Origin of the sequence: Pseudomonas sp. DSV-1 (genome assembly GCF_035830915.1) — a bacterium.
In the GTDB taxonomy this organism is placed as follows: Bacteria; Pseudomonadota; Gammaproteobacteria; order Pseudomonadales; family Pseudomonadaceae; genus Aquipseudomonas.
Window position 1 is genome coordinate 4,221,658 of record NZ_JAYMYG010000001.1, and the last position, 45,843, is coordinate 4,267,500.

The 45,843-nt window shown below is 57.0% G+C and carries 39 protein-coding genes, 2 tRNA genes and 2 rRNA genes (2 of these 43 cut by a window edge); 13 read left to right on the forward strand and 30 right to left on the reverse strand.

The features are described 5' to 3' along the window. From VSQ83_RS19830 to sctW, 13 genes are all read right to left on the reverse strand, one after another. Positions 1 to 1,722: the start of an AvrE-family type 3 secretion system effector gene (locus VSQ83_RS19830; RefSeq protein ID WP_326427366.1), read on the reverse strand. The gene continues 2,682 nt to the left of window position 1, outside the view; the window shows 1,722 of its 4,404 coding nt (coding positions 1–1,722); the start codon lies at positions 1,720 to 1,722; the stop codon falls past the left edge of the window. Between the two features lie 67 nt (positions 1,723 to 1,789). Continuing rightward, positions 1,790 to 2,890 carry a type III secretion system export apparatus subunit SctU gene (gene sctU, locus VSQ83_RS19835; RefSeq protein WP_326427367.1) on the reverse strand — a complete coding sequence of 367 codons (1,101 nt, stop codon included), beginning with the start codon at positions 2,888 to 2,890 and terminating at the stop codon, positions 1,790 to 1,792. Further along, complete coding sequence (gene sctT, locus VSQ83_RS19840) at positions 2,887 to 3,684, reverse strand: type III secretion system export apparatus subunit SctT (protein WP_219261702.1); 798 nt, start codon at positions 3,682 to 3,684, stop codon at positions 2,887 to 2,889. The genes sctU and sctT overlap by 4 nt, the downstream gene beginning before the upstream one ends. Before the next feature lie 13 nt (positions 3,685 to 3,697). After that, complete coding sequence (gene sctS, locus VSQ83_RS19845) at positions 3,698 to 3,958, reverse strand: type III secretion system export apparatus subunit SctS (protein WP_219261703.1); 261 nt, start codon at positions 3,956 to 3,958, stop codon at positions 3,698 to 3,700. A gap of 7 nt (positions 3,959 to 3,965) precedes the next feature. After that, on the reverse strand, positions 3,966 to 4,619 hold the full coding sequence (gene sctR, locus VSQ83_RS19850) for a type III secretion system export apparatus subunit SctR (RefSeq protein WP_219261704.1): 654 nt from the start codon (positions 4,617 to 4,619) through the stop codon (positions 3,966 to 3,968). After that, entirely contained in the window at positions 4,616 to 5,596 is a 981-nt protein-coding gene (locus tag VSQ83_RS19855) for a FliM/FliN family flagellar motor switch protein (protein WP_326427368.1), read from the reverse strand. The genes sctR and VSQ83_RS19855 overlap by 4 nt, the downstream gene beginning before the upstream one ends. Positions 5,597 to 5,601: 5 nt before the next feature. Further along, positions 5,602 to 5,997, reverse strand: coding sequence for a type III secretion system HrpP C-terminal domain-containing protein (locus VSQ83_RS19860; RefSeq protein WP_326427369.1), 396 nt, complete (start codon positions 5,995 to 5,997; stop codon positions 5,602 to 5,604). After that, positions 5,976 to 6,422: a hypothetical protein gene (locus VSQ83_RS19865; protein ID WP_326427371.1), complete on the reverse strand. Its 447-nt coding sequence runs from the start codon at positions 6,420 to 6,422 to the stop codon at positions 5,976 to 5,978. The genes VSQ83_RS19860 and VSQ83_RS19865 overlap by 22 nt, the downstream gene beginning before the upstream one ends. After that, on the reverse strand, positions 6,409 to 7,767 hold the full coding sequence (locus VSQ83_RS19870) for a FliI/YscN family ATPase (RefSeq protein ID WP_326427372.1): 1,359 nt from the start codon (positions 7,765 to 7,767) through the stop codon (positions 6,409 to 6,411). Before VSQ83_RS19870 ends, VSQ83_RS19865 begins: the two co-directional genes overlap by 14 nt. Next, the gene (locus tag VSQ83_RS19875; RefSeq protein WP_442800253.1) at positions 7,764 to 8,096 is read right to left on the reverse strand and encodes a hypothetical protein; all 333 of its coding nucleotides are present in this window, start codon (positions 8,094 to 8,096) and stop codon (positions 7,764 to 7,766) included. Before VSQ83_RS19875 ends, VSQ83_RS19870 begins: the two co-directional genes overlap by 4 nt. Then, positions 8,097 to 8,684, reverse strand: a complete 588-nt coding sequence (locus VSQ83_RS19880) for an FHA domain-containing protein (RefSeq protein WP_326427374.1) — start codon at positions 8,682 to 8,684, stop codon at positions 8,097 to 8,099. It abuts the gene before it with no gap. After that, positions 8,681 to 10,774 (reverse strand): type III secretion system export apparatus subunit SctV, encoded by a 2,094-nt coding sequence (gene sctV / locus VSQ83_RS19885; protein WP_326427375.1) that lies wholly within the window; start codon positions 10,772 to 10,774, stop codon positions 8,681 to 8,683. The genes VSQ83_RS19880 and sctV overlap by 4 nt, the downstream gene beginning before the upstream one ends. Then, complete coding sequence (gene sctW / locus VSQ83_RS19890) at positions 10,771 to 11,877, reverse strand: type III secretion system gatekeeper subunit SctW (RefSeq protein WP_326427376.1); 1,107 nt, start codon at positions 11,875 to 11,877, stop codon at positions 10,771 to 10,773. The genes sctV and sctW overlap by 4 nt, the downstream gene beginning before the upstream one ends. Positions 11,878 to 12,140: 263 nt before the next feature. Here sctW and VSQ83_RS19895 point away from each other — a divergent pair, with 263 nt between their 5' ends. Beyond that, positions 12,141 to 12,680 carry an RNA polymerase sigma factor gene (locus VSQ83_RS19895; RefSeq protein WP_219261706.1) on the forward strand — a complete coding sequence of 180 codons (540 nt, stop codon included), beginning with the start codon at positions 12,141 to 12,143 and terminating at the stop codon, positions 12,678 to 12,680. 86 nt (positions 12,681 to 12,766) lie between these two features. Here the strand turns inward: VSQ83_RS19895 and VSQ83_RS19900 are convergent, their stop codons facing one another. Next, on the reverse strand, positions 12,767 to 13,984 hold the full coding sequence (locus tag VSQ83_RS19900) for an MFS transporter (RefSeq protein ID WP_219261707.1): 1,218 nt from the start codon (positions 13,982 to 13,984) through the stop codon (positions 12,767 to 12,769). 172 nt (positions 13,985 to 14,156) lie between these two features. On the opposite strand from VSQ83_RS19900, the gene VSQ83_RS19905 reads away from it, so the two are divergent. Continuing rightward, positions 14,157 to 14,233: transfer RNA gene (locus VSQ83_RS19905), tRNA-Met, on the forward strand. Between the two features lie 135 nt (positions 14,234 to 14,368). On the opposite strand, the gene VSQ83_RS19910 is transcribed toward VSQ83_RS19905, so the two are convergent. The 3 genes from VSQ83_RS19910 to VSQ83_RS19920 all read right to left on the reverse strand — a co-directional run bounded on the left by VSQ83_RS19910 (position 14,369) and on the right by VSQ83_RS19920 (position 18,293). Continuing rightward, on the reverse strand, positions 14,369 to 14,713 hold the full coding sequence (locus tag VSQ83_RS19910; RefSeq protein ID WP_219261708.1) for a cupin: 345 nt from the start codon (positions 14,711 to 14,713) through the stop codon (positions 14,369 to 14,371). A gap of 169 nt (positions 14,714 to 14,882) precedes the next feature. Further along, positions 14,883 to 14,958: transfer RNA gene (locus VSQ83_RS19915), tRNA-Phe, on the reverse strand. Between the two features lie 80 nt (positions 14,959 to 15,038). Next, the gene (locus tag VSQ83_RS19920) at positions 15,039 to 18,293 is read right to left on the reverse strand and encodes a hybrid sensor histidine kinase/response regulator (protein WP_326427377.1); all 3,255 of its coding nucleotides are present in this window, start codon (positions 18,291 to 18,293) and stop codon (positions 15,039 to 15,041) included. Positions 18,294 to 18,479: 186 nt separating this feature from the next. On the opposite strand from VSQ83_RS19920, the gene VSQ83_RS19925 reads away from it, so the two are divergent. The 6 genes from VSQ83_RS19925 (at position 18,480) to VSQ83_RS19950 (ending at position 24,440) form a co-directional block, all read left to right on the forward strand. Further along, the gene (locus VSQ83_RS19925) at positions 18,480 to 19,061 is read left to right on the forward strand and encodes a fimbrial protein (protein ID WP_219261710.1); all 582 of its coding nucleotides are present in this window, start codon (positions 18,480 to 18,482) and stop codon (positions 19,059 to 19,061) included. Positions 19,062 to 19,127: 66 nt separating this feature from the next. Continuing rightward, positions 19,128 to 19,826 (forward strand): fimbrial biogenesis chaperone, encoded by a 699-nt coding sequence (locus VSQ83_RS19930; RefSeq protein WP_219261711.1) that lies wholly within the window; start codon positions 19,128 to 19,130, stop codon positions 19,824 to 19,826. A 35-nt stretch (positions 19,827 to 19,861) separates the two neighbouring features. Continuing rightward, positions 19,862 to 22,483, forward strand: a complete 2,622-nt coding sequence (locus VSQ83_RS19935; protein ID WP_219261712.1) for a fimbria/pilus outer membrane usher protein — start codon at positions 19,862 to 19,864, stop codon at positions 22,481 to 22,483. After that, the gene (locus VSQ83_RS19940) at positions 22,476 to 23,402 is read left to right on the forward strand and encodes a fimbrial protein (protein ID WP_219261713.1); all 927 of its coding nucleotides are present in this window, start codon (positions 22,476 to 22,478) and stop codon (positions 23,400 to 23,402) included. Before VSQ83_RS19935 ends, VSQ83_RS19940 begins: the two co-directional genes overlap by 8 nt. Before the next feature lie 20 nt (positions 23,403 to 23,422). Further along, complete coding sequence (locus tag VSQ83_RS19945; RefSeq protein ID WP_219261714.1) at positions 23,423 to 23,914, forward strand: fimbrial protein; 492 nt, start codon at positions 23,423 to 23,425, stop codon at positions 23,912 to 23,914. Positions 23,915 to 23,921: 7 nt separating this feature from the next. Beyond that, positions 23,922 to 24,440: a fimbrial protein gene (locus VSQ83_RS19950; protein ID WP_219261715.1), complete on the forward strand. Its 519-nt coding sequence runs from the start codon at positions 23,922 to 23,924 to the stop codon at positions 24,438 to 24,440. A gap of 10 nt (positions 24,441 to 24,450) precedes the next feature. Here the strand turns inward: VSQ83_RS19950 and VSQ83_RS19955 are convergent, their stop codons facing one another. The 5 genes from VSQ83_RS19955 to VSQ83_RS19975 form a co-directional block, all read right to left on the reverse strand. Beyond that, the gene (locus VSQ83_RS19955) at positions 24,451 to 25,095 is read right to left on the reverse strand and encodes a response regulator (protein WP_219261716.1); all 645 of its coding nucleotides are present in this window, start codon (positions 25,093 to 25,095) and stop codon (positions 24,451 to 24,453) included. Positions 25,096 to 25,123: 28 nt separating this feature from the next. Further along, the gene (locus tag VSQ83_RS19960; protein ID WP_133076451.1) at positions 25,124 to 25,774 is read right to left on the reverse strand and encodes a response regulator; all 651 of its coding nucleotides are present in this window, start codon (positions 25,772 to 25,774) and stop codon (positions 25,124 to 25,126) included. Between the two features lie 89 nt (positions 25,775 to 25,863). Next, complete coding sequence (locus tag VSQ83_RS19965; RefSeq protein WP_133076452.1) at positions 25,864 to 27,060, reverse strand: EAL domain-containing response regulator; 1,197 nt, start codon at positions 27,058 to 27,060, stop codon at positions 25,864 to 25,866. An 11-nt stretch (positions 27,061 to 27,071) separates the two neighbouring features. Then, a complete protein-coding gene (locus tag VSQ83_RS19970; RefSeq protein ID WP_133076453.1) occupies positions 27,072 to 29,840 on the reverse strand; it encodes an ATP-binding protein in 2,769 nt (922 codons plus the stop codon). 123 nt (positions 29,841 to 29,963) lie between these two features. Next, positions 29,964 to 30,848 carry a Dyp-type peroxidase gene (locus tag VSQ83_RS19975; protein ID WP_133076454.1) on the reverse strand — a complete coding sequence of 295 codons (885 nt, stop codon included), beginning with the start codon at positions 30,846 to 30,848 and terminating at the stop codon, positions 29,964 to 29,966. A gap of 187 nt (positions 30,849 to 31,035) precedes the next feature. Here VSQ83_RS19975 and VSQ83_RS19980 point away from each other — a divergent pair, with 187 nt between their 5' ends. Beyond that, complete coding sequence (locus VSQ83_RS19980; RefSeq protein WP_133076455.1) at positions 31,036 to 32,454, forward strand: short-chain fatty acid transporter; 1,419 nt, start codon at positions 31,036 to 31,038, stop codon at positions 32,452 to 32,454. Between the two features lie 107 nt (positions 32,455 to 32,561). Here the strand turns inward: VSQ83_RS19980 and can are convergent, their stop codons facing one another. Next, a complete protein-coding gene (gene can / locus VSQ83_RS19985; RefSeq protein WP_019825187.1) occupies positions 32,562 to 33,206 on the reverse strand; it encodes a carbonate dehydratase in 645 nt (214 codons plus the stop codon). A gap of 154 nt (positions 33,207 to 33,360) precedes the next feature. On the opposite strand from can, the gene VSQ83_RS19990 reads away from it, so the two are divergent. Then, entirely contained in the window at positions 33,361 to 33,744 is a 384-nt protein-coding gene (locus VSQ83_RS19990) for a serine kinase/phosphatase (RefSeq protein WP_219261718.1), read from the forward strand. Positions 33,745 to 33,858: 114 nt separating this feature from the next. On the opposite strand, the gene rimI is transcribed toward VSQ83_RS19990, so the two are convergent. Beyond that, entirely contained in the window at positions 33,859 to 34,311 is a 453-nt protein-coding gene (gene rimI / locus VSQ83_RS19995; RefSeq protein WP_016781701.1) for a ribosomal protein S18-alanine N-acetyltransferase, read from the reverse strand. Beyond that, entirely contained in the window at positions 34,304 to 35,077 is a 774-nt protein-coding gene (locus tag VSQ83_RS20000; RefSeq protein ID WP_326427379.1) for an energy transducer TonB, read from the reverse strand. Before VSQ83_RS20000 ends, rimI begins: the two co-directional genes overlap by 8 nt. A 144-nt stretch (positions 35,078 to 35,221) precedes the next feature. On the opposite strand from VSQ83_RS20000, the gene mksB reads away from it, so the two are divergent. Genes mksB through mksF form a run of 3 tightly spaced genes read left to right on the forward strand, consistent with a single transcriptional unit; the run spans position 35,222 to position 39,973 of the window. Then, positions 35,222 to 36,499, forward strand: coding sequence for an Mks condensin complex protein MksB (gene mksB / locus VSQ83_RS20005; RefSeq protein ID WP_133076457.1), 1,278 nt, complete (start codon positions 35,222 to 35,224; stop codon positions 36,497 to 36,499). After that, positions 36,489 to 37,136, forward strand: coding sequence for an Mks condensin complex protein MksE (mksE, locus tag VSQ83_RS20010; protein WP_133076458.1), 648 nt, complete (start codon positions 36,489 to 36,491; stop codon positions 37,134 to 37,136). Before mksB ends, mksE begins: the two co-directional genes overlap by 11 nt. Continuing rightward, on the forward strand, positions 37,133 to 39,973 hold the full coding sequence (mksF, locus tag VSQ83_RS20015; protein ID WP_219261720.1) for an Mks condensin complex protein MksF: 2,841 nt from the start codon (positions 37,133 to 37,135) through the stop codon (positions 39,971 to 39,973). Before mksE ends, mksF begins: the two co-directional genes overlap by 4 nt. Positions 39,974 to 40,029: 56 nt before the next feature. Here the strand turns inward: mksF and VSQ83_RS20020 are convergent, their stop codons facing one another. The 5 genes from VSQ83_RS20020 to VSQ83_RS20040 form a co-directional block, all read right to left on the reverse strand. After that, on the reverse strand, positions 40,030 to 42,333 hold the full coding sequence (locus tag VSQ83_RS20020; protein WP_219261721.1) for a PqiB family protein: 2,304 nt from the start codon (positions 42,331 to 42,333) through the stop codon (positions 40,030 to 40,032). Continuing rightward, complete coding sequence (locus VSQ83_RS20025; protein WP_095003217.1) at positions 42,326 to 42,949, reverse strand: paraquat-inducible protein A; 624 nt, start codon at positions 42,947 to 42,949, stop codon at positions 42,326 to 42,328. The genes VSQ83_RS20020 and VSQ83_RS20025 overlap by 8 nt, the downstream gene beginning before the upstream one ends. Then, positions 42,936 to 43,595 (reverse strand): paraquat-inducible protein A, encoded by a 660-nt coding sequence (locus VSQ83_RS20030; RefSeq protein WP_326427380.1) that lies wholly within the window; start codon positions 43,593 to 43,595, stop codon positions 42,936 to 42,938. Before VSQ83_RS20030 ends, VSQ83_RS20025 begins: the two co-directional genes overlap by 14 nt. A gap of 196 nt (positions 43,596 to 43,791) precedes the next feature. Beyond that, positions 43,792 to 43,907: ribosomal RNA gene (gene rrf, locus VSQ83_RS20035) — 5S ribosomal RNA — on the reverse strand. A gap of 151 nt (positions 43,908 to 44,058) precedes the next feature. Then, positions 44,059 to 45,843, reverse strand: a 23S ribosomal RNA gene (locus VSQ83_RS20040); it runs 1,107 nt beyond the window's last position.

Here is a 45,843-nt window from a genome sequence, read left to right on the forward strand (position 1 = left end):
AATCAGCCGGTCTGCGCCCATGCGCAATGAGTGCACACGCTCATTGCCTGGCACTGTCACCGGCGCCCAGGCGACCTCCCCTGCACCAGGGGTCTGCCAGTGAGCCTTGTCCAGCCGCAACAATTCACCCGTGCGGCTTTGCGCATACAAATTGCCAAGATGATCAAGCGCCAGTGCCTGCACATCCTTGGGTTGGGCAAATTTCAAGTGGGTTTCTTTACCATCAACATGGGCATGCAGGCGGTTTTCATGATCAAGGCTGACAAAGCGTCGGCCATTGTCCACCGCAAATGCCCTGATTGCGCCCTCGGCATTACCGGCCATGACTTCGTCCAGGCTGACATGAGTGCGAGCTACGTTTGCAGGGGCCAAATCATGACTGGCCCCCAGGTGCATGGGTTCGCGGCTTTTGTGCAAGGCCAGCGCTTTCAACTCTCCGGATTGCAACACATACGCGCGACCGTCCAGGCCCCGCGCCAAATATTCCACATTGGCCAGAGTGGTTTTATCCCAGCACTGCCCCCCGGGATCCCAGCACGACAAAGTGTCGCCTTGCAGGACGACCTTGCCCCGTTGACCAAGATCCACAACATTGGCGAGCGCCTGCAAGCCGGGCTGAGGCAAACCCTTGTCGATCACTTTGCAAATCACATCACTGAGATTCCAGCCCGACGCCTGATTGGCCGTATCCGACAGCGGGCTACTGTGAAGCTGCTTGTGGGCATCAAGCAGCAACGCGTTGAGTTGACCATGATCGTCATGCATAAAGCCCTTGAAACTGACACCTCCCCTGTACACCTGCTCAAATCGCTCGACTGGCTGATGAACCATGGTCAAGCGCCCGCCTTCGGCGCCAGGCAAGTCCCCACGCAGCAGTTCTTCCCTAGTGTTTACGGCATACAGCACATCACCGGCCAAACCTATGCGCGTCAATTCCAGCGGCTCGCCCGCTGCGTCGACAGGCTGCAGACGCCCCCCCGGCACTTGATTGCCGCGTGCGATCTCAAGCGAGGCGCCATGCACCGACTGCTCCAGACGGACCTGGGTATCGCCCTCGACACTGATGTCACTGACCCCAAGCGGGACTTTCATCAGCGCACCTTCTTTGCTCAGACCCAGACGGCTGTACAGGGTCTGATCCTTGTCGGCTAACCAACTGAAGGCTTGCGGCTCAAAGCGGTGCAGACGCTGCTCCACCAGGCGAAACTGCTCACCTTTGGCGGTGGTATAGACGCCACTGACCAGCCCTAAATGAGCCCGTCCGGGGTTCGCCGGGGGCCACGGCTGAGCAGCCAGGGTGCAGCTGCTTTTGAGCACCCCGGCGACAGCAGGTGTGGACTGGATATGAAAATCATTGAGCTTCTCGTCCAGGATCCGCAGGCCCTGCCCTTGGGCTACGCACGCGGGATCTGGCATAAAGCGCCTGGGCAACCGATTAAGCTGGCAGGCAATATCTTGTCCGACGTGCGAGCCCTCGGTAACGACTTTGCCATTGTGCAAGCGGGCACTGAAGGCGATGGTCGGTTGCCCATAGCTGCGCAACTGCGTCAATTGCGGCAGTGGGCTGACGTTACGCCGCGGCTGAAAAAGGCTGGCAATTTTCTTGCCGATTCGGTGTATCGCGGTTTTTTGCTGAATGCCTGCAGGACTCGAATCGGTGACGTTCAAAGACACTCGCCTGCTCATTTCTGCACGGATCGGATCTATGGGTTCCCAAGGCATGACAGGCTCGATTCAACCGGATGATGTCGATGAAGTGGCTTTAAACGCCATCCCGGTTCCCTCCCGGTTAGCGGCGTTCAAGCTCCGGCAGTTCAATGGTTTGATGCAGAGCGTCTGCATCCAGTTCGCGCAGGGTGCGATAGACCAGCGCAACGGCCTGCAACGTCTCACGGCCAATGCAACTGCCGACCTCTTCGCCATACAACGTACGAGCCAGCCAGACACACTGAACCACAGGCACATCCGCGGCCCTGGCTCTGTCGATCATCTGCCGCGCCCGGGCATCGGCACCTTTTTCCAGCAACATCGGCAAGGGTGTGTGTGGTGGGCGGTAGTACAGCGCCACCGCAAAATGAGTCGGATTGATCAGCAACATATCGGCCTCTTCCAGGGGCGGCAGTGGGGGCGCATGGTCTTCCTGAGCCAGCTCGAAAGCCAGTTGCCGGCGCATCATCTTGACGTGGGGATCACCCTCCATCCCCTTGTACTCCTTGACCACTTCGACGTAGGTCATGCGCATGCGTTTGGCAAAAAAGTACTTTTGCAACGCCAGATCTACCAGCGCAAGCACCAGCAACAGCCCAAGGCACACGCGCAACAAATACCGGAACAAGATCATCAACGCGTCGATGTAGCCGGGCAAGTCGGTGTTGACCAGCCCCACCAACGCTCCCAGGGAAGGCCCTGTCACCTGGTAAAGCACCACACAGATCAGCAGCGCCTTGATCAGCCCGGTGAACAAAGTCATCAACGACTGAGCCGAAAACATCTGTTTGGCTTGATTGAAAGGGTTGAGCCGACTGAAATCCGGCGTCAGGACGTCGGGGGCAAACAAAAAGCCGAACTGCAACCAGCTACTGATCAACTTCATGACGATTGCAGTGCCTGTCATCAGCAAGGCAAAGCCAAAAAACACGTAGCCCGCCTCGGCGATAACCGCTTGCAGCGAACGGCCAAAGGGTTGCCCGATCAAGGTCACGGGCAACATCAGCAATTGCTCGAGCCGTTGCATGCTGCTGTGAGCCGATAACAATGCAATTTCGCTGATGGCGGTCAGCGCCAACAGCTTGCCAATGTCCTGGCTCTGCGCGACCTGGCCTTTTTGACGCTGGTCTTTCAGCTTTTTTTGGCTCGCGTCGAATTTCTTTTCACCCGAGTCCTCACTCATGGCAGCGGGATCTTGAACAACAGGCCAAGGGAATGCCCAAGATCCCCCAGCCGGCCCATGCGCTCCACAATCAGGTCCTGCAACTGCGGCAGAAAGAGCAACAGAAAGCACAGCCCGGCCAGGCTCTTGGCGGGCATCGACAACACGAATACCTGCAACTGAGGGCTATAGAGGCTCAGCAGGGCAACCGCGAATTCAACGATCAGCAGCAGCGCGATAAAAGGGGCGGCATAAAGCACCAAGTGGGTGAAGGTATCGCCCAGCAGCGTTAAATAAATGGCAAAGCCATCTGCCCCTGGGGCCGGAAACCAAAGGGTTGGCGGCCAGATCAGGTAACTGTCCCAGATCACCTGGGTCAGGCTGCCCAGGCCCAGGGTCACGATCAGCAAAAAAATGCTCAGCTGCTTGAACATATGCCCGATTGGCGTGGCATCCGGCCCCAGTGACGGGTTGAGTTGCCCGCCGATCAAGGCGCCACGCTGATTGTCCAGCAAGGCCCCCACCGACTCGAACAACCAGAAGGGCATGGACAGCAGCATCCCCAGCAAAAAACCCAATACCGCTTCTTTAAGCACCAGCGCGATTATCGCGAGCAGGCTGTAATCCATGCCCGACAGGTTGTGGTGAATACCCGGAGTCGGCATCAGCGCCAATGAAAAAACGATGGCATGACGAGGCATCCCTTTCACATGCTGAAAGCAAAATGCCGGGATCAGATAAAAACAGGGGTACAGGCGCGCCATTGCAATGGCGAGGCTGGGCAAGTACTCCAGAAAAGGTATCTGTGGCGCCATGACAGAGCTCCATTCACTGCACCGTACGCGCAGCCATGTCGAAGGTAAGATTGGTCAATTGAATCAATTCGACCCCGATCCAGCGCCCGGTCAGCGCCAGCGTGATTCCCACGGCGACCAGCTTGATACCGAATGGCAATGTCTGGTCCTGTATCTGCATCAGCGCCTGGATCAACGACGTCAGCACCCCCACCACCACCGCCACAATCAGCGGTGGCGCGGACAGCACCACCACCAGCAACATGCCTTGCTTGAACACTAGAATCGGGTCCATTGGCGTCTCACAGATAGGACAGGAAAAGGCTGTCCAGCAGACGTGTCCAGCCCGAGACAAGTACAAACAGCAGGAGCTTGAGCGGCAGTGAAATCGTCATGGGCGAGACCATTTGCATGCCGAGGGCAAGCAGCAGGTTCGACACGATCAAGTCGATGACAATGAACGGGATGTAGATCAAAAAACCGATCTCGAACCCCGCCTGCAATTGCGACAGGACAAAGGCCGGAACCAGCAGAATCAGGTCATCGCGACTGACCTGCTGCGCCATTTCCGGGGGCCACATGCGGGCGGTATTTTCCAGCAGGTGGGTCAGCACATCGGGGTCGGTGTTGCGCGACATAAACGCCTGCAACGGTTTTACGGCCTGAAGCCCGCTGTCCTGCAAGGCTTGAACACTGCTCAGATCCACTGGCGACTGCTTGAGGATCCGGGAAATTTCATAGCCCACGGGCGCCATCACAAACAGCGTTGCGGCAAGCGCAATGCCATAGAGGGCCATGCTCGGTGGCACCTGCTGCACCCCGATGGCGTTACGGGTAATCATCAACACGATGCAGATTTTCAAGAAGGCCGTGCACACCACCAGCAGCATCGGCATCAATGACAGCCCCGCGAGAAACAGCGCCAGCAGAAGGGGATCAACCCCTTGAACCGTCATCGCGAAAAACTGATGCGCGACAACTGCAAGCCAAGACGCCCATCGACCTCTACCAGTTGACCGTGCCCGACCGGACGATCGCCGTAGTACAGCCCGGCCATGCCTGTGCTGTAGCCTTCAATATTCAACACCGTACCGGGAGCCAATTGCCGCAACTCACCCAGGCTCAGCCTGAGCACTCCGCAACGCACGCTCAGATCCACCAGCAAGGTTTCAAACGGCTCAGCAACCTCATCCCCGGCAACCTCAGTGCCTGCCAACCTAACGTCATCCACAGCTGACTCCTCGATAGAAAAAACACACAGGCTCCGGCGCCCGCCCTCATCATCAATCTGCGCTTGCAGCCGCAATCGCCCTACACTCAGCTGGCCAATGCCATCGGCGTTGAACTGCCCATGCTCCGGCATCAGTACGTCACCAACGCGCACTGTGCGTAACAGCTCAACTGCCAACGGCAAGCATCCGAGCACCACGGATACTGCCAGCGCAAAGTCCTCGGGCAACGGTGCCCTGATTGCCTGCCATCCTCCCGCGTCATGCAGCATCAGCAGACTTTGAGGCGCCATGCTCAGTTGGCCAACGCTGCGTGACTGCCCGACCCTCACACTGATCCGGCATTCGAAGGTGTGCTGCTGCACAGCGGCCAGAGGTCGCAAATAGCCAAAAATCCGGGTTAATTGCGGGCTCATGCGTTGCTGAAAAAGAGCCCAGAACCATGAGTCCGGATCATTGATGCCATCGGCCAAAACCACCGGGCACTCTCCGAACAAACTCAACAGGGCGCCCGCGTCACTGAGGGTGATGACGCCGCACTGGCTATCAAATGAGTGTGATACCGCGGTTTTTGGCCCATGACCCGGCTCAAGTAAAAGCTCTGCGGGCTCGCCAGCGACCTGGAACGAAAAACGGATGCCACGACCCAATCGGCGATAAGCCGCTACCTGTCGGGCATCCAGACGAGGCCAGGTGATGGGCATGACACTCACCTCCTGTGCTCCTGCGTCAGTTGAATACTGACGGGCAGCCCCAGTTTTCGGGCCAGGCTTTGCTGGCAATGTTGCTGCTGGCGCGCGAGCCATTGCCGGGTGCCGGATTGCTCAGCTCCCAGCGAAATACTCCAGCCCTGGCACTCATACCGGGCGCGGACATTAATCCGCCCGCGACGCGCAAGGCAGATCACAAACTGCAGGGGTAATTGCCCGGTCACCACCATACGAGACAGCAGTTGCTCAGACATCGCCCGGGCCAGCCCGCTATCGGTGCCTGACAGGTTGTCGGCAAACAGCTGGCTGTCTGCGTCCGACACAGGGGCTGTCGCTGGCGCCTGATAGTCATGAAAGGACAACAGCGCCGGCTTCAATCCTGATGACTGGGCCATGCCCCCTCCTCTGCCAGCAGTATCGACAACTCACGCAGTTTCTCGACTTGACGCTGGCTCGCTGACACCTGCTTGCGGGCGCGCTCGACATTCGAGACTTGATGGGGCTGGCGTTCAAGCAGCGACTGCAAGACTCTTTGTTGCTCCACCGTTTGCGCCGACACCTTGTGCAGCGTTTCATTCCAGCCTGACAACATATGGCGGGACACAGCCTGCCCCTGGTACCGGTGCAGCAACTCAACCCGTTGACGGCTTTCCCGGTCACGGGCTTGTTCAACCGCCGTGCGGGCTTGCTCGATACGCAGGTCCAAAGCTCGCTGCTCGATCAAAGCTTGTTGCAACATACGTTCGGCCCGATCGGCTCGATGGCCACGCAAACGCGCAAGAGCGCGGGTTTCAGAAAGGGACACCTCAGACTGGGACATGGGCAGTCAGCTCGTTCAAATGTTCCAGAGTTGCCTGAAACGACGCGGGCTCACGCAGATCCTGTCGCAAGAAGGCATCCACCTGCGGTCGGCTATCCACGGCCAGGTCGGTCAGTGCATCGTTTCCCGCCTGGTATTCACCCAGCTTAAGCATCAATTCGACCTGCTGATGGGCGCTCAGCAAACGCCTTAATGACGAGGCGTTTTGCACATGCTCGGGCACTGCAACGTTGCTGAGGATCCGGGACAGGCTGCCCAGCACATCGATCGCCGGGTAGTGGCCGCGCTCTGCCAGTTTTCGAGACAACACAATGTGCCCGTCCAGCAGGGAACGAACTTCATCTGCCACGGGGTCGCTCATGGAGTCCTGCTCGATCAGCACGGTATAAATGGCGGTGATAACGCCGTCCCGGGTCAGGCCCGCACGCTCCACCAAACGCGGCAACATGCTGTAAACCGATGGCGGCAACCCGCCCCGCCCCAACGGTTCGCCTGCAGCCAGCCCGATTTCGCGCTGGGCTCGGGCAAAGCGCGTCAGGGAGTCGATCAGTAATAAAACCCGCTGGCCTTTGCGCCGAAAACCTTCGGCCAGAGCGGTGGCCGTCAAGGCTGCCCGCGCCCGCTCCATACTTGAACGATCCGAGGTCGCACACACCAGCACCGCCTTGGCACGTAATCCATCGTCCAGTTCATGGTCGAGAAATTCACGTAACTCGCGGCCACGTTCGCCAATCAGGCCAAAGACGATCACATCGCAATCAACGTTGCGGGCGATTTCAGCCAGCAATGTGGTCTTGCCACAACCGGCACCGGCAAACAGCCCCACCCGCTGCCCCTCGCCCAGGGTCAATACGCCATCGATTGCCCGCACCCCCGTGGGTAATGCACGCCAGATACGCGGCCTCTCAGTGGGCAATGGCGCCTCGCACACCACCGCACTGGCATCGATGCAAGGCGGTCGGGCGAAGGCTCCCTGGCCGTGGCCGGTAAGCGGTCGGCCAAACCCGTCGAGCACTTGCCCCAGCAAATCATCCCCCACACGAACCTGATGCGTGCCCCCCAGCCGTTCAACTGCCGCGCCCGCTGCAATGCCTTCCAGTCCTGCCAGAGCACTGAGCATTGCGTCCTGCTGATCAAAGCCGATGATTTCAGCCAGTATCCAGTCGTTGCCCGATGTCTGGACCTGGCATAAATCCCCTATCCGGGCCTGGGGCAACCGACATTTCAGGAACATGCCATTGACCCGCAGGACGCGACCGCAGGCGTTCACCGGTGAAACGTTCGCCAGCCTTGCGCACTGGTGTTGCCGCCAGCGCTCAAGACGCTCTTCGATACCGGGGTTCACCAGTTCACCTCATAGCGCTGTTTCCCCTCAAACAGCAGGCGATGATTGTCGATCGCCGTCAGCCGTACGCCGTCAGTCTCATCTCCGAAAAACAGCCGACGCCCGTCTGCCAGAACAACATGTGCCCGTTTGCCGCCAATTACCTGCACGATCCTGAAGGGCAGCGCGGTACTGATTTCCCGCGCCTTGTTGATGATCGAAACTGATGTTTCAAACTGCGCCTCAAAGCGATCGAGCATGCGTGAAACCAGCGCCAGCGCCTCTTGAGCAACGTCCCCGCGCAGAGTGATTTGATCTGCGGCCACCTCCAGCGTGATGCGATTGCCCAGCTAGCGCTCAATCAACATGCTGAGTAATTGCTGATGGACCTGATGGACCGTCGCAAGCGGGCGCTTGTCACTGACTGCAGAGGACTTAGGGGCGGGAAGCGGCACCGTGCCGGAAGGCGATATGGCCAACCCGGCCATGGCCAGCACGAGCACTGTCAGGGTGACCAGCAACCATTTCCCCATGCGCCCTTCGGGCGGTGTTCTCCTGTGTTCGGGCATGGCCTGGCTCGACACACAAGCCATGGCTGCAGGCGCCTCCCTCCAGAGACTTTGTGCATTGGCGATGCACAGTCGAATACCGCCAATGGAAAACTCGGTATCGGGGATCAGGTTGGCAATGTGCGCCAGGGTCGCTCCAGTTTCATCCAGCAACAACCCCTCTTGCGCCTGCACAATCCATCGACTGTCAACGCGGGTCAACCGGGCATGCCGATCTGCAATCCCGGGGTCGTACAGCTCCAGGTCGGCCTCCTGATGAGCGCCGATACACCACTGCTCGCCGAACAATGGCAACGCAGCGCCCTGATGCAAACCGCTCAGCACCCGCAATTCGAACAGCACGTCGGGCTCACAGGGTTCGAGGCTCAAGACTCGACCTCGCGCAGCAGGCCTTCGTATTCCAGATCAAATCGGCCAAGCACCCTGACCTTGGCCGATCCCGTCAACTCGGCGAACGATATGACCGGCACGTGGTTGAACTCATCGAACAATAACGTGCGCAGAGGGCTGCGCAGGTCATGCGCCACCAGCAATACGCTTTTCTCGCGTTTACGAGCCTCGAAGGCCTCCTTGAGCAATTGCACGAGCTGCGTGCTGTGCTCATTGTCCAGAGCAAAGAACACGCCGGATTGGGTCTGGCGCAAGGCTTCGCGAAAGATGTTTTCGGTGTGGGGTGAAAACAGCCAGGCATGGAGACCATCGATCTGGCTGTGCAGGTGATAGATCTGCGACCTCAAGGCGATCCGCACGTAATCCGCCAGCGCGATCACTTCGCGTTCGTGCTGGCCGTGCTCGGTCAGTACTTCAACGATCAGTCGCACGGCGCGCAAGGGCACTCCCTCACTGGCCAGGCGCTGCAAGACGCCAGAGAATCGAGAGAGCGGCATGATGCGTTGCAGCTCTTGCACCAGCTCAGGCTGGCTTTGTTCAAGCCAGCCGAGAATCGATTTACTCTCCTGGATCCCCAGAAACCGTGGCCCGCTGATCATCATGGCCTGGCGCATGCGTTCGAGAATCAAGGCATGGGCACTGAACGACCTGACCTCTTCCCGGGCCAGCAGCGGGTCGTCGGGTTGCAGCCATAGCCAGTCCAGTTCATCTCGCTGCTCGCTGCCTCTAAACGCACTCGGGGGGTGCGGGTCGACACTGTCCCGCGCCACGGCCAGCCAGTCACCAAATGTTGCCTTGAGCACTGGCCCTTCGTGAACACAAAAGCGGAATTCATCCTCGGCCAGCAGGGCGCTGTATTCGATTTCAAAGGAAGGGAGGGTCAAGCCGGCAGTCGTGACAATGCTGTTGCGCACCTGACGAATCCCGTGAATAAGTTGCGTGGTGCGCTCCTGATGCTGATGTGCGCTGGCGAACTGCAACAAGTAAGGGCGCGACGGTTCGAACACTCTCAGATCCTCTTCGCCGTTTTGTTCAGGGGCAATCTGTTCCACCTGTACCGGTTGCAGTTCCTCGACCTTGCTGCTGCGCAGCAACAGGTAAAGCCCCAGCGAAAAGGTGCCCAGGGCAATACCGAAAAAAACCAGGGTCGGCATCCCGGGCAAGGCAGCGAACGCCAGCATTCCCGCCGATGCGATTATCCAGCTCTTGGGTTCGCCGGTTATTTGCTGCTCGATCTGCGTACCGATGTTGCTGCGTGGGGATTGGTCGTCGGGAGCGACACGGGTGATGATCATGCCTGCGGTCAATGAAATCAGCAGCGCCGGAATCTGCGCGATCAGGCCATCACCAATGGTCAACACTGAATACAGCGATATGGCTTGGGCAGCACTCATTCCGTGTTGCAGCATGCCGGTGGAAAACCCGCCCAGTATGTTGATCACAACAATGACCAAGCCTGCGATGGCGTCCCCCTTCACAAATTTCATGGCGCCGTCCATTGCCCCGAACAGCTGGCTTTCCCGAGACAACTCATCGCGCCTGTGACGAGCCTGCGCACCATTGATCAACCCGCCACGCAAGTCACTGTCGATGGACATCTGCTTGCCAGGCATCGCATCCAGACTGAAGCGCGCCGCCACTTCGGCCACACGTTCCGAGCCCTTGGTAATCACCAGAAAGTTGACGATGGTGATGATCAGAAAGATCACCAGCCCGACGGCGAGATTGCCCCCCACCACGAAGTTGCCGAACGCCTCGACAATGTCACCGGCATCCTGATCCATCAGGATCAGCCGGGTCGTCGCAATCGACAACGCCAGACGAAACATCGTGGTAAGCAGCAGGAGCGCAGGAAACGAAGAGAACGCCAAAGGACTCGGCAAGTAAAACGCCAGAACAATCAGCAGGCAGGCAATACAGATATTGACCGCAATCAGGATATCGACCATCCAGGTCGGCAGCGGCACGATAAAAATAAATACCATCCCCAGGACCACGATGGCCCCGAGCACCTCTCCCGGACTTGCAACGCGGCCCAGGCCTTTATTGAGCCATTGGACGAGTATCATCGAATGAATCTCGACAACCCGGACCTCAGTTGGGCAATGCCTTCGGCCTGAGTATGTTCACCCATCAGGCTCAAAAAAAGCTGCAAGGTGGTCTGGCGCTTTTCCGGATCACTCCACAGCACCAGGGGAAGGTGCTGAATCAACGGGTAGAGTTGATTCAGCGAGACCAGTTGGCTGGACAGCCTGGCGCCACCCAACTCCCGGCTCAGGCTTCGAACCTCCTCGGCGTCAATGTCCGTACTCGCGTATCCCAACAGGCGCTGCATCAGGGCTACGGCCGACAGTTCGGCCTGACGTTCACGGGATGGCAAACGCTCAAGAAAAAGACGGCAGTTACCCAAGGCACTGCCCAGTTGACTGCAACCCTGCAGACCGAGCAACAAAGCTCGCAGCTTGATGGTCGGCACCGAGGGACGGTAGGCCGCAAGATCATCCGCCAGCGCTCGTCTCATCATGCTCAGCCCGGCACTGATCCCCTCTTCACCGAACAGCCCCAGCAGCGCCTGGGTAATGCTCACCAGCGATTGCTTCACCACAACGCTGGTGTAATACAAAACACGAACCGCCTGTCGCAATGCGGCATCGCCATCGGCCGTTTTAAGCGCCAGCGCGATATTCACCCCGGCCTGGATCTGCGGGTGATAGCGGGCTTGCACCTGCTCTTGAAAATCACGCGCCAGCGCCGCTTCAGTTTCACGCCCGCGGGCCAGGGCCTGATCTGTCACGTGCTGCAGTACGACGTGGGTGCGAGCAGGATCACCACCGGTCAACGTCAGCAAACCCTCGACATCCGGCTTTGACAACAGCTCCTGACGAACTTGCCGGGCCAGTTGCCCCAGGCTGAGCTGGCCCGGATGACCCAACTGCTCATAGAGTTCGTTCAGTTGTTCAATACCCTGAATTCTCTGAACCTGAGTATCCAGCGTTCGCAGCTTGCGTTGACTCAGTTCCTTGCTGCTGCTCTCGACCTTCTGACTGAACAGCATGCCGACTTCCTCGGCGGCGCTTTGCTGAGACGACTGCGGCGTCTGAAATTGAACGGCCCGCGAAGAGAGCATCGAGCTCAGTGCCTGCACGGCGTCGTTTCGTCCGTCAAATTTCATGGGGATGCCAAGTCAGGAAGGTTCGATGTCCTGTGTGGCCGGCCCCGGGCAAACGGTTCCCCGGCGCGTAGCTGACATGTTTTTTTGAAAAAGTTGGCGCAAGCCCAGGACAGGCCATGCAAGTTTCAGCACAACAGGTGTGCAATCTGAAAAGTAAAACCTTTAAAAAACAATAACATATAGGCAAGTCATTGATTGGCACAGGCGGTGCTTAGGAGGCCTTCGTCGAAATCATTTCGATAGCGCTCACCTGAGGATAAAAAATGAATCGCCTTGATGATGTTTTCTCCCCTCCCCATTTGACCTCTTCTGCCACCCCCCTTGATCTGTCGACCGGGCTCCAGAAAAAACTGAAAGCGTTTATTCACAAGCGCGTATTGAACCCCGAGGATGCGGACGATATTTTTCAAGTGACCTGTCTGGAGGCCTGGCGAAGCAAACACCGCTTCAATGGCCAGGCAACACTGAGCACATGGATGTGCGGCATTGCCCAGAATCTGATTCGCAATCACTTTCGCCGGCTGTACGCCAGGCCGGTACATTGCGAGTTCGACGAGACGCTCTGCCCTGAGCAGCACTGCGCCAGCGACCCGGGTGGTCAGTTCGAAATCCGTCGACGTCTTGAACTGACCCTCACGGCCATAAACCGGCTGCCAACCGAAATGCGCAATACGCTGTACGCGTCGCTGGAAAGCGGCGGCAGCTATCGCGACACGGCCAATGTTCTGGAAATCCCCATAGGGACGGTTCGTTCACGCATCTCGCGGGCCCGGGAGCAGCTCAAGATAGCCACCCACTGCTAGTGCTCACCACGGACATCTGCACAGAGAGGTCCATGGTGAGGGCTAGCGTGCAGAAAGGCCAGGGAGTGGCCCCCCCTACTACCGATTCAGATTTTTTTCGTTCGCGGCAGCAAAATCGCCAGCACGCCGAATAGCGGCAGATATGAGCACAGGGTATAGACGTACTCGATGCCATGAATGTCAGCCAGATGCCCGAGCAAGGCGGCACCGATCCCGCCAAAGCCAAACATCAAGCCAAAGAAGATACCCGCAATCATTCCCACATTGCCCGGCACCAGTTCCTGGGCGTACACCACGATAGCCGAGAAGGCAGATGCCAAAATAAAGCCGATGACCACACTGAGCACACTGGTCCAGAACAGGTCGGCATAAGGCAACATCAACGTGAACGGTGCCACCCCGAGTATCGAGAACCAGATCACCGCCTTGCGTCCGATGCGATCGCCTATCGGCCCACCAAAGAACGTACCCGCTGCAACGGCTCCCAGGAACAGGAACAGATACAGCTGTGAAGTCGAGACCGACACGTCAAACTTCTCAATCAGGAAGAAGGTGTAGTAGCTGGTCAGGCTCGCCATGTAGAAATACTTGGAGAACACCAGCAGGCCGAGCACCACCAACGCACCGAGCACCCGCCGTTTTGAAAGGCCATGGGTCGCTTTCTGCCCGGCCTTGAGCTTGAACAGGTTCAAGTGGTTGCGGTACCAGCGGCTAATGACATACAGCAGCCCTACGGCGAACAGCGCAAATAGCCCGAACCAGGCCACATTGCCCTGGCCATAGGGAATAATGATGGCCGCAGCCAACAACGGCCCAAAGGCCGAGCCTGCGTTGCCACCCACTTGAAAGGTCGATTGCGCCAGGCCGTAACGCCCGCCTGAGGCCAGCCTTGCCACGCGGGATGCTTCAGGGTGAAAGGTTGAAGAGCCAACCCCGACCAGCCCTGCCGCCAGCAGGATCAGCGGAAAGCTGCCAACCTGGGACAGCATCAAAATCCCTATCAGGGTGCACACCATACCGGCTGGCAGCAATAACGGATTGGGATGACGGTCGGTGTAGTAACCCACCCACGGCTGCAATAGAGAAGCCGTCATCTGGAACGTCAGGGTAATCAGCCCGATCTGGGTAAAGGTCAGGTCATATTTGGCCTTGAGCATCGGATAGATCGACGGCAGTACCGCCTGGATCAGGTCATTGATCAGATGCGCCAACGCCACGGCGCCGATAATGCGCATGACTAACGGGCTGGACTGGGGAACTGGAGGGGACGCGGTTGTAGTTGTTTGAGCGTTGCTAAGAGCCATTTGAGCTTCCGTACGACAGGTGAATGCGCGCTTGCAGGTACGTCAATGTGCCATTTTTTTACAAGATATTGCCATCCAAAGCCGCCCAAAACCTTAAGCAGTTGATAGCACAAAGATTTTTTAAGATATTTGCTTGACACATGTCCATTACGAGGGAATAATGCGCGCCATTGGCTACATAGCTCAGTTGGTTAGAGCATAGCATTCATAATGCTGGGGTCCGGGGTTCAAGTCCCTGTGTAGCCACCAAACACCGGTTTCACTACATCGCAAGATGAACATGAAACCAACAAGAAGCCCGCCTAGTGCGGGCTTTCTTGTGTCTGGGGGATTAGTTTTTCGCGCCATGCTCGCGCGCAATCATCCCGACTGTCAGGCATACATTCATGGCTGCCTGACGATATCGACAGAAATCTCCACTGCCTCAATCACCCCTCGGTTTTCAAGCCAGTGTGTGGTGTGCCTGTCCTCGGGCCAGCCCACTCCCGGGCCATAATCCCTGGCGATGCCATTACGATGGTCAGTGATTACGCCGTGCAGGATGTAGACGGTGCCGGGCCTGTCTATATGGTTATGAACCGGCCCAAAAACGCCGCCAGGTTCAATCGTCACCATCCGCATGCGAAGCTGGCGCCCCGACATCCCTTCGATCTCAGGGCCAAGATCAATCGTTGCAAGCAGTTTGACCGTCACGCCTTTGGTTTCAGGTGCCATCCGTTCGTTGCTCATCGCGCTCACCTCTTGGCAAAGACAAAAGCCGTACTGGAAGTAGACACCCTAAAAAGGCGTGATGAGTAGCGAGGCGACAAAGGGTTACCGGGACAGGCCGGCCAATAACTGCAGCGGCCAAAAACAAAAAACCCCCGAAGCCATCAGGCATCAGGGGTTTTCTATGTAGTGGTGCCCAGAGACGGAATCGAACCGCCGACACGGGGATTTTCAATCCCCTGCTCTACCGACTGAGCTATCTGGGCAAGGCCGTAATTAAACGTTCTTTACAGCAGAGACGTCAAGCAACAAATAAAAAAAGATCAATGAATACCATCGGTTACGATTATTCGCCGTTGGGATACAACTCCCCGTCAACCAGCCTGGACACTGCACGGTGCAAGCGTTTCAACAACGCATGGATTCTGCTGGCAGACTCTGCACTCAAGGGCTCACGCAGCAACCCGACTTCGCACTCATCACAGGCCGCCGCCAAGGCAACGGCACCTACCGTGGCAAAAGAGCCATGCATACGGTGTACATGATTGAGCAATTTCGATGTATTGGCTTCTTGCAAAGCCAACTGTGCCTGTTCCAGATCCTCATGCATGGTAGTGATAAACAATCGGTGCATGCTCGGTGAAAGCGTAATCCAGTCTTCAAGATCATCCTTTTGCACAACCTCTGCGACAGCCTGCAACGTGGGCGGCTGCGGTTGTGCTGACTGAGAACAGTAGACTGACAAGGTCTGGCGCAAGGTTGTCAGACTCAGCGGTTTGACCAGCCAGACATTCATCCCGGCCTTCAGGCATTGCTCTCCCTCCTCTCGCATCGCATTGGCTGTGACACCAATAATCGGCACCAGAGGGTCAAGCTCTCGCAAGCGGCGTGTCAGCTGATAGCCATCGAGCCTGGGCATATTGACGTCGGTGATCACCAAATCGAACGACGCCTCATTCCAGCGCAACAAGGCTTGCTCACCATCCTCAGCCAACGTCACTCGCACGCCCAACGCCTCAAGCTGCTCTTTGAGAATCTCCCGGTTGACGGGATTGTCTTCCGCCACCAGAACGCTCAGGTCCAGGCGTGCAAGAGGTCGCTGCACACTGGAGATCGTCTGTTGCACGGTGCCGTGTGCAACCTGCATCAGCGTTCTGGCTATGGCACGAATGTCATAGGCATTGATCTCCCAGCCACGCTCTGTCTTTTGCGGCTGGCTGCGGCCCGTTTCGGTTGCAATCACACGCTCACCCGACCAGGGCAGCGAGAGCTGCGGGTCAGGATCAACATCCAGCAAAATGGCCTGGCTGTCCGGGGTATCCGTTGCCGGAAATACTTGAGCACGCGCGCCCCAACGGCTTAACCAATCAACCAGGAGCTGTCCGATATCATTGCGCGGAGTACGCACATAGACACTCACACCCTCAAGGTCAATATCGGCGCTGTTATCCAGCGAGCCTGCAATAACCGGCAAGTTCGTATGCAACGAGAAACTGCTGCCCAGCCCCGGCTCACTGACCACCCGCAACGTGGCACCCATCATCTCGCTCAGTCGGGCACAAATAGACAGGCCCAGCCCGGCCCCCCCTGCACGCTCACTGCCACCCACCTGAGAAAAGGGCTTGAACAGGCGAGTCAGTTGCTCCTCGCTGATCCCCACGCCGGTATCGGAAACCTGCCACTGCAATGACGCCTGGCCGTGCTCAATACCGACCACCTTGAGCCTGAAGACAACCCAGCCGGTCTCGGTGAACTTGATCGCGTTACTTAGCAGGTTGTCGATGATTTGCCGGATACGCACCGCGTCTGCGCACAAGAGTGGTGGCAAGGTCGCGTCGGCACAGGCGAATATTTTCAATCCCTTGTTGCTCGCAGCAGCCGAATAACTGCGCACGCAATCTTCGAATAAATCCAGAGGACTGAATGTTTGAGCATCGACCGCCATTTGTCCGGACTCGATTTTGGACACGTCCAGCACATCGCTGATCAACTGAAACAACACCGCTGATGAGCGCTGAATGGTGTGCAGGTATTCATGCTGGCGCTCACTCAGAGGCGTTAGTTCAAGGAGTTCAAGATTGCCAAGCACCCCATACAGAGGCGTGCGAATCTCATGGCTCATGGTGGCCAGGAACAGGGTTTTAGCCTTGCTGGCTTCGTCGGCCGAACGACGTGCCTGCTCCATCAGGTTGGCGTCATCCACATGCCGGGTGATGTCGTTGAAACCGCAGAGTACTACGTCTTTGCCTTTGTAACGGGTGAAGGCGAAACAAGCCTGAAGATGACGTCCCGAAACTTCAAGCTGTATCTCGCCCAACTCATGTTCACCATAATCGCGCTTCAACAAGGCAATGAGTTCAGGTGTTCCCTGCCATTGCTGCGCCCGCTTATTTTCCAGTAATACGACCCCGGTACCGCGCTCAACCACACACAGGCCTACGGGTGCGTTATCAAGCATGACCCGGTTGAATTCTTCGCTTTCAGTCAGGGATTTGTTGGACCGCTGTGCGGGCTCGATAATTTTCATGCGATACCAGCGGTTGACGCGCCAGCCAATCAATACAAACAGCAGAAGCAGGCCAACGGCTCCCGCCAAAGGCCATTTGGCATAGCCAAAAAAATTCTGATAGCTGATTGCATACAACCCGATCCAGGGCATAGCCCCACCCGAACTCAACTTGAAGCGCAGACCGTTGCGGGTGATGCTCAAGCCCAGCGGTAACTCCTCGACATCCTGAACCTCACCCAGCAATACATCACCCGCAGGCGAGATCAAAGTCAGGCGACTGTTGGTAGGGTGCATCAACAAACGCTCCAGATCACTGATGTCGCTGACATCCAGCAAGGCACTCAGGATGACCGAGTCATTGCCTTCACCCCCCGGCGGCATAAAGTGACGGGACAGGTTAAGACCGATAGCGCCCACAATGTACCTGCGCTTTTGAATCAGCCCCTGTGGGGCTCTTAACCAGATCAGCTCATCACCGCGGAGTTCATGGCTGCGCGCTACAAGCTCATCGTACAAACGCTTGGTCACGTCGAAAAAGTTGTTCTTGAGAAGTATGGGGTACTGCCGGGTGCCATCAATTCCGGGCACCGCAATAGTGAATTGATCGCTGGGAGAAAACACAAATACCTGCGGTGCCACATAGTGTGAATCAGACCAGTAAGCCGTGAACAGGTCGGTCAACTGCACACCAAACGAGTAAACACCCTGCATATCTTCATGGGTGTACCTGTCTCGCTGGCTCACCGTGAAGGGCAATGACTTGGCCGTGTCGCGGTTCTGGAACAAACGCTCATCCCCCTGACGGATGAGCGCCAGTTGCGAGCTTGGCTGGTTGTCTATCAGCAGGTTTTCGTTGGACTGGCTGTAGCTCTGTGCGGCAATACGTAAAAAGGCTTCATGTTCATGAATGCTTTCCATCAGCCGTGCGAAGTGAAAATCGGTCTTCTCGCCCTCCTCCTTCAACACCCGGTTAACAGCCCAATAACTCATGCTCACCAACAGCAGGGCAAGCCCGGTCAGCAGGAGCAGCAGTTTGTTCAGTCGCAGTGAGCTCAGTGCCAATGCACCAAGACGTGCCTTTTCTTGCTTCATGGTTATTGCCGCTCTAGCAGGAACTTTGCCGGTCAAGGATACAGAGACAGCCAGAACAGGAATCGTCTGATGGGGTTCAGCCACTTCTAATTGCATTCTGTTTAGCACCTGCTGTGGCAAGCCGTGAACAGGAGGGGGCAAAAAAAATGAGCAACACACATCACTCGTCTGTAGAGGTCATCTCACATGTTTCAAAAAATCGGTAAATACACTGCGCTTTGTGGTTCTTCACTACTGATCGTCATGGCTACCGCTACCGCGCAAGCCGCTGATGGCCAGGTTGAGTTCACTGGCACCATCAACGACAACGCTTGCACCATCAACAGCGAAAGCGTGAAAAAAGCCGTTGATATGGGTCAGGTTCGCATCGCCGACTTCCCGAACACCGTAGGCGCTGTCGCCACTGCGGGTGCCACACCGTTCTCGATCTCGCTGGAAAACTGCAGCGGTTCAACCCTGAAAAACGCTTCCATCAAGTTTAGCGGCCAGCAGTCCGGCACTGATGCAACCGTGCTGGGCATGACCGGTGAAAACCAGGTGAGCGGCGTCGGCATCCAGATCAACGATGCCCGTACAGGTAACAAGTTGCCGTTGAACACTGCCAGCAACGATTACGTATTGCGTCCACAGTCCAACACTTTTGACTTCACCGCGTCCTATGTACGTCTGGTTGCCGACACCGAAGCTTCGGAAGACACCCAAGGTGTACGTGGTATCGGTACCGGTAAAGTCAACGCATTGGCCAGCTTCGACGTTACCTACAAGTAATTCATGTTTTTAACGAGAGAGCTCGCGGCTTATCGCGAGCTCTGGCGTTAACAAGAGGACACCTTCATGCGTTTAAAAGTTGCAGCCTTTTTGGCTCTGGCAGCTGGCTTCTGGCTGCCTCAGGTTCAGGCAGGCGTCAATGTGGGCTCCACGCGCGTTGTGTATCAAAGCAAGGAGAAGGAAGCCAACCTGGTACTTTCAAACTCGGGCGATGACGGCGTGCCCTATCTGGTTCAGTCGTGGGTAAGCCCGTTTGACAATCGCGATGCAAGCGCGGACGAATTTATTGTCACGCCACCCCTGTTTCGCCTGGACGCCAAGGGCCAGAACATTTTGCGGGTGATTGCCACCAATGCGCAGAACCTGCCCAGTGATAAAGAAAGTCTGTTTTTGCTCAATGTCAAAGCCATCCCGGCCAAGAGTGAAGAGCAGCGCAATCAAAACGTGCTGCAAATCGCACTCAAGACCACGATCAAATTGTTTTATCGCCCCGCAAACTTGAAAGGCACATTGCCCGAAGCGGTAGAGAAACTTCAGTGGGGTACGCAAGGTGGAAAACTGACAGTGCATAACCCGTCGGGTTTCAACGTTGTGGTCAGTGAGCTGTTGATCAACAACACCGCCAGCAAAGACATACCCGAAGTGATCAAGCCGGGCAGCACGGTGACCACCGGCACGGCCATCAAGAACAGCGACACGCTGATCCTCAGCTACATCAACGAGTACGGCAGCACGGTCAAGGCAGCTCCCGTTACCCCGCATTGATGACTGAATAATCCGTCGACTGGAAGGACTCCCTCATGCTGCGACTGCGCATGTGCGCTTTCGCGCGCAGAATAAAGTGTTGGAGCATCGTCACCCTCGGCGCTGCAGGCCTGACATCGAACGTGGTCCATGCCGACTACAGCTTCGATTCTTCCTTTCTGGAAATTGGCGGCGGTAATGCTTCGACCGAAGTGGCCGAGCAAGTAAAAGCCATGAGTCAGGGGCAACTGCCTGGTATTTACCGGGTTGACCTGTCAGTGGATGACCGGCTTGTTGAGCAACGCGACCTGCATTTTATTCGCGAAACAGCGAGCCAGGTTTCGACTCCAAACGGCCTGTTCCCCTGCTTCAGTCTTCAAGGCCTGACAGATTTGGGTGTTGATCCGGCACGTCTGAAAAACGCCGACATCAGCACTGACAATTGCGTGTATTTCAACCGTGACCTTACTGGGGTCACCTATGACTACGACTTCAACAAGCAGCATCTGAATCTGCAAGTTCCCCAGGCCTATATCGGCAGCGTTCCTTTCGAGACACGCCGCAAAACCTGGAGCGACGGCGAGCAGGTGGCTTTTGCCAATTACAGCTTTTCCGGCAGTAACTACGAGAACCAGTTCGGTAGTCGTCAATCACAGTTCGGCAGTGTGCACAGCGGGCTCAATAGTGGCGCCTGGCGCTTTCGCAACTTCTCCACCTGGCAAAAAAGCACCCAGGTCGATGGTAGCTGGAAGTCCGTAGACACTTATGTGCAGCGTGACCTGGGTAACCTGATGGCCATCGCCACGGTGGGTGAGAGCGCAACCGACAGTGATTTGTTTGACACTATTTCTTACCGGGGAGTGGGTATTGCCTCTGATCTGGACATGCTGCCCGACGACGCGCGCAACTTTGCACCCGTAGTGCGCGGAGTTGCCAATGGCCGCTCGCTGGTGACGTTGCGCCAGCGCGGTTACGTGATCAGTGAGCAATGGGTACCTTCAGGCCCGTTCGCCCTCAAAGACCTGTACTCGACCTCCGGTAACGGCGATATCGAAGTCACCATTGAGGGTCCCAATGGCGAGCGCCAGGTGTACATCCAGTCGTTCTCGTCCGTGCCTTACATGCTGCGAGAAGGCCAGCAAAGCTACGCGGTTACCGCAGGCCAGTATCGCCCGGCCGAGGGTGCGCAGAGCTCTCCAAAGCCAGGGTTTGTCCAGGGCACCTATCGCCGCGGGCTGACCGAAGGCACCACACTGTTTGGCGGTAGCATCGTCAGCGAACAGTACAAATCGGCGCTGCTGGGTTTTGCCCACGACTTTGCGGGCTTTGGTGCCATTTCACTGGACGTGACCCATGCCATCAGCGACGACATGGGCACCGACGCCAAGACCTTGAGCGGGCAGTCCTATCGCTTTCGTTACTCCAAGTCCATTGACTTGACCGATACCAATTTCAGCCTGATCGGCTACCGCTACTCCACCAGCGGCTATTACAGTTTTAACGAAGCGATCAACGCACGCTCCAACAACTCACTCGCGCCCTATGCGGATGAAATGCAGAACAGCAGTGCAACGTTTTCACCGTACTTGACCGGCCATATGAAAAGCAGCTTTACCGCCAACGTTTCGCAACAATTTGGCACCTATGGCGGCATGTACGCCAACCTGACCAAAACCGATTACTGGAACCGGGCCAAGAGCAATACGTCCGTTCAGTTGGGCTACAGCTTCAGTGTCGGCAGCGCCTCTTACAACCTGGGCCTGGCACAGAACAGCGGCACCGGTGATGACATTCGCAGCGTATCGCTGAGCGTCAGCCTGCCGTTGGGCAACCCGGGCAGCAGCAGCCGGATCGGTTTCAGCACCAACCAGGACTCGGGCGGAAATGCCAGCCGCAACGCCACCTTCAGCGGCTCGCAGCTCAAGGACGATGCCCTGTCTTACAACCTGGGCATCAACCAGCAAGTCAGTGAAGACGATCGTGTGCTCGGTGGTTCGGTCGCGGCCCGTTACAACGCGGCCAATGCCATCTGGCACGGTTCATACAACAAGGATCAAAACACACGCCAGACGGACTACGGCGTGGAAGGTGCGGTGGTGGCCACACGCAACACAGTGATGTTCACCCAGCCATTGGGCGAGACCAACATCATCGTTGCCACACCTGGTGCCGCCGATGTGGGCGTGCTGACCAAAAGCGGGATCAAGACCAACGGCAGCGGCTACACGATTATCCCTTCGGCCCAGCCGTACAGGAAAAACAAGGTATCGCTCAACACCGACTCGCTCTCGGACAACACCGATATCGCCAACCTGGTCCAGGAAGTCACCCCCAACCGTGGAGCCTTTGTGCTGGCCAATTTCGAGACCCACAACGGCCGTCGCCTGCTGGTCACCGTCAGTGCAAGCAATGGCAAGCCAGCACCTTTTGCCGCAGAAGCGCAGCTCTATGACCTCAACGGCACCTTGCTGAGCAGTGCGATGGTTGCCGACAAGGGCCGGGTATTCATGACCGGCGTACCCGACAAGGCGCGGCTGATGATCAACGTCAACGGCCAGCCGTGGTGCACCAAAGACCTGGATCTCAATACTTACAACCTGTCAGAGACAGGCATAGGGCAACTGCACGTCAGTTGCGATGCCAAACCGGCAGACACCCCAAGGACTCCCGATGCGTGACTCAACCGTCAAATCATCTCGCCTGAGCCTTTTCAAAGGTAGCTTGTTGCTACTGTGCATGCTGCTCAGCCTGGTCAGCCAACAGGCCTTTGCGTTGATCCAAAACAACCTCGCGTGCACGGCTACGGGGACCACCGGCATTATTCAACTGGGCGATCTCGCGCCATCAACGAACTACACCGCCAACATGACCGCCAACTGCCGGGTTACGCGTTGGTACCCCTATGGTGCTTCATTGCAGCACAGCCAGTTCTACAACTCTGGCAGAGGCAGCAAGGTTCAAGTGTTCCATACCAACTCGGGCTTGATGGTGCCTGAGCTCCCTATAGGGACTGCGAGCAGTACATGCATGCCTTCAAGCTGCGTTCAATTATTTGTAGGTGACACCTTTTCCTACAATGTACGGCTTCTCGGAACAGCCCCCGTGACCCCCGGCGACTACAAGGTCAGCGTTTCGCTCACAGACACCTCAATCCGGGGTTTTGAAAATTATGCCGACTACCTGCAGACGGTCATTCTCAGTTTCCGGGTCATTCAGCCCGCCTGCTCGATGGGCTCGGCAAAAACCCTCAACCTGCCCTTCGGCACACTCAGCAGCAACGACTTTGCCAGCTCCCAGCAAATCGCCAATGTCACGATGAACTGCACTCGCGGTACTCAGGCGACTGCCACGCTGGTGCCTACCCAGCCGGCCATCAGCGGCAGCCCGGGCGTCTCTGCCACCACCCTCGCAGGCCTGTCCATGGCCGCCACCTGGGCCGACAACAACACCGCAGTCACCTTCAACAGTCCACGTACGCTGCCGCTCACAACCGGTACCAACACCATTCGCCTGGGCTTTCGGCCACGTCTGAACACCAGCGTTTCGCCAACCGGTAATTTCTCCAGTCAGTACACCCTCAACATCACCTATCTATGATCAGGCTCAGGAACTCAACCATGAAAATATCCACGTCGATGACCGCTGCACTTTTTGCGGGTTTTCTCTGCACAGCCGCCAACGCCGCAACTGACTCCGTGACCATCAACCTGACCGGGACCCTGACGCGCCCGCCCTGCACCCTGAACAGCAACAAGACGCTGACCGCCAACTTCGGCAGCCTGCGTTATGACCAGGTTGCCGATGCCGGGCTGATAGATATTCCCCTCATCATGACCTGCCCGGCCAACTCGGCTCTGGCCGTCAGCATTCAGGCTGCCCGCACGATTCAGGGCTCAACCACACAAGCGGCAACGGGCAAAGCCAATCTGGGTTATTCACTGCTCTGGAACAGCGACAGCACGGCTGCCAACATTACCGGAGTCAAACGAAACCTGACCAACCAGAGCGGCACAGTCAACCTGAGCCTGAAAGCAAAATTGATCGCTCTGGGCGTACTGACTGAGGGCGCATTCAGCACCTCTGCAGTCATCAGTATCGAGTACCTGTGAGGTGTCCATGCTCGCCAGAGTGAGCCTGTGGGTGGCACTGCTGTCTACCGCTGCCCTGCTGTTCAGTTCGGCCAGCCGTGCACAGGATGACGCCCTGATTGAAGTGCTCGGTACGCTGATAAAACCGCCCTGCACGGCTAATTTTCCGACGTCGCAGAATGTCGATATCCCCAAGACAAACCTGAATTCACTGAACTCGGACATCACCGACTGGACCGATGTGACCCTTGATTTCCAATGCATCAAGGGCAGTCAGGTGCACTTGCGCTTCAGTGCGGGCAATGGCTCTTTTGACAGCAACACGCTGCGCACTACGCTCGACAGGCTGGGCCTCAGAACACGCCTGAGCGACATGAGCAGTACGTTGAAAGTGGTGGACTTGAAGCTGGAGGAACAACTGATATTCCCGGTTGAAGGCACCCGGCTCAAACTTCAGCTATCTGTACGCCCCGTAAAAGCCGGGCAAGAACTGCCAGCCATCGGTAGCTACAGCTCAACGCTGTTGATGGAAATGATCTATTTGTAACGCCGAACAATCAGGCGAACAGGTTGGCTTTGACACACAGGATCAGCAGCGCCTGATCATTGTCGACATTAAGCTTGCGCATTGCAGAAATCTTCAGGGTACTGATGGTTTTAATGCTGCGATTCAAGCTCTGGGCAACCTCACCCACACTCACCCCCGTAGCGAACAGGCGCAAGACTTCAAACTCCCTGACCGTCAATTGGCTGAGCATTTGCGAAATACCCGCTTCATCCTCACTTGGAGCACCCTCAAGGGTGTCTTGCTGATAATGCCCATCACGGTAAAACGCATCCAGTGCGACCAGGATTTGCTCAAGCCCTGCACTCTTGGAAATAACCCCGCTGATACCTAACCCATACAACCAGCTCAGAACCTGTGGATTGGAGATGACCGTCAGGATCAATACCCGCGGCTCGGGGAAATGTCGGCGCAGATACTCCACCAGCCGGGTACCGTCACCGTATTGCTCGTCACCCGGCATGTTGTAGTCAGTAATGATGACGTCAGGGTTCAATTGCGAAATTTTGTCGATCAACTCTGAGGAGCTCATGGCCTCGCCCACGACCTTGAACCGCGAGTCACGCTCAATAATTTCGCGTACCCCCATCAATACGATCGGGTGGTCGTCAGCCAGTAAGACTTTCATTTGCGGCATAGCGTGCATGACTCCAGGTAGGCAACGACTACAGGTTCCACAGATCGGCCTTGATGCAGTAAGTGATCAAGGCATGGTCATTCTGTACCTCCAGCTTGCGCATCGCCGACACTTTCTGGGTGCTGACCGTTTTGACGCTGCGCTCGAGCTGCCGGGCAATGTCGCCCACACTGCTTCCTGCTACAACAAGGCGCAGTACCTCAACTTCGCGGGGCGACAGCGTAGAGAAGCGCTCATCGATAACCTTGACGTTGCTCAATACGGACGTGGCAGGCACAGCAGGTGCATTGTAGGTCCGATCATTGGCCAAGGCATTGAGTGCCTTGCCGATTTCTTCACGGATATGGCTTTTGGCAATCACCCCCGCCACCCCCATTTCCAGCAGGCGCGAAATAATCAGCTGGTTGCTCACCATCGTCAGCACCAGGATCTTCACAGCCGGAAATTGCTCACTGAGGTACTCGATCAGTTGTAGACCGTCGCCATAGATTTCATCACCCGGCATATTGAAATCGGTTATCACCAGGGCAGGTTGATGCAACGACAGCTGCTCGACCAATTGCGAAGAACTCAGCGCCTCGCCTGCCAGAATGAAACGTTCATCACGTTGAATCACTTCCCGAAGCCCCAGCAACACCACTGGATGATCATCGGCAATCACTACCTTCAACTCGCGCATTGCCTGGCTCCAAGTAGTAAGGGCACGCACAACTTTGCAGGAACTGGTGTGCTCCTGCAGAGGGCGGTGCCCATCAGTGATGACTCAAGCTATCCCCATGATGGCTTAGAGCTATCCTCGAGCAAAAGAGTTTCAAAGTCGGTGCACGATACGGCTGCGCAAATCAGAAAACCCTGCGCTTGGTCACACTCGATACTGCGCAGGAAGGCAAGCTCTGCCTGTGTCTCCACACCTTCTGCAACGACGGTCAGGCCCAGCTTTTGACTTAATTCCACGAGACTGCGCAGTGCCGAAGCCAGGTTTTCATTTTCAACACAGCCATGCACCAGCGAGCGGTCTATTTTGAGCTCACTGAAGGGTGTTGAAACCAGGTTGAAATAGGAGCTGAACCCCTTGCCGAAGTCATCCTGAGCCAAACCAAAGCCCATCATGCGCAAGCGACAGGCGCCAGCGTAGTAATTGCTGAGTTCTTCAGTGGTTGAGCTTTCCATCAACTCAAAAACAATACTGCGCGGCTCTGCGCCATCCGCCACCACGTAATCGCGCAAGTTGTCGGCCAGGTCGTGGTTATCCAGCAAATGCGTTGGCAGGTTGATGGATACCGGGATATCCCAGCCTTGTTCGCGCCATTTCCTTTGCGCCACCAAGGTTTGCTCCAGCATCAGCCACAGCAGCCGCTCTTCCAACCTCTGGGCAATCAGGATGGAGAGAAAGTCTTTGGGCAATAACAGGCCAACGTCGGGGTGCGCCCAGCGCACCAGTGCTTCAGCACTGAGAATATTGCCGTTGCGCAGTGATTTTTTGGGCTGGAACCAGGCCTGGATCTGGCCATTGCCCATCGCCATTTCGATTTTTTGCGGATCGACCTCTATGGCCAGAGCGGGGTTCAGATCCCCATTGACCCGAAAAATTGCCATCCGCTCTTTCAAACGCATCACTGCATTGAATTCGACCGGCTTGGAGATCAATCCGACGACGCAAATCCCCAGGTTTTTCGCCGCCAGCCCCGCACTGATCAGCATTCGACGTGATGAGGCGCTCATCAGCGCAAGTGCCGGTCGTTTTTTCAACCCGGAAACTTTCTGGATCAATTGCACGCCATCCATGCCGGGCATCAGTAAATCGCTAAGCAACAAATCATAGTCATTGCGCGCCAGGCACTTCAACGCACCCTCGCCGTCCCAAACGGTATCAACTGCAAAGCCACCCACTTCATTGAAAACATTCAGCAGGTATTCATGCTGAAAGGGATGATCCTCAACGACCAGTACACGATAGGGTTTCACTGGACCCTCCTTTAGAAGTGTTGAAGACAGTTGTATAGGGCATGTAACGTAAAAGGCTTGATCAGGCAGTGATTCATCCCGGCGCTCAGGCAGCGCTCACTTTCATCACGCATGGCATTGGCTGTAGCGCCGATGATCGGCTGCGTCATATTCATCGCCCGCAGTCGGCTAGCCAGCTCATAACCATTCATTCTCGGCATGTTGACGTCAGTCAGTACCAGATCAAACTTGCCTTCCTGCCAGAGCTCCAGTGCCTGGATGCCATCGCTGGCCAAGCTCACGGTGCAACCCAGTTCTTCGAGCTGATCACGCAATATGAGCTGATTGATCACATTGTCTTCCGCGACGAGAATGTGTAAGTCGAGTTTGAGCTCGGCCTTGGCGGCGCCAGCCTCAAGCGGGCCCCCGACGTGCCTGCCCTGAGCCTTGGAAATGGCCCGATAAACGTCCTGCAGACTGTTGAGGTCCGCTTGCCAGCAAGGGTTATCTGAAGTGTGGACGGCTGCCAGATCGCTGGCGGCTATCACCAAAGGCCCTCTCCATGTGGGCTCCAGTGATTGCTGGGCAGAGCCTGGATGCAGCTCCAGCATGACCGAATCATCGGCGACAGCGCCCTGTTTGGGCGCCCCTAAATGCGCCCTTGCGCCCCAGCGGCGTAACCAGGCGCAGTAACACTCAGCCAGCTCACGCAAGGGCGAAACCACATACACCGTACTGGGCAACAGCCCGCCCGGGAGGCCCAAACGCGTAGCGTCCTTGACCTGTACCAAGGGTAAATGCAGGGTAAAACTGCTGCCCAGGCCCGGCTCGCTGACCAAACGCATGGTACCGTTCATCAAGTGCATGAGGCGCTTGCAGATGGACAGTCCCAAGCCTGTTCCGGCAACCACATTTTGTGCCGACTCCACCTGATAAAAAGGCTCGAACAGATGGGCCTGTTCTTCATGGGCGATGCCTTTACCCGTGTCCGAAACCTGCCAATGCAGCATCACGCGCTCATCATCGCGGCTGTCCATTCTGAGGCGCAGAACGATTTTTCCGTAGTCAGTGAATTTCAGCGCGTTGTTGAGCAAATTGTTCAAAATCTGACGAATGCGGGTGACATCGCCACTGAGCCATTCAGGCACAGTCGAATCAATCAGGGCAAACAACTGCAGCCCCTTGGCCTGGGCCGCGCCACTGTAGCCTTGAACCACCTCCTCTATCAGCTCCATCGGGTTGAACGTGTTGAGTTCAAGCTGCAATTGGCCTGCTTCGATTCGTGACACATCCAGCACGTCGCAAATCAGCTGCAATAAATTACCGGATGAGCGCTCGATGGCTTTCAAGTAGTTGTTCTGCTGCTCATTGAGGTCAGTACGCGCCAGCAACTCGAGCGTACCCAGAACGCCGTACAAGGGTGTACGGATTTCATGGCTCATGGTCGCCAGAAACAAGGTCTTGGCTTCATTTGCCCGATCCGCCAATTGCCGGGCACGCTCCAGGGTCACTTCAATCTGTTTGCGTGCGCTGATGTCGCTGAACGCACAAATCAGTACGTCCTGACCGTTGTAGCGCGTCGGGGCAAAAGCCAGGTATAGAAGACGACCATCCGCCATTTCAATTTCATCGCTATTGCGCGAGTCCTGCTGATCGAATGCGCGCGCAATCCAGCCATGACACAACTTGCCACGCTCGCTACTGCCCCCCAGCCACTGTTGCGACAATGAGTTCTCAAGCACCACAGTGCCGTCTGTGCGGCGAATAACACATAGCGCAACAGGCGCAACCTGCAACACGGCGCGGCTGAAAGCCTCACTTTCAACCAGCGCCTGAATGCGGTTTTCGCCTGGGGTAATCAAGCGCCGATCAATACGCATGATCAGCAAGTGCAGCCCTAAACAGACCGCAATGAATAGCAGCACACACCCCAGCAAAGGCCAGCCCAATACGGGCAGCAAAGAGTGAATATCCACGGCATAGACAATTTGCCAGCCTGAATAGCCCAGTTTTTTTCTGATGGCCAAGCTGTCGGGAAACCAGCCAGAGCCAATAAAGCCAAAAGAATTTTGGGGTTCGAGGGTGTGCAATGAATCCACCAGGGTGGATTGTGCCGCATTGGTGAAAATGATCTGCCCCTGACTGCCCAGCAACATAAAGTCGCCTGCGCTTTCACTGCTCAATGCCTCGACCAGATCCGGCACCTCGACCTCAATGCCCAGCCAGCCCGAGGCTGTATTGCGGCTATCGAGCCGTGTGAACAAGTAAAAGGGCGAATCCAGCGCTTTATTGTCAGTCAGCCACAGATCTTCATCATTGGAATCCCCACGACCACCTTCATCTGCCAGCCGCTGCAAGACAACATTGGGCAGGGGGTCCTGACGGGGCGAAAGATCAAACAGACGCACCACTTGGGGCTCATCCGTTTGCGGCACATAGAGCAGATTGACTTTGCTTTCGTGCAAATAGTCCATCATCCGCCGGGTAAGCCAAAGACTCCAATGGCCGGTTTCACTGGCCAGACTGATGTTTATCTCTTCTTCGGGATCAACACTGACAAACGTTTTGTCTCCATTTTTATCAGGCACAGTCGCCAGCATCAGACTCTTGAGCAAGGTCTGACGGCTGACGAAAAAATCCTGGGCATTGAACACAGCCTCGTTCATAAAGCTGCGGCGCTGGGAAACCTCTTCATTAAAAACCGAACGCAGATAAACGAACGAACCTGCAAAGACCGCAACGATCAGGCCAACGGCAAATAAATGGAGAAGTTTCCGAGCGGCTTGGGGGGTCGATTTCATGCCGCAAGCCTGAGGCCGAGGCATGAAAAAAATAATCAGACAATTCCTGAAACCGCGCAAAACCTGTAGTCGCTGACGAGGAACGAAGGCTGCGATCAGCGACTACAAGGACAGCCGTTTTTTCTACAAAGCCCGCACAGCACTCAAGTCCATCCGCCCGTCCTTCAATGGCGGGCACCAGTAATAGCCGCCATTAAGCGGGCGGCTGTAGCGATACAGCCCGTCGATGATGCCGTCTTCCATACCGCTCATGCGACGCAGCTGAACTTCAAAGGCGTTCAGGGTGCGACCGAAGGCGACGAACATCAGGCCGGACTTGCCGTTTTCTGTCCACGGCATGGAGCGGCGCACGATAAAGGCTTCTGGCGAGAAGCTTTCTTGTGCCGTGCGTTTGACGTGGGCGGAGTCTGGAGCATCGTCCAGTTCCTCGTTGTCGCTCATGCGACGACCCATGATGTTGTCCTGCTCCTCGGACGGCAGTGCGGCGAAGCCGTTCAGGTCATGCTGCCACTGCTGGATGGCAACAAAGCTGCCACCGTCCAGCCCTGCGCCAGCGTTCGCAACGATAGCGGCGTCGACAGCCGCTTCATCCACCGGGTTTTCTGTGCCGTCTTCGTAGCCGGTCAGGTCACGGTCGGAGCCGTAACGGAAGCCTTCGGTCACTTGCAGCAGGTTGAAGGCAGGCGCCAGCGCCGCTTCGATGGCCTGGCTGCGATGCAGCAACTCACCACGGTCATCGCCCAGCAACCACAACCACAGAGCGTGTTGGGTCGACGGGTTTTCAACCATGGCGTTGAGTGCCGGAAACACGCGAAGCCCAGGGACTTTCGCGCCAAGTGCCAATACCAGCGGCGAGCCCAGACCCGCCACGACGCTTTTGCCGTCCACCCACGCAGACAAAACGTCCAGTGCAGCCGGCAATGCTTCTACTGACTTGAGGGCGAAAAACATATAGCGCGCCTGTGAAGGCACCGGTTTGGCAAGAATGCCTGGCTGGTAAAAGCTCATAGAAACTCCTTTTGGAAAGGAAAGAGTTTACCCCTCACCGGCATCTTTTCGGACAGCAGCGGTTATTTTTATCTCACAGATGACGCTTGGCTCAAAACCCATCGAAAAATCAGCGGATTGAATGACTGTGCCTCGCAAGTCGCTCATGCTGGCGGTATCACAATCATAAGAAACCGAGGTACTTCCCATGGCCGCCGAGATTGCAGACAGCCGTTCTGCCCGCTTTGCCCTTCGCTGCTCGAACTTTGCCGAGCGCTGGTTCCCCGACTCGTGGGTGTTCGCCGCAGTTGCGGTGATCACAGTGGCACTGGCCACCTTGTTTATGGGCGCCAAGCCCACCGATGCCGCGATGGCCTTTGGTGACGGATTCTGGAGCCTGATCCCGTTCACCATGCAAATGGCCTTCGTGGTCATTGGCGGCTATGTCGTGGCCAGCTCGCCCCCCGCCGTCAAGCTCATCGACAAACTGGCACAAGTGCCAAAAAACGGGCGTCAGGCCGTGTGCTGGGTGGCGCTGATTTCGATGGTCGCCTCGTTGCTCAACTGGGGACTGTCGCTGGTGTTTGGCGGCTTGCTGGTGCGGGCGCTGGCACGTCGCACCAACCTGCGCATGGACTATCGCGCCGCCGGGGCTGCGGCCTATTTGGGGCTGGGTGCGGTGTGGGCACTGGGCTTGTCGTCTTCGGCCGCTCAGTTACAGGCCAACCCGGCCAGCCTGCCGCCGTCGATTCTTGCAATCACGGGGGTTATCCCCTTCACGGAGACGATCTTTCTTTGGCAATCAGGCGTGTTGCTGGCAGCCCTGGTCGTGGTGTCGCTCATCGTGGCCTACGCGACCGCGCCTGGCCCTGAGTCTGCCCGTGACGCTGCGGCCTGCGGCATTGACCCAAGCTTCAGCTCGCCAAAGTTGCCCCCGCGCACACGACCCGGCGAGTGGCTGGAGTACAGCCCGTTGTTGACCATTTTGCTGGTACTGCTGGCAGCGGGCTGGTTGTTCCATGAGTTTTCGACCAAACCTGCGATCAGCGCCATCTCCGGACTCAACACCTACAACTTTCTGTTTTTGATGCTCGGGGCTTTGCTGCACTGGCGGCCGCGCAGTTTTCTGAATGCCGTGACCAGCGCCGTGCCGACCACCACCGGGGTGATGATTCAGTTCCCGCTGTACGGTTCGATTGCGGCGCTGATGACGGTGGTCAAGGGAACTGACGGGCAAACCCTGGCCCATCACATCTCGACATTTTTTGTGCAGATCGCATCCCATGACACCTATGCGCTCTTGATGGGTGTCTATTCGGCGATTTTGGGGTTTTTCATTCCGTCGGGGGGCGGCAAGTGGATTATCGAAGCGCCCTATGTGATGCAAGTGGCCAATGACCTGGGGTACCACCTGGGTTGGGCTGTTCAGATTTACAACGCAGCCGAAGCGCTGCCCAACTTGATCAACCCGTTCTACATGCTGCCGCTGCTGGGCGTGCTGGGCCTGAAAGCGCGAGACTTGATCGGCTTTTCGTTTGTGCAGTTACTGGTGCACACCCCCCTGGTGCTGTTTTTGCTGTGGGCGCTGGGGACGACCCTGACGTACACGCCGCCAGTGATGCCTTAACCAAATGTGGGAGCGGGCTCGCTCGCGATTCAGCGGCGCGGTCATGCAGGAAAACCGCGTCAATACCATCGCGAGCAAGCCCGCTCCCACAGGTCTGGCATGCAACCTCAGATCGAACCCAGTGGACGCAGACGATACTGCGGCGGCAACTGGTCAAGACCGCTGATCGTGGTGTTCAGGCTTTTCCAGCGACCGTCCTTGATCCCGTAAATGCACCCGTGAACCGACAGCTTCTGCCCGCGATGCCAGGCATTTTGCACAATGTTGGTGTGACCGACGTTGGCCACTTGCTGGATCACGTTCAGCTCGCACAAACGGTCTACCCGCTCTTCCTCGGTCGGCAACAGCGCCAGCACTTCGCGGTTTTCGTAATACAGGTCGCGAATGGAACGCAGCCAACCATCAATCAGGCCCAGTTGCTGGTCCTTCATGGATGCGCGTACGCCGCCACAGCCATAGTGGCCGGTCACCAGAATATGTTTGACCTTCAACACATCGACCGCGTACTGGATCACCGACAGACAGTTCAAGTCAGTGTGCAGCACGACATTGGCCACGTTACGGTGCACAAAGAGATCGCCGGGCAACATGCCGACAATTTCGTTGGCCGGTACACGGGCATCCGAACAACCAATCCACAGGTACTCAGGCGTTTGCTGGCGAGCCAGCTTGGCGAAGAAGTCAGGATCTTCCTGCTTGATCGCATCGGCCCAGCGCTCGTTGTTATCAATCAGATCTTGTAGTTCGTTCATGCTGTGAAGCCTCAAGAGTTGATGCGCTGCTTTGACAACCGACCTGCGGTCGAGGTCACGTCGTTCATCAATGTCATTCCGGCGGTCGGTCGGGTGGAATCTTCAACAATGGCTACAGTCATCGTATTAAGGCCCCATACGATGAGGAATTACCATGACTGATTCACGCCGCCCTTACGGGGCACCGCAACCCGCGCCCATAGACGATATAGAAGACGCCATGGGCTCCGTCGAGCCACTGAACTTTGATGACGACGACACGTACGAGCCCATCAGTGACCTGTTTATCGACGATGAAAAAGTCAAGCACAGGGCGGTGCTGGATGATGAGCTGGACTTGGGCCTCAATGACGACGACCTGGAGCAGGAGATGCTCATCCGCGAAGACGGTGCCCGCGATGCCAAGGAAGCCGCCCAGAGCCCGAACGGCGCTGCTGACTGGGACCTGAGCCTGGTCGACGAGGACGAAATAGGCGCCGGAAAAGGGCTGGATGAGGCAGAACTGGCGGAAATTGACCCGGTAGGACGCAAGCCTTGAAAGGTAAACCCTGTGGGAGCGGGCTTGCTCGCGATCGGATCAACACGGTTTGCCTGATAAACCGCAGCGCCAGCATCGCGAGCAAGCCCGCTCCCACATAACGACTTTTCGCCGTCAGTCGACCAGGGTGCAGGCCATCACCACCGCATCTTCACGACCACCTACCGCAGGGTAGTAGTCGCGGCGGCGGCCGATTTCGTTGAAGCCATAGCGCTCATACAACTTGAACGCGGCCGTGTTGCTGTCGCGCAGTTCGAGAAAACATTCACGGGCTTCGTGCTGGTAGGCAATGGACATCAGGTGCTCAAGCAGCTTGAGTCCCAGGCCTCGGCCCTGGCTTTCGGGCTTGACGGTGATGTTCAGCAAATGAGCTTCGTCGAGGATGATCTGCACCACGCCATGCCCCACTTGCTGCTCACCTTCAAACATCAGCCAGATGTGGTACTTGCCCAGACCGTCGAGAAAAATACCTCGGGTCCAGGGATGGCTGAAGGCGGCGTATTCAATTTTCAATACGGCATCAAGGTCCGCCTCGGTCATCGGGCGGAACGTTACGGCATCACTCATCGTTTTGTTTCCAGCGCGCCATCAGCTGGCGCATGGCTTGCCACACATCCGCTTTGCGTTGTGGCTCATCCATTAAAAGTTCAAGACCCGGCAACGCCCATGCGCAGCCCAGCCCTTCGATGTGGAGTTCGCGGTTGAACGCTTGTGCATCGGTCTCACCGGCAAAGCGCATGGCCGGCAGCCCCACCAGCCACAAACAGGCGCACTCGGCCTCTTCGAGGCGGGCCATGACAAAGCCCTGCACGAATTCGCGTGCAGCCTCAGGCCCCTGATCGACATTGCCACGGCGCAGCAACGGCCAGCGCACCGGCTCGCCAATGATCTGCGGACTATCGGGCAGCCCCGCCGCGCGCAGCATGTCCTTCAACAATAAGTAGGCCGGATCACGACTCTGGAATGCACTGCCTGTGGGTAACTCCACCAGCACCAGGCATCGCCCGGCACGCAGCAATTGCAAGGCAAAGCGTGGCGGTGGCAGTTGCACGACCTTGGCCGGCACAGGCGCCGATTCAGCCTCAACCACGGGTTTGCTGACAGGCCGGCTGACCGAAGGCCGGGGCACTTCGATTTTTGGACGCTGCGCAGGCTTGCCCGGCGCGACCGCAGCCTTGACCACAGGCCGCGTGATGACAGGCTCGGCCGGTGGTTCGGGAAGTACCAGCAGCTCTGGCCGCGAAGGGGCGGCAAACGGCAGTTCAGTGCGCGGCAACCAGCTGACCACTTGCATGGCAGTCAAAAAAGCGCGGCGGCGGGACTCGTTCAACAAAGGTCGGCCATCTGTGGATAACTAAAGAGGGGGGATTCTACCGCCCTTCTGCCCTTCCCGCCTGCAGTTGATCCGCCAAGTGATGACTCGACCGCACGTTGCAGTACAATCGCGGCCTTTACTTGCCAATTGACTGGCCCTCCCATGATCGAACCCAAGCGCGTTTTACGTGCCCTCGCCGAGCACTGGGCACTCCTTGAGCCTTTGTGTGAACACTTCGACCAAGGCACCTTGAGCCTCAACGAACTGCGCCTGCAACTGGCCGCTCATCAGGTGGACAGCACACCACAAGACATCACCACCGTGCTCGACAGCTGGATCCGTCTGGACATACTGGTGCCAGTCGCAAAAAGTCCGAACCGCTTCGAGCTCAACGCGCAAATCCACGATTTTCTGGCGTATCTGAGGCACGAACATCGCCTTGGCCTGTGCCTGGAAATCGAAGCTTACCTGCGCCATCTGGAGCGTTTGGCCGGATATATCCAGGATGCGTTCGACATCCGTGACGGCCATGATCTGGCACGTCAGCTGCGCCTGCTCGACATGCGCGTACGTGATGTACTGAAGAAACTGGCGAACGATGAGCAAGCGTTGGTCGCCGTAGCCGAGCGGGCCAAGACCAGTGACCGGCAGATCCCGCTGCGCCAGCGCTACGCCGAGGTACTGGCGACATGGGATGAGTATGTCGAACCCATGATTCAACTGGTCAACGCCGACGGCGCTTTTGAGCAAGGCGTACGCAAGGTTGAAATCGTGCTGCTGCGCATGCTCAGCGAGCAGCAACGACTCGGCCACCTGGTGGACGACGACATGCTGTTGCGCACCCATGCGCGCATCCTCGAAATGCAGACCAGCGCCCAGATGACCCTGCGCCATGCCCGTGAACTGCTACTGCCGCTGCGTGAAGAAGCCCGCCGGCATAACGCCGTAACCCGCGGTGCAGCGCTGGCGCTGGCAGCCATCCGGCGCAAGGGACTGGACGCGGTGCCTCAAGCCTCGATGCCGATGTTCACTCGCCCGCAAAGCACCTTCTTGGGCAGCGCCAGTCAGGTCGAGGCTTATGTCTATGCCTTGGCCCGCTTCGAGCCCAAACCCGCGAAATTCCCCAAGGCCCATAAAGTCCACCGGGGCGAAACACCCAAGGCCCCGCGCACGGTCAAGGAAATGCTCGACCGCTGCAGCGACGCGCTGCCGATGCCGGACTTGATGAACTGGCTGCTGGCACAAGAGCCGGACGGCGACACCGACGAATTGCTGTACTGGTTCTCCCGCCTGTCCCGTGAAAAACGCTTCGTGCGCGAACGCCTTGAGCGTCGCGATTACCACACCCACGAACATCGGGTCAGCCTGCGCTCATTCGCTTTGCTTTCTCACAGCGAAGATGCGACCCAGACCTCTGCGAGCCCCCTGCATGCATCTTGATCTTTCTGAACTGTCCCAGCTGGCACCGATTTTTCGTGAGCTGTTCAAGGGCTATCACGTCAGTCGCCGGGATCCTGAACTGTACGCGCAACTGTCGAACTTCCAGGATCAATACCGCACGCTGTTCAAAGCGCTGGGCTTTGAACTGGTGTGTGACACCCGCGGCTTCTATTACTTCGTACCCGAGACCGCCACTGCCCAGGTGAACAAGACCGCACAGCGTCTGGCGCTGTTCACCTTCATCATCGTCGAGCATCTGGCCGATCAGGGCCGCGACCCGATTGCCGTACTCGACGGAGGCAGCCTGGGCCGCGACGAGTTGCCCGCCTTGCTTGAAAAGTACCGCGACCTGTTTGTACAGGCCGAAGTCACCACCCATGAAGAGCTGGAAGAAAAGATCATGCGCCGCATGACCCAGCTCGGCTTTGCCAGTGAAGAACCCGGCATCTACCGCTTTCTGCCACCGATGCACCGGTTTCTGGATGTGTGCCTGTCGGTGCAGCAAGACCGTGATCTGGCAGCCAGCCTGCACAGCATCTTGCCTTTGCCGACACCGGTTCTGGTCGATGACGACATTGACGACGAAGCGGCTCTGGCCCGCGCCATCGCGGATGAACAACAGGAGATGGACGCATGAGCCAGGAACGCTACGGCATACGCCGCTTTGCCTTGCTGAACACCGCCGGATACAGCCTGGGCCTGTTCCCGCTGGAACATCCGCTGTCGGTATACGGGGCGAACAACCTCGGTAAATCCGCATCGATCAACGCTTTGCAGTTCCCGATTCTGGCGCGCATGTCAGACATGAGCTTCGGTAAATACAGCCTGGAGCAATCGCGGCGCTTCTACTTTGCCTCTGATACCAGCTACATCCTGGTCGAAGTCTCACTGCCCCACGGTCCCCATGTGATCGGTGTGGTGGGACGCGGGCCCGGCGGTGGCTTCGGGCACCAGTTTTTCGCCTATGCGGGCAAGCTGGACCTGGCTCACTACCAAAAAGACGACACCTGCCTGCGTCAGAAAGAACTGTTCAATAACCTTGAGCGCAATGGCCTCAAAGCCTACGAACTCAAGCCTGATGAACTACGTCGTTTGCTGGTGGGTGGGCATACCTCTATTCCGCTGGATCTGACACTGATCCCCCTGCGCTCCACAAGTGAACAGAGCCTCAAAACGTTCCGCGCACTGTTTATCAACCTGCTGCACATGCGCGAAATCACCGCTGCCAAGCTCAAGCAGCTGTTTCTCGATGCGTTTGAACACAGTCTGCGCTCGGGCAGCGTTGACTACATCGCAGCGTGTGAAGAGGCTTTCCGCGATGTGCGACGCATGGAGCAGGACTACAACGCACTGGTCGGCGCCGGGCCCTTGGTTGAGTCACTGGCTGCCGGCGTTCGTCAGCGCGACCTGTTGCGCGGCAAGCTGCATCGCCTGTCGCCGCTGCTGGACTCGTTGCTCGGCACCTGGCAGGACTACGCCGGGGCTCGCAAGGAGGAGCTGCTGATTCAGTCCGAGCACTACCGCAACGAGCAGGACGCCTTGCAAAACGATCAGCGCAGCAGCACCCAGGAGCTGATGCGCCTGGAGCGGGAAATCGCCGGCATTCAACGCTGGCTGGGCGAGTTGTCGGTGCTCAAGCACCGCTTTGCCCTGGTTGACGACGTGAAGGTACTGGAGCAGCAACTGCTGAGTGCCAAGGACGCCCATGACGAACTGGCAGGCGCGCTGGCGCAATCACGTCAGTTCAGTGCCGAGGATCTGGACGAGCGCCTGCGCGACCTGGAAAAACGCCTCAAGTCCGTCAAACAACAACTCGATCACGCCGATAACAACAGTTATGCCCGCCTGCGCGAAGAATTTTCGCAGCAGGATGTGGAGCGCCTGATGCGCCTGTTCAACAGCGCCCTGTTCAGCTTGCCGTTGGGCGAGCACGGGATTGCGCTGGATGACAGCGATGCCTGGGTCAAGTCGCTGGAATTGATTCTCGACGGCTTCAAGGGCGAGCGCTTTGAGGCCCCGGGCCTGTCCATCGACCTCAGCCACATTGAGCCTCCTGCCCTGCAGGCGCTGGCTGACCGGGCGGCATTGCGCGAGCAGAGAGAGCGTCTGGAAAAAGAACTCAAGCAACTGAAAACCCAGCAAGCCGTCACTTCGGATCGCGCCGCGAGCAAAACCGAAGCCGAGTCGTTGTATCAGCAAGTGCTGGATGCGCAGAAGGCCCTTGAAGACTTCCGCCGTAGTCAGACGCTGGGTGCCGAGGAAGGCGAAAAGCTTGAGCAACTGGCCCAGGCCGAAGCCGCGCAAGACGAGCTGAAGCGCTCCAGCGATGCCTTTACCGAGCGCGTGCAGCAATTGTCTGCCAAGTTGCAGTTGGTCGGGCGCCAGATCGGTGACATGGAAGCCAAGCAGCGAACCCTGGATGACAGCTTGCGTCGACGCCAGTTACTGCCCGCTGACTTGCCCTTCGGTACGCCGTTTATGGACCCGGTCGATGATTCGATGGACAACCTGCTGCCATTGCTCAACGACTATCAGGACAGCTGGCAGGGCTTGTTGCGCTGCGATGGCCAGATCGAAGCCCTGTATGCGCAGGTGCGCCTCAAAGGCGTGGCCAAGTTCGACAGCGAAGACGATATGGAGCGGCGCCTGCAGTTGTTGATCAACGCTTACGCACACCGCACCGAAGAAGCGTTGACCCTGGGCAAGGCGCGCCGGGCGGCAGTGACTGACATCGCCCGTACACTGCGTAACATCCGCAGCGACTACGACAGCCTTGAGCATCAACTGGCGCTGTTCAACCGCGAGATCAACAAGCGCCAGGTGTCCAACCTCAAGAGCTTCCGCATTGTGCTGGCCCCCAACAAGGAGGCGCTCAAGCATATCGATCAGATTATCCACAGCGCCGGTCAGTACGAAGAAGGCGAAACCCTGTCGGTGTTCGACCTCAGCCAGAGTGCCGAGCAGGACAACAAGAACGAAGAGGCCAAGGAATATCTGGCGCGACTGGTAGCAGCCAACCACAACCAGTTGGGGCTCAAGGACTTGTTTGAGCTGGCGTTCGAGATCACCAAGGTCAATGGCCAGCCGGTGATCCATACCGATATCGACGGGGCGGCATCCAACGGTACGACCATGACGATCAAGGCGCTGACCAACATGTATTTGTTGCTGCACTTGATGGATCGCGATCAAGCGGGCCGTATCCGCTTGCCGTACTACCTGGACGAAGCCGCGGACATTGACGAGAAAAACCAGACTGCCTTGTTGGAAACCAGCTTGCAGCTGGGCTTCGTGCCAATTCTGGCCAGCGTGAAACCCCAGGTCTGCGCCCATGTGGCAATTGACCTTGAAGGCGGTAGCGGGCCTAACGGGATTTACATCGATGAAGACGACTGGAAGTACATTCGTCGCCATGATGAGGTCAAGCCTGATGCGGTGGCCGCTGTGCAAGAGCCTGAACTGGATGAAGTCTGAGGCTCAATTCTGGACATAAAAAAACCGCGATCACTGATCGCGGTTTTTTTTGGTGCTTATTTGCCTAGCTGGATCTTCGGCGCCCATTGCAGCCACTCGTCTTCGAACTTGTCGAAGAGCGGGAAGGTTTGCTCGGGGCGGGCCTGATTACCCATCTTGTCATCACCCGGGGTAGCGAAGGCAATCCCACCCTGGACCAGGGTTTCCAGGGACTCGGTACGAATCGTTGCCCCTTTGAACAGGCCGAAGTCGACTCCGAAACCGCTGGTATTCCAGAAGCGGCTACCGGTGCGTACCAACGGCGCGTAACGGGGCTCGATCAGGATGTGTACCAGCACGCGATCAGCGGTGCTACCCAGCTCATAGCCCGTCACCTTGCCCACGGTGACTTCGCGGTAGGTAACAGGCACGCCCTCTTTGAGCGAGCCACGGCGGGCAGCGCTCAAAACAAGGCTCAATCCGGCCTGGGGAACGGCAGCATCCGGTGCCTGCTCCAGCGCTACAAAGCTGGTCTGGCGGCCCAGTTGCTTGATTGCGGGCAGCACTTCCAGGTACTGGCCTGTGACCAGGGTTTCGAGGTTCGCCGTTTTCATCAGCCCCAGCTCTGGCTTGACCACCCAGAACTGGCTGCCGACCCGCGCAATGCGCTCCGGGACTTCGGTAATGCGCGCCTTGAGCATGACCGATTGCAAATCCTGGCTCAGGTCGACGCTTTCGATCTTGCCCACATCCAGCCCCTTGAAACGAATAGGCGTGCCCTCTCGCAGCCCATCGGCACGAGCCACCTTGATCGTAACGGCTACACCCTGCTGCATCGCGGCATCACGGTCAGTAAACAGGCGGAAGCGCGGGATCCGTTTTTGCAGCGGCGCGGTGGCCTCTGGGGTTTCAAAAGCAATCCCGCCAGCCATCAGGCTTTGCAAGGATTCACTCTTGACCTGAATCCCGCCGGTCAGGCCGCCGGTGAGCGTGATACCGCTGGCATTCCAGAAGCGGGTCGAGGCGTTGACCAGGTTTTCGTATTCCTTCTCGATATGTACCCCAATCACGAGCTGCTTTTTCGTGCGAGAGAACTGATAGCTCTGCACCGAACCGACTTTAACCTGCTTGTAGAGAATCGGGCTGCCAACATCCAGCGAACCCAGGTTCTCGGTAAAGAGCACCATGTGCAGGCCCGGCGAGCGCAGGTCCAGCGGTGGCGCTTTTGGTCGTGCGACAAATTCACGCTCGGGGGTGCTGCCCTTGTCACCCGGACGAATGGCGATGTAGTTACCCTTTACCAATGCCTCCAGCCCGGTGATACCGGCCAGGGAGATCGACGGCTTGACCACCCAGAACTGAGTCCCTTGCACCAGGTAGTCTTCGGCCAACGGGTCGAGGGTCAGCTCGGCGCTAGCGCTGGTCAGGTCCGGATCGACCTTGAGGCCCTTGAGGCTACCGACCTGTATGCCTTTGTACATGACAGGTGTGCGACCCGCCTGCAGGCCCTCGAAGTCGCTGAGCTTAACTTTGACCTTGATCCCGGCCTGTGCGGCATCGAAGTCCTCATAGAGCCTGAACGGCAGGTTCGAGTCGGTAGGCGGGCTGTCTTTGCGGTTTTCAGGAGTTGCGAACGCAATACCACCCGCGACGATGCTGGCAAGGGATTCACTGCGCAGCTTCACACCTGACAGGTTGGCGTCGATGCTGATGCCACTGGCATTCCAGAAACGCGTGTGTTTGCGCACCAGATTGGCGTAGGTAGGCTCGATAAAGACTTTGATTTCTACCGTACTCTGGTCTTCCGAGAGCACGTAGCTTTTGATCTGGCCGACCTGGATTTGCTTATAGAAAACCGGGCTGCCACGGTTCAGCGAGCCGAGACGGTCAGCCTTGAGGGTCAGGTGAAGGCCGGGCACGGCATCTGACAGGGGCGGCTCTTGCGACAGTGCCTTGAACTTGCGCGCAGGTTCTCCATCGGAAGGACTCACGGCGATGTAGTTACCCGAGACCAGGGTTTCGAGCCCCGTGATACCGGCCAATGACACGCTGGGCTTGACCAGCCAGAAGCGGGTATTGGTCTTCAGGTATTGCTCGACGTCCTTGTCCATCTCGACCGTGGCAATTACACCCTTGTTCGGACCGTCTTCATCCAGGGCCAGGGTCTTGACCTTGCCCACAGGCATGCCTTTGTAGACCACTTCGGTCTTGTTGGCGACGATGCCTTCGCCACTTTCAAAGCGCACTTGAATATCGATGCCGGTTTGGCTGTAGGCACGCCACCCCAGCCAGCCACCAATGATCAGGGCAATAAGCGGGAGGATCCAGATCGCCGACCAGTTCGAAGCCGGGCGGGTTTTAGCGGTAGGCAAGTCACTCATGGTCGTCGTCCGACTCCGTATTGTCCCAAATCAGTCGGGGATCAAAAGTTACAGCTGCAAGCATCGTCAGCACCACCACACTGGCAAAAGCCACCGCGCCCAGATTGGCCTCGATGCTGGCTATGCGTCCAAAGTTCACCACGGCCACCAAAATGGCGATGACGAAAATATCCAACATTGACCAACGGCCAATGAACTCAATAAAGCGATACATGATGATACGTTGCCGCGCAGACAACGGTTGATGGCGCTGCACGGAAAACAACAGCAAGGCAATGCCGACCAGCTTGAAAGTGGGCACCAGGATACTTGCCACAAACACCACGGCCGCAATCGGAATCATGCCGTGCTGCACCAGTTCGATGACACCCGCCATGATAGTGCTCGGGGAGCCTTGGCCCAATGAATTGACGGTCATGATCGGCAGCAGGTTGGCCGGAATGTAGAGAATGGCCGAGGTCAGCAGTAATGCCCAGGTGCGCATCAGGCTGTCAGGGCGACGCGCATGGACCAGTGCGCCGCAGCGAGTACAGGTCTGCTCGTCGGTTTCGGGGTCTTGCCTGTTGAGTTCGTGACACTCGCCACAGATCAAGATACCCGCATCAATCGCCCGCATGAACATCCTCCCCGGACAATGCCTGCCAAATCTGGTGAGGTGACATCACAACCTCCAGCCAAACCTGTACCAGCAATAAGCTCACAAAACAGACCAAACCCAGGCCAAGGCTCAGCTCAGCCAGATCGGCCAGTTTCACAATCGCCACCAGCACCCCCATCAGGTACACCTCAAGCATGCCCCAGTCACGCAAGTGATGATAAATGCGGTAAATGAGCAACCCGTAGCTGCGCCCTACATTCCAGCGAATGCTGAGCAGCACGGCGAGCTGGCAGAGCAACTTGAGTAGCGGAATCCCCATGCTGCACAGGAACACCACCACCGCTATGCCTTGCATGCCGGTGTTGAACAAACCAAGCACACCACTCCAGACCGTGTCTTGCGACGCCTGGCCCAGCAGGTTGAGCTGCATGATGGGTAAAAAGTTCGCAGGTATGTAGAGCAACAATGCGGCGATCACAAGCGCAAGGCTGCGTTCGACCACCTTGTACCTGTGAGCATAGAGTTCGTAACCGCAGCGCGGGCATTGGGCTTTCTCACCGAGAGCAAGATGCGGCTTGCGCATCAACAAATCGCACTCATGACAGGCCACCAACTCGTCCAGCGGTAATTCTGACACCCCGCGGGGGTCAACCGGATCTGGCATAAAGGGAGTCTCTGGCTCAGAAATTGACTGAGTCTATTCTAGTGCGCGGACTACAAAATAACTGTGCATATTTGTAGGACTTTAGATGCAGCCGAACTGAAGAGCGGTTTAGCCGGATTTTGGACTTACCACCACTTTTCTCGGCCCAAAAACAAACCCCCTGTCTGCGTTAGCAGACAGGGGGTTTGGAATTTAATCTTGACGATGACCTACTCTCACATGGGGAAACCCCACACTACCATCGGCGATGCATCGTTTCACTTCTGAGTTCGGGATGGGATCAGGTGGTTCCAATGCTCTATGGTCGTCAAGAAATTCGGTAGCCAGGTCGTTTACCTTTCGGTTTACGCTCCAGCGAATGGGTATGTAATAGTTTGGTGTTTTGTGAGTCGCAAACTTTCGGTTTGTATCGTCTTCACACACCGCAATCTGGTCTCTTCGACGCAAATTGCTTGGGTGTTATATGGTCAAGCCTCACGGGCAATTAGTATTGGTTAGCTCAACGCCTCACAGCGCTTACACACCCAACCTATCAACGTCGTAGTCTTCGACGGCCCTTTAGGGAACTCAAGGTTCCAGTGAGATCTCATCTTGAGGCAAGTTTCCCGCTTAGATGCTTTCAGCGGTTATCTTTCCCGAACATAGCTACCCGGCAATGCCACTGGCGTGACAACCGGAACACCAGAGGTTCGTCCACTCCGGTCCTCTCGTACTAGGAGCAGCCCCTCTCAAATCTCAAACGTCCACGGCAGATAGGGACCGAACTGTCTCACGACGTTCTAAACCCAGCTCGCGTACCACTTTAAATGGCGAACAGCCATACCCTTGGGACCGGCTTCAGCCCCAGGATGTGATGAGCCGACATCGAGGTGCCAAACACCGCCGTCGATATGAACTCTTGGGCGGTATCAGCCTGTTATCCCCGGAGTACCTTTTATCCGTTGAGCGATGGCCCTTCCATACAGAACCACCGGATCACTAAGACCTACTTTCGTACCTGCTCGACGTGTCTGTCTCGCAGTCAAGCGCGCTTTTGCCTTTATACTCTACGACCGATTTCCGACCGGTCTGAGCGCACCTTCGTACTCCTCCGTTACTCTTTAGGAGGAGACCGCCCCAGTCAAACTACCCACCATACACTGTCCTCGATCCGGATAACGGACCTGAGTTAGAACCTCAAAGTTGCCAGGGTGGTATTTCAAGGTTGGCTCCATGCAGACTGGCGTCCACACTTCAAAGCCTCCCACCTATCCTACACAAGCAAATTCAAAGTCCAGTGCAAAGCTATAGTAAAGGTTCACGGGGTCTTTCCGTCTAGCCGCGGATACACTGCATCTTCACAGCGATTTCAATTTCACTGAGTCTCGGGTGGAGACAGCGCCGCCATCGTTACGCCATTCGTGCAGGTCGGAACTTACCCGACAAGGAATTTCGCTACCTTAGGACCGTTATAGTTACGGCCGCCGTTTACCGGGGCTTCGATCAAGAGCTTCGCGTTAGCTAACCCCATCAATTAACCTTCCGGCACCGGGCAGGCGTCACACCCTATACGTCCACTTTCGTGTTTGCAGAGTGCTGTGTTTTTAATAAACAGTCGCAGCGGCCTGGTATCTTCGACCGGCATGGGCTTACGCAGTAAATGCTTCACCCTCACCGGCGCACCTTCTCCCGAAGTTACGGTGCCATTTTGCCTAGTTCCTTCACCCGAGTTCTCTCAAGCGCCTTGGTATTCTCTACCCAACCACCTGTGTCGGTTTGGGGTACGGTTCCTGGTTACCTGAAGCTTAGAAGCTTTTCTTGGAAGCATGGCATCAACCACTTCGTTGTCTAAAAGACAACTCGTCATCAGCTCTCGGCCTTAGAATCCCGGATTTACCTAAGATTCCAGCCTACCACCTTAAACTTGGACAACCAACGCCAAGCTGGCCTAGCCTTCTCCGTCCCTCCATCGCAATAACCAGAAGTACAGGAATATTAACCTGTTTTCCATCGACTACGCTTTTCAGCCTCGCCTTAGGGACCGACTAACCCTGCGTCGATTAACGTTGCGCAGGAAACCTTGGTCTTTCGGCGTGGGTGTTTTTCACACCCATTATCGTTACTCATGTCAGCATTCGCACTTCTGATACCTCCAGCAAGCTTCTCAACTCACCTTCACAGGCTTACAGAACGCTCCTCTACCGCATCACCTAAGTGATACCCGTAGCTTCGGTGTATGGTTTGAGCCCCGTTAAATCTTCCGCGCAGG

Excerpts from the sequence above, each read along its gene's own strand:
- sctU (WP_326427367.1), bottom strand. The coding sequence starts at position 2,890 with ATGAGTGAGGACTCGGGTGAAAAGAAATTCGACGCGAGCCAAAAAAAG.
- sctT (WP_219261702.1), bottom strand. The coding sequence starts at position 3,684 with ATGGCGCCACAGATACCTTTTCTGGAGTACTTGCCCAGCCTCGCCATT.
- sctS (WP_219261703.1), bottom strand. The coding sequence starts at position 3,958 with ATGGACCCGATTCTAGTGTTCAAGCAAGGCATGTTGCTGGTGGTGGTG.
- sctR (WP_219261704.1), bottom strand. The coding sequence starts at position 4,619 with ATGACGGTTCAAGGGGTTGATCCCCTTCTGCTGGCGCTGTTTCTCGCG.
- VSQ83_RS19855 (WP_326427368.1), bottom strand. The coding sequence starts at position 5,596 with ATGCCCATCACCTGGCCTCGTCTGGATGCCCGACAGGTAGCGGCTTAT.
- VSQ83_RS19860 (WP_326427369.1), bottom strand. The coding sequence starts at position 5,997 with ATGGCCCAGTCATCAGGATTGAAGCCGGCGCTGTTGTCCTTTCATGAC.
- VSQ83_RS19865 (WP_326427371.1), bottom strand. The coding sequence starts at position 6,422 with ATGTCCCAGTCTGAGGTGTCCCTTTCTGAAACCCGCGCTCTTGCGCGT.
- sctV (WP_326427375.1), bottom strand. The coding sequence starts at position 10,774 with ATGATACTCGTCCAATGGCTCAATAAAGGCCTGGGCCGCGTTGCAAGT.
- sctW (WP_326427376.1), bottom strand. The coding sequence starts at position 11,877 with ATGAAATTTGACGGACGAAACGACGCCGTGCAGGCACTGAGCTCGATG.
- VSQ83_RS19895 (WP_219261706.1), top strand. The coding sequence starts at position 12,141 with ATGAATCGCCTTGATGATGTTTTCTCCCCTCCCCATTTGACCTCTTCT.
- VSQ83_RS19900 (WP_219261707.1), bottom strand. The coding sequence starts at position 13,984 with ATGGCTCTTAGCAACGCTCAAACAACTACAACCGCGTCCCCTCCAGTT.
- VSQ83_RS19910 (WP_219261708.1), bottom strand. The coding sequence starts at position 14,713 with ATGAGCAACGAACGGATGGCACCTGAAACCAAAGGCGTGACGGTCAAA.
- VSQ83_RS19920 (WP_326427377.1), bottom strand. The coding sequence starts at position 18,293 with ATGAAGCAAGAAAAGGCACGTCTTGGTGCATTGGCACTGAGCTCACTG.
- VSQ83_RS19925 (WP_219261710.1), top strand. The coding sequence starts at position 18,480 with ATGTTTCAAAAAATCGGTAAATACACTGCGCTTTGTGGTTCTTCACTA.
- VSQ83_RS19930 (WP_219261711.1), top strand. The coding sequence starts at position 19,128 with ATGCGTTTAAAAGTTGCAGCCTTTTTGGCTCTGGCAGCTGGCTTCTGG.
- VSQ83_RS19935 (WP_219261712.1), top strand. The coding sequence starts at position 19,862 with ATGCTGCGACTGCGCATGTGCGCTTTCGCGCGCAGAATAAAGTGTTGG.
- VSQ83_RS19940 (WP_219261713.1), top strand. The coding sequence starts at position 22,476 with ATGCGTGACTCAACCGTCAAATCATCTCGCCTGAGCCTTTTCAAAGGT.
- VSQ83_RS19945 (WP_219261714.1), top strand. The coding sequence starts at position 23,423 with ATGAAAATATCCACGTCGATGACCGCTGCACTTTTTGCGGGTTTTCTC.
- VSQ83_RS19950 (WP_219261715.1), top strand. The coding sequence starts at position 23,922 with ATGCTCGCCAGAGTGAGCCTGTGGGTGGCACTGCTGTCTACCGCTGCC.
- VSQ83_RS19955 (WP_219261716.1), bottom strand. The coding sequence starts at position 25,095 with ATGCCGCAAATGAAAGTCTTACTGGCTGACGACCACCCGATCGTATTG.
- VSQ83_RS19960 (WP_133076451.1), bottom strand. The coding sequence starts at position 25,774 with ATGCGCGAGTTGAAGGTAGTGATTGCCGATGATCATCCAGTGGTGTTG.
- VSQ83_RS19970 (WP_133076453.1), bottom strand. The coding sequence starts at position 29,840 with ATGAAATCGACCCCCCAAGCCGCTCGGAAACTTCTCCATTTATTTGCC.
- VSQ83_RS19975 (WP_133076454.1), bottom strand. The coding sequence starts at position 30,848 with ATGAGCTTTTACCAGCCAGGCATTCTTGCCAAACCGGTGCCTTCACAG.
- VSQ83_RS19980 (WP_133076455.1), top strand. The coding sequence starts at position 31,036 with ATGGCCGCCGAGATTGCAGACAGCCGTTCTGCCCGCTTTGCCCTTCGC.
- can (WP_019825187.1), bottom strand. The coding sequence starts at position 33,206 with ATGAACGAACTACAAGATCTGATTGATAACAACGAGCGCTGGGCCGAT.
- VSQ83_RS19990 (WP_219261718.1), top strand. The coding sequence starts at position 33,361 with ATGACTGATTCACGCCGCCCTTACGGGGCACCGCAACCCGCGCCCATA.
- rimI (WP_016781701.1), bottom strand. The coding sequence starts at position 34,311 with ATGAGTGATGCCGTAACGTTCCGCCCGATGACCGAGGCGGACCTTGAT.
- mksB (WP_133076457.1), top strand. The coding sequence starts at position 35,222 with ATGATCGAACCCAAGCGCGTTTTACGTGCCCTCGCCGAGCACTGGGCA.
- mksE (WP_133076458.1), top strand. The coding sequence starts at position 36,489 with ATGCATCTTGATCTTTCTGAACTGTCCCAGCTGGCACCGATTTTTCGT.
- mksF (WP_219261720.1), top strand. The coding sequence starts at position 37,133 with ATGAGCCAGGAACGCTACGGCATACGCCGCTTTGCCTTGCTGAACACC.
- VSQ83_RS20020 (WP_219261721.1), bottom strand. The coding sequence starts at position 42,333 with ATGAGTGACTTGCCTACCGCTAAAACCCGCCCGGCTTCGAACTGGTCG.
- VSQ83_RS20025 (WP_095003217.1), bottom strand. The coding sequence starts at position 42,949 with ATGCGGGCGATTGATGCGGGTATCTTGATCTGTGGCGAGTGTCACGAA.
- VSQ83_RS20030 (WP_326427380.1), bottom strand. The coding sequence starts at position 43,595 with ATGCCAGATCCGGTTGACCCCCGCGGGGTGTCAGAATTACCGCTGGAC.